This window comes from Asticcacaulis sp. AC466, from assembly GCF_000495815.1.
Taxonomy (GTDB): Bacteria; Pseudomonadota; Alphaproteobacteria; order Caulobacterales; family Caulobacteraceae; genus Asticcacaulis.
Window position 1 is genome coordinate 1 of the sequence record NZ_AWGE01000025.1, and the last position, 55230, is coordinate 55230.

The window sequence follows — 55230 nt, forward strand, 5'->3', positions numbered from 1 at the left end:
ACAATGCCGGTGCGAGGCCCGTCGTAAAAGTCCAGACCATATATACGCGTTCATATACCATCCCTGCACTATAAAGCGACTAGTGTCGCGTCGCTATCCGCTCCTTCCGGAATGAAACAGGCATTTCTATCCCCGAAACCTTTTCACTAAACCGGAACGCTGCCCCCCGCCCCTACAGCCACTTCTTATGACTGAAATACACCCATGGCATCACGGCAAACAGCAACATGACGGCGATCGCGAAGACATAGCCGTATTTCCAGTGCCATTCCGGCATATCGGCGAAGTTCATGCCGTAAACCCCCACAACCAGAGACGGCGGCAGGAAGACGCCACCTGTGGTCAGGCTTAAGTGCTTTGGCACGCTCGATACCTTTCGCCTGGGCGTCCGTTATGGCGCTTGCGCGCTTCGCACCTACGGCCCTAACGCGGTATTGGCGGTCGCCAGTTGGCTCTACAAAATGCTCATTATTCGACACGTCCCCCTAGGCCGCCAAAATAATGCGGTTGCCGACATAGGATCGAATAACCTTTTCAGGCATCAGGCGCATGGCTTCTGCGATAAACACCTCTCCGGTGCAGTGCAGAGGAATGATGTAATTCGGGTCGATCTCCTTAAGCGCAGCCGCCGTTGCCCTGGCTTCCGCTTCGGTCCTAGGCTCGACCAGATGAAAGCCGCCGACTACCGCGTGAATTTTGTCGATGCCGGATATGCGCTGCGCCTGCTTGATGGAGTTCAGAATCCCGCGGTGCCCGCAGGAGGAAATCACCACCAGGCCACGATCCTTTACCACATAAGCCGTCGCCAGCTCATGTTCGCCGTCGTCAGCGATCAGGTCCTTCCCCAGCTTCGACGGCGAGATAAGATGGGCGTCGCAGCCCACCCCCGGATGCATTTGCGTGGGTATCGCCGCCCGCTCGGTCGTCGTCATGGGAATGATGCCGGTGGTGAAGGCGTGACCGGCGATAACGGTCGGATCAGGAGCCAGGCGCACGTCGAAACCGGCGTCCTTCAGGCCCGCCCGATCCAACGCGCCCATGATGATCGGCGGGTTGCCACCAAGGCCTGTGCGCTCGCAAAAGGCTTCCTCTTCGCCGACATAGAGAGCCAAAGGCCGCTCGGGCCGCTTCTGCGCGAACAGGCCCCTGTATCCCCCGTAATGGTCGATATGCCCATGGCTCAATACGGCCGCGTCGATCTGCGACGGATCGATTTTCAACTCGGACAGATTGTTGGCCAACACATCTGGCGTAAAACCAAAGTCGATCAGCACACGTCTGACCTGCCCCGCCTTTCTGGATTCATTGAGCAGGGACAGACCGAACTGGCCTTCCAATGTCTTGCCGCTCATGCGCGGCGCCGGCGGGCCTAGCCGGCTGTTGCGCTGAAGCGTCAGCCCCGGCTTCTCGATGTCGTCCAGAAAGGGCCCGAACAGGCTGCTGTCGACAAGGATCTGTATCGCGACGCTATCGACAACGGGTATCGCCAGTTTCGGTTCGGCCGCATACGCACTCGGCATTAGCCCCGCCAAGGCGGCAGCGCCCGTCACAAAGCTTCGGCGCGACAGATGGATACGGGTCATGACTGCCTCCCGGCTAAGCCGCGATGACATGAACGCCATCGGACCTGACAAGAGCAACGCAAAATGCAGCGTTTGTCTACCCGGATTCCGTGCATCCAGGCCACCAATTCAATTAGCCTTTACTAATGCATTAGCACATGCTAATTTATTTCCATGATCCAATCCCCATCCATCGATGCCCTTTTGCGCGCCCTCTCCGATCCCACCCGCCGGGCCGTGTACGAACGGATTGCCGGCACGGACGAAATCACGGTCGCCGATCTGACCCGCAATAGTGGAGTAACCCAAGGCGCCGTATCCCAGCACCTTAAGGCGCTTCGTCTGGCCGGGCTTGTCGCTGAACGGCCCGAAGGCCGAAAGGTCTTTTACCGCGCTCAACCGCAAGGCCTGGCGCCGCTCGTCGAATGGATGACGCACTACGGCGTCTTCTGGCAGGGCCGGTTCGACAATCTGCGTGAACTTTTGAAGGAAATTGATAATGACTGACACACAAACCATCATCGTCGATGAGGTGTTCCCGCATAAGCCGGCGCTCATCTGGGACGCCTTGACGTCCGGCACGCTGATGGCGCGCTGGATGATGCCGCCATCGGGTTTCGAAGCCGTCGTGGGGAACCGCTTCACCTTCAAAACGACACCCGCCGGCGCCTGGGACGGCATTATTCACTGCCAGATCCTCGAACTCGTCCCCCTGACGCGCTTCGTCTACAGCTGGAAAGGCGGAGACGACGGGAATACTGGCTATGGCTCCAAACTGGACACCGTCGTCACCTGGTCGCTGATGCCGGGCGAAGGCGGCACGCGGGTGCGTCTGGCCCATTCCGGATTTGTACTCCCCAAGAACGAAACCGCCTTCGAAAACATGGGCAACGGCTGGAAGAAAATCCTGCCCAGACTGGCCACAGCCCTCAGCGAAACGGACGGTGCCGAATGACACAAAACTGGACCGGCGGCTGCGCCTGCGGAGCCTTGCGTTACGATATTGCCGGAGAGCCCATAGCCATGGTCGATTGCCAATGCCGCGATTGCCAACATGAAAGCGGCACGGGTCATGCCTCCCATATCGTTTTCGCGCGCGACGGTGCCCGGATCACAGGCGACGCCGCACAATTCGACATGCGGGCCGATAGCGGCAACCTGAAAACACGCCACTTCTGCCGGATTTGCGGCTCACCGACCCTGATGACCTTTGCCGCGACACCGGATATTTTCACCGTGCGCGCCGCCAGCCTCGATGAGCCTGAACGTTATCAGCCACAGATCGTAACCTACACTGCCTCCGGCCACGCCTGGGACTGTCTCGACCCCGCCCTGCCCCGGTTTGACAGGATGCCTTAAGCCCCGCCCAACGGATTAGGTGCCTCAGACACCATTGCGGTCGTGGGTATGAGTCTCATGAAATAAAAGGCGGAGGCGCGGGAGTTTGCCGGTTCGGAAATGAGACGGCCTCGCGCTTCGGCGGGGCGTCTGTCTGGGTTGTAATCGGGGTCATCATGGCGGACATGCCGCCTCTCCAAGGCCGAACGACGCGCCTGTCAACGGGCAGACAGATCGGCCCACCCACAACGCCCGTCTATTGGTCCGCGCTGCTTGCGGCGGAATTGGCCGCTAGCCCATCCCAATAATTTTCCCCTTCAAGTTCGCAATGCATCTCGGGGGAGTGTTCATGGGCAGCCCGTACAGAGCCGAGATACTGATGGCACGTCACAGACTTTTCGGGAGCGCCTGTGCCAACCACAGTTACCAACACCATGGGTTCACCATCGACGCCATCGGGCAATTTATTTGGGTCGACGGCGTCCGCGTACAGATGAACACGACGTAGTTTTGCAGAGAAATTCCACCGTTCTTGCCCTATGTACACGCGATGAGCAGGGTCAACCTCGCCTGTAAAGCCAGGCTTCGGAATACCGTAATAATAGGCATCTGCCTGAAGATATTCCGCCGTCTTTAAAGCCGCTTCCGCTTTAGGAGATGTCTTGAGGATTAAGTCATAGGCATACGGCCCGTCCTTGGGCTGCGGATTGTGAATGGCTTCGACAACATCACACTGCGCAAGGCCGATACATAGGGGCACAAGGGCCAAAAGCCATTTTTTATGCGAAAGCGTCATAGGGTTCCCTCCTCGTAGCTGTTATCTTTTTGGCCGCCTGTTCCTTTAAGCGCGTCCCTTTGCATCATCCGTCACGGGTGCTTGCACCGACACCCGGCACCCGGCACCTGACTTACGACCGGTGACGGCCGGCTGTTGATGCGGCGGGCAGGCCCGCCAAGGCCAACACCAAAAACAATCCCCCCATAAGCCTCAGCCCAATCCCATCCCAGGTTGCAGGTACGTTATACCCTTACCACTCAATTGCAACCGCGTGCGGCTGAGTCCGGCCCCACGCCGGTCAAGGGCCAGATCGAATAAGGTCGAAGGACACGCGACCCGGTGTTCCAAATTGACCATGCTGGAAATGGCGTCCTGGCTCGGATGCGCAAAGAGCTGCAAATACAGCCGTGATCGCGTAAGAAAGGCGCATCCATCCGTCCTCGATATCAGACAACGGCGAACAATAGTGTCTTTGCCTCTGTATCTGACATCGAACACATCGTCTCGCATCTTCAAATCAGCCGACGCCTCAAGGCAAGGCAACCTCTGGGTTTCGTTTAAAACGTGGGCCGTCGCTGCCTGCGAAACGGGAAGATTGTATTCAAGCCTGAAATCGTTCACCGGGAACGGGGCATCCGAGATAAAAATGACCTGGAAAGGTTTTTCCACGGTCGACGCCAGGAACGCCAACCGAACATAGTCAGTCGGTTGCGGGACAAAGGTTTCATCTGCGGCATAATCGTGCATGCCGTCGTATCGCCAATCTTTACGCCCCGCCAGCTTTTGAGCCGGCGAAAAGGTTGTGGCTACTGGCGTGAGCGTCGCAGGCGGCGCGGCATGGCGCGACTGGAAAGGTGGCAAAAATACCTGCAACGCGAAGAGCTGCCAGGTCACAGCCAGCAAAACGCAGACGCACGCGAACAAAATCAGCCAGCCCATTTTCTTCATCACGTCCCCCGTATCGCGGCCTTAGCCTATCGAAACAGGCTGTATTGTCCAGAGAGGTGGCCAGTCCGGGGCATAAGTGCCACTTTGGAGGTTTTGCAGGACCGTCACGTCGTTGCATGTTGCATATCTGCAATCTTCGTTAGTTGATTTGAAATCTTCGACGGATGCCTAGCGCCGTAAGAAAGAGCAATATTGTTGCGATGATCGATTGGAGTGTGGCTAAATACATAAAGGCGTGCGCCCCGCTTGGGTTATTGGCGGAGTTAATGTGGTCCGCATAAATCTGGCTAAGCGTGCCAAAGCCCCCAAATGGGAAAAGGCGCGCTGTCGAAACTGAAAAGGCCATCATCCAGTCGTCGTGCGAGTTGAACTCCGGATGGAATAAAAACATGTAGAGTAAACCAAAGCCAAACCATACAATTATCAGTGAGAAAACGGGTTTAAATATAGAAGTCCCGTAGTCTGACGCAGTCTCATATATCCAAGACGCCCACTTTTCACCGAGCGACGAGTTGTCTTGCTCGCGCCGCGCCAACAACTCGAAACGGTATAATAAATGCTCTCGCATCTTATCGGTTTCTTTGGCCATGACACGCCACCATGGGACGTTCTATTCTTCTGCACGTCCAAAGCAGCCAAAATTTGGTATCATTCGGGCTTTGCATTAGAGAGTTAAGGTGGAAGTTTGGCGGAGCCCTCATAATGTCCGAAGTGTCAAATTACCGTTGCGCTACTCTTGATCCGACACGGGAGGATTGAAGGATGAACAGAAGAGACTTCCTCGCGTTCAGTGCGACGACCGCAGCAATAGCCATTTATCCGTCGCCGGGCCGGGCGGAGACCAAGAATGAAATGGAACCAGTCACGACCTCGATTCAATATGACATAGGGAAGTATGGTTGGTCGAGCTTTAAGCTAATTGTCGGAGACCGGAGTGTCGACGTTGGAGCGTTTAGCTATACCACGGACGCGCTCGATGATCTTATTCGAACGGGGCTTCAGGCGGCACTTCGCTCGACGCGGTTTGAGGCTAGCTTTGACGGCGAACCAATGGAATGGCGTCTGATAGTGGACGAAACTTGGAAACCTTTGGCTAGGCTTCGGATACTTACTTTTGCAGACATTGGTGCGATGTTGCCAGAAGAAAAGGGTATCGTCGATTTCGAAGCTCGCGTAAATCTAGACGAGTACGCGCAGGCCGTTCAATCCGTCGGTCACAGCATCTGGAAGAGATACGGCGACCACGGCTACAGAGAAGCCTGGGGCGGCTCTAGAGGATTTCCAATGCGGGCGCTAAAAGCCCTCGATTCAGCGTTGTCAACTCCCAGCGCGTAGGCGGAATGAGCCGGGTTCAGATTAGGTTCGAAGGCTCGCTGCCAATTCGAGACGAACGGCAGGCGTAACAGGCTACCCGCGTTGGCGCCTTCGCGCACAATCCGGACATGGCGGCCGATATCTTAAGGCATAAGCGCGCGGAATTGCGCCGCTCCGCATTCGGACTGTTTGCCGCACGATAAGATAGGAATGCGTTTGGACGCCCTCTCAGAGAGGGGCGTGAGATACCGCATGCCCTCAAGCGATGACGAACGGAACCGCACACGGACAAATTCCCGCCCGGCCCCATCCCGCCACAGTTCGAAGATCAGCGCGCCGCCGGGCGGAGGATCATCGGCGGCAAAGCCCCGGGCCTGCCAGTGTAACCCCAGGGCGCCGGCGATATAGGCCAGATTGCCGTCATGACCGACCAGAAGCGTATAACGGCTGGCCGCAGGGTCGAACAGAGCCGACCGCACTTCGCTCAGAAGCCCGGCCGCCGCATAGGTCGCCACGGCCTTCGGGCGGGCAATCAGCCGGAACTCTTCGGCATGCAGCGCCGACGCCGCCGTAATCTGGCGTTTGCTCACCCTACCCCACCCCACGTCGCTCATCGGGAAGCCGTTGGCATATTCCAGCATGAGAATCTGCGACAGGCTGGACGCTATTTTCAAGGCGCCGCTGACCTTTGGATCGCGGCCGCTGACGTCGAGGCCCGAGGGCATGTCGTTCAGGCTGCACACCTGATCGGTCCGACACCCCAGCGAGCTGTTCATCTGCAACACCTCGCTCAAAAGCGCGTAATCGGCGTGATGCGCCGTATCGATGGCGGCCATGTCGCCCGAAGTCAGGGCCTCCTCCCTCACCGCTGCACCGTCGAGCGGCGGCGATGCGACATCGGCGTTAAACGGGGAAAACCGCGCATCGGTTTGGCCTTCGCCGGCATGTGCCACCGGCACATCACAGCCGTTAAAGGCCGTGTTGGCATAGACCTCCGCCGTCCGTATCGTGCGCTGATCCGTATCCGCAACAATGCGTACCGTGCCCGCCACCGGGCACCCCGGCCCCAATAGGCCGGCATAGGTCAAACGATCGAAGTCGGCGATACGCGCAATGGCCTGCTCGCCATGCGGGGTCAGTGCGGCGGGCGGCACGCGCCATACCGGCCAGGCCTGATCAGTGAGCCGCTGCGGCAAAGGCGGATCGCTATTGGGCCGCTTTATGCCATGCCGCATCACGATGACCACCCGTTCCAGCGTGTCCCCCTTCGCCTTCGCAACAGCGGGTGCACCCGGCGCGACGACGGCCAGGCACGCCAGGAAGGTTGCGACTGTCAGGACGCGGATCATTTGGAAGGTATGACGCTTGGCGGGCGGGTAAACGCCTGTGCCCATGTTCCGGGCACGGACGCCATATCAAGGTCAAGCACGCCACCGGCGACGATTTCCGCATGGGTGAGCCAGGCACGGTCGATCGGCTTACCGTTCAACCGGGCGGCGACGACATAGAGGTTGTCGGCCGAATTATTATGGGCGCGGATGGTGAAAGCCTTGCCCCCTTCGAGGTGGATCGTGCTGGCCGAAAAGAGCGGCGAGCCGATGTAATAAACCGGTTGGCCGGCATTGGGATACACGCCGATGGCGTTCCACACGAACCACGACGACATGGCCCCGGCGTCATCATTACCGGGCAGGCCCGTCCGCTGCAGGCTGTAATTATCCGCCATGATCCGGCGCACGCGCTTTGCCGTCCGATCCGGGCGACCGGCATGGATATAGAGATACGGCGCCAGAATATCCGGCTCATTGCCTTGCGAATAGTGGCCGGTGTCGAACAGGCGATCGAGCCAGCCGGTAAAGGCCTCCGCCCCGCCGACCTTGCCGATCAGCCCGGCGACATCATGCGGCACATAGGTCGAATACTGCTGGCCGCTGCCCTCATAATAGGGCGCCTCCCACCACGGCGTGGACTTGTCGGGATAGTCATAGGTGCAGCTATAGTTTTCCAGCCACGCCCCGTCGGCATAGCGCGGGCGGATGCAGCCCAAGCTGTCGTCCCACAGCTTTTTCCAGCCTTGTGACCGCGCCAGGTAGCGCGCCGCATCGTCCGGTTTGCCAAGCTGGCTGGCCACCTCGGCGATGGCGAAGTCGTTATAGGCATATTCCAGGGTGCGCGAGGCCGAGCGCGGCTGGCTTAAGGAGACATAGCCCAGCGTGAGATAGTCCTTTAGCACCCGGCCCTGAAGCAGCGGTTTGTCCGACTCGGCCTCGCCATCGGTCTTGAGCGCGGCATAGGCCAGATCATAGTCAAAGCCACCCAGATTCTTGACGATGGCATCCGCCACAACGACGTCGCCGTTCGATCCGCCCTGGGTCATGCCATTGGCACCGGCTATGCGGGCATCGGGCAGCCAACCGGTGTGTTTATAGGTGTCCAACAAGGAGCGTATCATGTCCCGCTGCCTTTGCGGCTCTATCAGGGTCAGCAAGGGATGCAGCGTCCGGAAAGTGTCCCACAGCGTGTAGAAGTCTTCGTAATGCGGCTCGGTCGATGTCCACCACGCATTGTCACCGCTGAGGTCGTGCGGCATGGTCTCGCTGTGATAGAGCGCCGTGTAGAAGATGCGCCTTTGCGCCTCCGTACCGCCCTCTACGGTGATTTTTGACAGCGCCTGGTCCCAAAGCCCCTGGGCGCGCTGGCGCACGGCGTCAAAATCCCAGCCCGTTGCTTCGGCGGCCAGATGCGCCCTCGCCTGCTCCGCGCTGACAAAAGACACCGCCACCTTGACCTGAACGACCGGCTGTTTGGCGATGTCAAAACGCGCATAGCCGCCCAATTTGTGGGCGAAGGCCTGATCGATATCGTAATCGACCATGACGCTTTGCTTATGGGCCGGGCTCAGGCTTTGCGGCAGTCCGTCCAGGCTGCCGGTGCCGGGATGGGCGTCAAAGCCCCCCTGACTGGCCCGCCAGGCGCCGACCTCCAGGGCCGGCCGATCAAAGACGGCATAGAAGTAAATCTTGTAAGGTGTCGGGTTCCACGCGCCTTCGAAACTGGCCCAGCCCGACAGGGTGTGATCGTCGATAATATCGACATGGGAGGCCGTCGCCCGCTGGCCCTTGCCGCCCATTTCGACAATGGAGCTGACGTTGAGGATGACATTGCCCGGCACGGACGCGCCCGCGGTCTGCGGGAAGGTCAGGCGCATGAAGCCCGTCATGCGCGTGGCCGTCACTTCGGTCTTGATCGCTTCGTCGGGCGTGTTACCCAGGACAACACTGTAATAGCCGGGGGCGGCCACCTCATGGCTCTTGGCGAAGACCAGATGATTGGCGCGCAATGGCCCCACCGTAGGCGACAGGCGGAAATTGCCGTACTGACTATCACCGCCGGTGCCGCTGACATGGGTCAAGCTCAGCCCCATGATCGGGCTGGCTGAGTCATAACCGTTGGTATCGCCCCGCGTGGTGTCCGGGCTGAAGGTGACGAAGCCGAACGGGATTTGCGCGCCGGGCACGGTGTTGCCGCCGACGGTCGAGCCGCCATCCACGCCGACAAACGGATCCACCAGGGCGGACAGCCCTTGCGCCTGCGTGGCTGGGTCCGCCAGCGCCGCGCCATGGAGCACAACAGTGAATAACGCCACAAGGGGCAAGACCCGAAACCGATGCACGTGCGAATCCTCTGATCTGAAAGCCCTCTTAAAACCGGAGCCTCTCGAATTTAGTGGACCACATTTAGATATCAACGTCAATTGGTCGCCCAATTTGGCCACGGGCAACGCCCGCTACTCCGTTCACGCCCCGGTTGAAGATTTATTTACCATTGAGTCACCATGATTGAACAACCGGTGATCGGATCAACGGACAGGCGGACCTCTATGCAAATCCTATTGATTGAAGACAACGGAGGCGACGCGACTCTGGTGAAACTGGGGTTCAAGGACACAGCGCCCACCGCCACTATAAGCTGGCAAACCACCGCTGAGGCGGGCCTGCGCGCCCTGGAAAAATATCACGACCTATACGACTTGATACTGCTCGATCTCAACCTGCCAAAGATGAGCGGCGCCCAGTTCGTGGCGCACGTCGCCACGCGTCCCGAAACGGGCAAGATCCCCATTATGATCCTGTCGAGTTCGCCGGCCTCGCAAGTTGTGGGCGCCCCGCATGGCGACCGTCCCTTAGGCTACATCACCAAGCCTTCCGACCTGGCCGGATATCGCAGCATCGCCAAATATCTCCACGATTGCTGGACCGCCGATGAGTGGACAGAGTCCGGTGAGATCAAGGTGAGGTTCAAACGATTTGATTAGCCGGGCGCATGGCATTGCCGCGTTCCGATAAGGCAATGTCGCAAATTTCCAGAGCAACCCTGCCGGGACCGAACGCATAGGTCGTTGAGTAAAAGAGACTTTCTCAGCCGATCAGAATATCCCATAACCGCAAGTACGGGGCTCGACCAACCGACTTCCGGCGCCTATTGAAAATGCTGCGCAGCGCCTGAGCGTCCTAGGAGCACCTCCCAGCAAACCGCCTCTATTTATAGGACCACCGAAGCTCCAAACTTTCCCGATACAAATTCCTCACCTCGACCGAAAAAGTTCTCTTGCCCTCGGTCGTGATATCTTCGGGGTGCAGATACTCGACTCTGAGATCCTTTATCCGCATACACGTCATCCTCGCAATTTCAACATGCTCAGGAAACATGATCTGGACCGCCACTTTCGCCGCCATATGGTTTGGCGAGGTGACCCGGTAAATGGGATCTTCACCATTATACTCGTTTAAATGACAAGTGTGTGCGATCCTACGGACAACAACGTCCTTGAACATTACTCCGCTTTTGTAAAGCGAGTGAACAATGCCATTTGGCAAGTATGTCGCGAAGAAGCTCGTTTTAAGGTGCCGATCAAATACTTCTATAATTTCTAACGAACGCTTTGAAAAGTATAAGTGCCTGTCTTTAGTTATAAGAGTGTTATTTAGTCTAGATGTTATATCTAGATTTCCCCTCACAATTTCCCCACGCTCACTTGTCGCCTGATGCTTGAAAGCATAAGCATCAGTTCGAGGCCGATTAGGGAAAAATTCTTGGGTGCGAGTAACTCTGGAGTGCTCAAGATCGTTACCCCAAAGTTCGAGCTTCATGTCTATATTGAGAACAGTGAACGGAACTTCCGACTGATTTAGATAGTCGACCGTGCTTCGCATCGATCCGACAACGATAAAGTATCCTATCACCGCAATTAGCACGGCACCAATCAAGAACAGCCAGCCATTGACGGGGCTTTCTGGATAAATCGGGCCATAAGGCATCAACAAAACATGAAGAAATTTGGTTAACGACTCGGCGCGGTGCTCAAGTAGGTATTCCGCAGGCGCCGCAAAAAGCGAGGTCCACTCGCCAATCGTCACCAAAAAAGCAACAAGGGCAAGAGCCCGGGCAATTGGCCCGAACCAACTCGGAAATCTATCCATTGCTCGCCCCCAGTGCGAAGAGACTGATTAAATCGGGCCTTCGCACAGAGGAGACGGGTAAGTTAGATAAGATCCTCGGATTTCATGCGATACTCCCTCGGTAGTTGTGAACGATATGTGACATAGAAGTTTGCCGTCAATAAGGCATACAGCCAAGAGTCGAGTTATAAACAGGATTCTTTTAAGAAGTTGTATAGGAGTGCCGAAGCGTCCTGATAGGCGAGTCGACGAATCCCGCCCCGCTATTAAAGCCGGAGCGCTGCAAATTTCCAATAGCTTGACAAAGCCCACCAATCGGAAATCAGTATAAATCCGCCATGCTCGCCTATTTAGGATAAAAATTAACCTTTGACAAGGACCGCCCGCGAATGCCGAGGCCACCTTAAAAATAATCCATCCGCTGTTGGGGAACTTCCGCTCATGGGCATAACCGGACTTCATCTCTGCCCCCAAAGCAGACAGGTCGGCGCTGCACTTCCCCTTAACGAAAAGCCGTAACCCGGTAAGGCGCCTTACCGGGTTACGGTCATCCTGTCGCCGTGAAGCGCTTCCGCAGGGTGATGATGTCCGCGCGACGGTCATCATGCTGAGGCGCTCCACCCACTGACATTGTCGTGACTAAGTGGCGGGGAAGCCACCGGCCCAACCTATTGACGGATGAAATTAACGTCGATGAATGTAACGCAAAGCTTCGCGTAAGAGCACGTTTCGCAAAGCAATCAGGCCGGATTATATTTCGCCAGGAAATCGAGCGAGCGTTTGATCATATCGACGCGGTCTGCCTGGTTGCTTTCATTGTGATCCTGCTTTTCATACGGCACAAACTCATAGGTCTTGCCCGCATCGCGCAAGGCATTGGCCATGCGTTGCCCCTGCTCAAATGGCACGATGCTGTCGTCACGGCCGTGGAAGATCAGGACCGGACAATAGGCATTGGCGGCCTGGCGGGCCGGGGAAATGGCGGCCCAGCCGTCCCGGGGGCCGTAAAGGTCCTTCCAGTAGCTGACCTCGGGATTGTTCTGCCAGTTGTTGTTCGCTTGCTCGAATTCCATCATGGTGATGAGGTCGCTCACGCCCGCGATCGCGATCGCGGCATTGTACACGCCCCGGTCAAGCGTCGCGCCGGCCAGCGCCGCATAACCGCCATAGGAGGCGCCCATGATCGACACGCGCTTGGCATCGACCAACCCCTTGCCGACAAGGTAACGAACCCCGTCCGACAGATCGGTCTGCATCTTGCGGCCCCATTCGCCATTTCCCGCCTGAACAAAACTGGCGCCATAGCCGATTGAGCCACGGAAATTCGGTTGCAGCACGGCATAGCCCGCGGCGGTCAAGCACTGGACCTGAGCATCGAAATCGGCATAGTCGCGCGCCCTTGGACCGCCATGCGGGATGACGACCAACGGCAATGCCTTGGCGGTGACGTAGGGCGGCAGGCTGAGATAGGCGCTAATGGCCAGCCCGTCGCCGGCGATGTAGGAGATGATGTCCTTGTGCGACAGCCAGTCGACGGGAATGTCCGGATAATTCTTGGCCAGGAAGGTCGCCAGGCCCGTCGACAGATCAATGAAATAATAGCTGCCCGCATCGACATTGGATTCGGCGTAGACGATGACCTTACGCACGTCGTCGGCAAAACTGTCGATATAGACATGGTCGCCTTCGTCAAACACCGAGATAAGCGCATCGCTGATTTTTTTGAGCGTCGGATCGAAATAGTGGTTTTCGACCCAGTCCTTATGCAGACGAAATCCGGCCAGATACCGGGTACGGGGGTGGAAAAGCGCCGAATAATCGGCGGCGTCATCGCCGTTGAACAGGGGCTCGCTCAGCTTGCCGTTGGCGTCGATCTCGTAATAGTCGCCGGCCCCCTTATCGTCGTACAGAATGATACTGAGCGTCTCATCCGTGCGCCCCAGCCCGGCCAGGTCGATTTTGAACCGGTTGGTCTTTGCAGTGTAGATGAGTTTCCACCGTGGCGCAGCCCCGGCGGCGTTGGTATTGATAAACAGCCGCCATTGCAAATTGACTGCGTCATATTCGGCATAGGCGGCAGGCGTGCCATCGGATTTCAGCACCACATCCGTCGTCTCCACGGACAGGGTTGTGATCAGATGCGCCACCCCACCCTGGGTCGGAAAGCTGTATAGCGGGCGATAATATACCCCGTGATCATGGTCCATCAATATGCTGGACGCGGTGACGCGCGTCTCGCCATTCACCTTTATGACCCCCAGATCACCCACGACGATCGGGTAGAAATTCTCCATGCCCTCGAACAGCGTCGTCATCTTGCGCGTTTTTACGTTGATCAGGTGCGCAAGGAAGGCTTCGATCTTGTTCGCCGTGAACTCACGCAGGCTGGTCGTCGAGGAATTTTCCAGCAACAAGGTGTCGTTGTCGGCAAAGGCCAGGCGCCTGACCTTGGCGGTGCCCATGTTCATTGTGCCCTTGTTGCCGCCATCGATATCCATGAAGGCCAGGATCTTGTTGTCGCCCTTTTGCATGACGAAGGCGATCTTGCCGGCGTCGGGCGAGATACAGAAGAATTCGGTATAAGGGTTTTTGATAAAGGTATCGAACGAGGGCCGGGGCGACCGCGCCGTGTCCGATTGCGCAGCAGCGGACTGCGCCTTTGCACGCCCCGCCAGCGCCAGGGCGCCGGCCATACAGCCGCTCAAAACCGTTTTACGGCGCGATAAGGTATAGGTCATGTTCGCCCCCCAAGGCATGCACACGTTCTACCCGGAGCCCTCAGGCTCTGGGACGTTTTGGACAATCTATCCCGTTAACAGGGAGCTGTCACGCGCAATTAACCGATGGTTGCAAGTCGCCGCACCCGATTCAAAACTCAGCCAAAGGTAGCGAAATCCTTCACACGCCATTAGAGGCCAGGTCAGACCTGTCATCGATGAAGGCCCTACCCGGCCCTCGCCATTAGCTGGCCATGAGTTTGCCATTATGACGGATCAATCCTTCCTGAAACGGGGAGGAAATCATGACATATTCAGCAATTTTGAAGCGTGGCGCGGCCGGGCTGGCTATAGGTATCGCGCTGGGCGTAACGGCGGTTGCGGGCGCCACGACGCCGCTGCTGCGACCTGTGGAGGTCCGCCCGACTGGCAAACCGGCGCCGGATGAGCCCCGTCTGACCGACACGCCGGCACTGGATTTGAAGGCGCATAATACTCGGACCGATCGCACGGTCGGCGATGAAACCTCCTTACGCATTTCCACGCTCGATGCCCGTGTCGATATGGCCGGCCATATGGCGCAAACGACCCTGACCATTACCTTCGCCAATACCACAGGGGCGACGCTCGAAGGCGATTTCAGCCTGCAACTGCCCGCGGACGCCTATGTCACCGGCTATGCGCTCGATGTTAACGGCGGGATGGTCGAGGGCGTCTTGCAATCGAAATTCCAGGCACGGGAGGCCTATGAGGAGCGTGTGCGCGCCGGCGTTGATCCTGGGCTTGCGGAAGTTGACGCGCGCAACATGTTCCGCACGCATGTCTTTCCGATCCGGCCACAGTCAGGCCGGACGATACGGGTCCGTTACGTCACACCGCTGGGGGCGGATAGCCGGTTTGAGCTGCCCCTGTCTACAGCCTATCGGGTGGATAAGGTCAGTCTCGACATCAGTGTACCCGCAACGGTTAAGGCCATGATGGATACGCCGGATGAGCTGCGCTCCGGCGCGCCCGTCCTGGCCGAGGGCAGGCTTACCATGCCCTATAGCGGCCAAAACCTGTTCTTGGCCAAACGGATTGTCGTGGCGGTCAAGGCGTCGGACGACGTTGCCGTCATGCGTCATCGTAATGGCGATGCCTTCTTTGAATTTGTGGTGCCTGCCCAATCTCCCGGTAAAAGCCCGGTGCACACCTTGCGTCTCTACTGGGATGCGTCCCGCTCGCATCGGGACGATGATACCCAGGCGGAAGCACAGGTCGTGGCCGATTATATCGCGCAAGTGAAACCGCAAGCCGTCGATCTGATACTCTTCGCCGATAACGCGCCGCAAACCGTTCATTTCGACGCGCCCACACCCGATGCGGTGAAAAAGGCCTTGCTGGAGGCCAATTACGCCGGTGCGACCCGCTATGCCGGTCTGGCAAAAGTTCTGCCAGGACGCGCGGACGTCTGCCTTCTGGTGTCAGACGGCAGTGTGACGCTTGATGCCTTTGAGGCCGGTAAGTGGCCGTGTCGTGTCCTGACGCTAAGCGCGTCGAAATCGGCGCACCGCGATGTGCTGCGCACACTGGCGGGCCGTAATGGCGGTGTATTCGCCGATCTGACCGCCGGCCATGACGCCGCCTTGACGCAACTCATGATGCGCGGACCGAAGCTATGGGATTTGACGGACGCCGACGGTCGTCCGGTCGATTATGCCATCCGGCCGATGGGGACGGACAGCTATCGCGTCTTCGGTCCTGCGCCGACCGGCGGCAAGCTGGTGGTGGACTACGGCACGGGACAACAAACCTATACCCTGGCTCAGGCGGTGGATAATGATGGGGCGGGCGCCTTATGGGGCGCGAGCCTGATCGACCGGCTCAACGCCAGTGGCGCGCCGGATCGCGAAAAGGGGCTTGCCCTGGCACGGCGTTACAGTGTGGCGACGCCCGATGTCAGCTTCATTGTCCTGGAAACCGGCGGCGACTATGCGCGGGCGAAGATCGCGCCACCGGCGGACATCGATAAGTCTATCTGGACGGCTTATGTGCAGGCCCGCGACCAGATCGCCAAGACTGACGCCGAGGCAAAAGCAAAGCGCTTCGACGCTATTCTCGGCCAGTGGAACGGACAAAAAGATTGGTACGCCGCTAAGTACAAAACCCTGGCGCAAGCGAAAAAAGCCTTCGCGTCTGAGCCCGCCCCGACAGGCACAGTTACGGAGACAGGCACAGCTACGCAGGTGGCCCCGATCGCGGGCATAGTCACGGTAACGGGGACTCGGCGCGCCGACGCGCCGCCACCGCCACCACCCGCGGTTCAGCCCAGAGAAACCCCGCCTTCGCCTGCGATGGCGCCGCCGCCTCCCCTGCCCGTACCGCCCGCGCCGATGCCGTCCGCTCCTGGGGGATACATCTCGTCGCAAAATGCTGACCTTTCCCTCAACGCATCTGTGGCTAAAAGTCCGCAAGCCCTTGCGGGTGTCGACATCGACCGTTCGGGCGGTGGTGATCGTAACACGGGCATGAGCATCACAACCGCGGAATGGAATCCGGAGCGGCCGTATCTGAAGGCCCTGAATGCGGTGAAGCCGGGCGACACCACCGGGTTCGACACGACCTATCATGAGATGGAAAAGGCGTTCGGCGATACCCCAGGCTTCTATTTCGATGTCGCGGAATGGGTGTTCCGCAAGGGGGATGCCACCCGGGCCGCCGCCATACTGCGCAACGCGCTCGACCTGCCGGCCAGCGATATCGATACGCAGATTATCGCCGCCGACCGATTGGCGCGCTATGGCGACTATAGCGATGCCATCTGGCTGGATGAACGCATTCACGATCTGACACCGGAAAAACCTCAGGCGACACGTAATCTGGCCCTGGTGCTGATTGAGGCGACCGACAAGCAACTGGCGGCTAAAACCATTGACCGGGCGGCGGCCATCGCGACCTATAAACGTGCGCTAGGCTTGCTGATGAACGTGGTGCTGACGCCATGGAATGCCGACTACGATGGTATCGAGATCATCTCCCTGATGGAGGCCAACCACCTGGTTGCCCAGCTCAAAGCTCTGGGCGTCCCCGCCGCCGACCTGGCGGATATTATTGACCCCAGACTGGTCGCGCTGATGGATGTCGATATTCGTATCACGCTGGAATGGAACACGGACAAGACCGATATGGATCTTTGGGTCGATGAACCCTCCGGCGAACGCGTGATCTACAATAATCCGAGAAGCCAACTCGGCGGGCGGCTATCCAACGATATGACACGCGGGTACGGCCCCGAAGAATATCTGCTGCATATGGCGCCGGCGGGCGAATACAAGGTCCTGGCCAATGTCTATGCCGCCGATGTGCTCAATCGCAACGGCGCCACCAGCGTCACGGTCCGGCTCTATCGCGACTGGGGCCGCCCGTCCGAGACGATGGAAAGCTTTGTGATCGAACTGCAAAAAGGCGAAAAGGGCGCAAAGCCGGTTGGCACCTTTGTGCGAAATTAGGCTTGCTCTCTGCTGGGCAAACTTCGCATTCGCCCCTCATTGACCGGCCCTTGAACCGTCGTAAGGGCGTCTATGTTCCGCGCTTAATTGCCTTTGCTTGCGGCGATTTCCGACAGGTATTTCGGGTTCAGCGTGCCGTGCTGGGTCGCAAAGGGCAGCAGAGTCGGATAAAATTGCACGAAGGTTGTATCCGCCGCCGCATGATCCTGATGGCAGGCGTAACAGGCCGCCGTATGCGCAATCTGTGCGGCGGGCTTACCGTCTTCAAAACTGAAGAAGCCCCACCCGCCGTCGAGACGGGCATCCTTGACATGCGCTTCCAATCCCATGACCTCGCCTGTCTGCACCAGGCCGCGCTTGTTTATGGACACGTCCTTTGCGCCACCACGATTTTCGAGCATGATCACGGTCTTGTCCGGCCACACACCCGTGGCCTTGAACGCCAGATAGGCCGCGCGCGGCACAAAGACATTGTTGAACATGTGCGCGCCTGACATGGCAGGCGCCTGGCTATAGCTCATGTCCAGGCCAGAGCTCAGAAAGACCCAGTCGCGGTAATCGGCGGGAAGCGTCAGGCGCATCTTGGCGTCATATTGCGGTTCACCCGACTCCGGCGGCGTGGGTTCCGCCATCGCGGTCAATAGGGTCGCGGCCAGAACAGTGGCTGCGACAAGACTAAGCAGATGTTGCGATTTCATCGGAATCCTCATTGGCTGTGTGGGAGGTAAAATGGTCGCGGTAGGCGCTTGGGGGCACGCCAAACCGCCGCTCGAACGCCCGGCGGAACGCATCGTCGCTTTGGAACCCCGTCATGTGCGCAATCCGGGCTATGGTGCGCTGGCCCGTGGACAGAAGAAGCCGCGCTTCATCGAGGCGGAGCCATTCGACATAGGCGGCCGGCGCCATGTCAAAGGTCGCCTTGAACCGCCGCGCAAATTGCCGGCTGCTGAGCCCCACCTGCCCGGCCATTGTCTCGACCGACCAATCGCCGGCAAGATCGCGGGCCACGGATGCCACCAGCTCAGCGAACTGATCCCCGGCGCGCGTCTGGAACCTGAGCAGTTCCGAATACTGCAATTGCCCGCCCGATCGCTTCATATAGACGACGAGCTGCCGCGCCGTGGACAGGGCAAGGGCCGGTCCATGATCTTCTTCGATAAGCGCCAGAGCCAGGTCGATACTGGCCGTCATCCCCGCCGACGAATAGAAGGGGCCGTCCTTTATGAATATGGCGTCCGGTTCAATGGTGACGTTGGGAAAGCGACGCGCCACCGCCGCGGCATGACGCCAGTGGGTCGTTGCCCGGCGGCCGTCAAGCAAGCCGCTGGCCGCCAATCCGTACACGCCCGTGCAGACGGACACGATACGGCGCGTATCCGGACTTCGCGTCCGCAGCCACCCCGCGATGGCGGCATTGGTGTCGTCTTCGCGCAAACCCTCGCCACCCGGTATGACAATCGTGTCGAAGGCAGGCGCGGTCTCAAGCGTCACATCGGGCAATATCCGCACCCCGGATTCGGCGGTAAAAGGCGCTTGCGACAGTCCCACGATCCGGGTCTCATAAACGGTGCGCGCCCCGCGCCAGCCCCCACCATCCGCAATGGCAAAGGCTTCCACAACGCCGGTCAGGTCGATGGCCGCGACACCATCGTAACCCAACACGCCAATGTGCCGAAGGGGGGCTTGCCGAAGGGGTATTTGCATCGTCTGAACCTATGCTGGATTTCAAATGTCTCTTACGACATTTATCCGACGATTTCGGACATGACGCCAAAATTCAGCCGTTCCTCAAAATGCGCAAAGAGCCTTGCCCCGACTTCGCCTGAGCGCCCAACTGGCCAGTCGGAGCTTTAGCGAAGGCTGAACGACAGCCATTTGACAAACGCGCCACCCCTTCATATTGTTACCCCAGCGCGCCATTGGAGCGCCGCCTGTCCGCGGCAAGGGAGCACGCTCCCATCCATCCCGAACCTGATATCTTACGAACCTGTCCCTCCGGCCTTTCGTAAGCGGACGTCTGGCTATGGAAGGAAGGTTTTCCATGTCCCGGGTCATTACCCCCAAGACCACACTCGACACTCTCAAAAAAGACGCCAAGCGTTGGCTGAAGGCGATCCGCACCGATGACGCCACCGCGCGTGCAAGACTGGCCGCAGCCTGGCCACAGGCGCCGGATGCGCCCGCCTTGCGCGACATTCAGCACGCCGTGGCGCGTGAATACGGCCACGCCAGTTGGATGGCGCTCAGGGCCGCGCTCGACGACCTTGCCCTCGACCGCACCGATCGGGCCGAACGCATCGAGTTGGTGCTTGGGCACGCCTGGGAAGGTGATGTCGGCGTCGCCCGTCGCATCCTCGCCCGCGACCCCTCGATAGCCACCGAAAACCTGTTCACGGCAGCCATTTGCGGCGCTATCGAAGCCGTTGACCGTTTCCTTGCCCGCGACGCAAAAGCCGCCACTCGCACCGGCGGGAGCCGACAATGGACGGCGCTGGCCTATGTCACCTACGGCCGGCTTGACGGCGCCAATGCGGTTCTCATCGCGCAAAAGCTCCTGGAAGCCGGCGCGGACCCGAACTTCCAGTTCGATGACGGCTGGGGCACGCCGTTCAAGGTGCTGACCGGCGCCATCCGTCTCGGCGAAGGTGCCCGGCCCAGCCACCCCCAAGTCCATACCCTTCTCGACCTGTTGATCGCCTCCGGCGCCGACGCTTACGATTCCCAGTCGCTTTACAATGTCTCGATTGTCGGCGCCGACACCCATTGGTACGACATCCTATGGGGCTATGCCGAAGCCGCCGGCGTGACCGATGCCTGGCGGATGCGCGGCGAAGGCCGACTAGGCTTCCACATGGGGCAAAGCACGCTCGACTATCTGCTCGGCAATGCCGTGGGCCAAAACCACCTGGAGCGCGCTCAGTGGCTGCTGGCGCGCGGCGCCGACGCCAATGCGGTCAACGGCTATAGCAAACGCCCGGTCGAGATCATGGCACGGTTGTCGGGATTCGGCCAGATGTCGGCCCTGCTGCAACGTCACGGCGCAACAGTCACACAACTGAAGGGGCTCGACGCCTTTCGGGCAGCCATCCTGGCCCACGATGCCGACACGGCCAAAACCCTCCTTGCCGCAGATCCAGGTCTGATCCGGCATCCCGGCACGTTGCTGGCAGCGGCGGAATTTGGCAATGCAGAGGCCGTCGGCCTGCTGCTCGACCTCGGCGCCTCGCCCCACGGCCTTGATCATGACGGCATTGCGCCGCTGCACCGCGCCGTGCAATCGGGCTCTCTGGCCACCGTTGAAAAGCTGCTGGCGGCCGGCGCCGATATAGACCTGCGCGAACGCAAATGGCAGGGCACGCCGCTGACATGGTCGCGCGTCCTTGGCCACCCGCACTTGACGGCTTGGCTGGCGCCGCTCAGCCGCGACGTGCGCGGCCTGGCTTGGCTGGGCCTGACGGACCGCCTGGCCTGCGTCCTCGACGAAGACCCGGCGCGCATCACGCACAGCCTTCCCGGCGACGATGCCCCCACCCTGCTCTTCTGCCTGCCGGACGACGAGGATCAGGCAGCCTCCGTCGCTCGCCTGTTGCTGATGCGTGGCGCTGATCCCGCCACGCGCAATCCGCACGGCAAGACCGCAGCGCAAGCGGCTCGCCTGCGCGGCCTCGACGACGCAGCGGATGCCATAGAAGCGGCAAAATCGCGATAGACGATGCCGCTCTTGGGCCAAAACGGCGTCGCGCGCTCGAAACCGGACATCACAGGTGCAGAGCGCCGACTTGCCAGAGTCGGATTGTTTTTGAGGGCAATACTCATTAAGGCCCCGGCTCACTTGCGATGGGTAGCCGGTCCATACAAGGGCCAAACTCGGTCGTTCGCATTTGGCGCACATTGTGGAAGCGCACGCTAATTATGCCACCCCTGAAAGCGATATTTGGTGCATTTCACAACCGCGTTGAGTTCCCACGCCGCCGAGCCCCTTCTGATCGATTTAAAATTCCGAGTTGCGGGATCGGTCGACGGGCTAATTCCCGACGACTTTGGAGCCTTTCATGCTGGTATTTGCCAAGGAATTGACGTCAACAGCGTCGCCAACAATTGAGATTCCTTTACCCCTTAGTGTGACTTTTCCGTCCTTTTTTAAAGTCAGAGACGCATCTCCTGTTGTAAAACTGATCTCGTCGCCCGCTTCGACAATAACTCGCTTGCCACCTTTCATGGTGACGCGATCACTACCCTCCAGCCCCACCTGTTCTGACACCTTGCCGGGAATGTCCTTAATCGCCAAAAGGCTCTCGATATTACGCACTTTTTGCTCAAGAGCAGCTACGCGACTTGGGTCTGTCACAGGGCCTGCCGTTGAGTTGGAAGCAGCCTCGGCGCCTTCGCCAAAATATATGAAAATCACGGCGGCACTCACTAGGCCAAGGACAAAGAAGACATGATTTCGCATTGAATTACTCCGGCTATTGAAGCAGGTCCGGCGTCAGCGGGACCTGCACATGAGTTATCTGCATTCGATCCATGACTTGCCAAAGGCGCTTTTGCGGTCAGCCTGGCCGCTGGCGCAGAACTCATCATCCCCGACATCGAGCGCCTGGCCGCGTGGGGCCTTGAGATTGCGGGTCGCAACGGTCTCGAAACGGACCAGTTCCTGCCCCGTACGTGATCGTGCCTGTCTGGGGTTGGAAACGATCGCCAGGTTCGGCACGGCGCGCGGGTCGAAACGCGCCGACCAGGCGCGGCCATCGAGAGCATTCCACCACGCCTTGTCCCATTCGGCGACGCATTTGCCATTACCGTTACCGAAGGGGTCATTGGCCGCAGCATTGCCGCCGCACATCTTGCCATTAGGGTTGGCAAGACAGCAATTGTCGTGATTGATGCTGCCGACCGAGGTGTAGATATTGAACGTCCCGTCGGAATTTACGGTGCGGCCAGCCTTGACGCCTTCCGACAGGCCGACGGCCAGAGCGCTGCACATTTGCCCCTGCGCACCAAAGCAGCGCTCGCGGGCAAGAATCTCACTGGCGTGTCGGCCGGTGAAAAAATTGCTGCGGATGTTTTGTTTGAGCGTTGCGATGTTGGGCCAGGTGGTGCCATAGCGCTGAGCATTGCACTCCCCACCGGTGCCCGAACTGGTGGGGCGTCGTCCAATGATTTCCTGAATGGCGTCGCTGATCGTGCGATCGTCGCATTGCCCGGCCCGGCCATCCGCGAGAGACGGGCTGGTGTAAAGCGTCATAGCAAAAGTCGCGGCAAGCACGGCCAGTAAGGCAGCTATCAGCACTGATGTTTTTTTGTAAATTCGCATGGTGATCTCCAGGGCTTAGGGCCGGTCGAGTGACCGGAGTTTACGGGCGGGGAATGGTGATGTTCTGAGCGCCGGTGAGGCGCTTGTCGCTGTTTTTCAGAAGGGGGGCGTTTAACCGCTCCAGTACAAAACTGGCCGTGCGGGCGAAGACTGTACCGGTTGGCTGATCGCGTGGCCCGACGGTGACCGTGAAGGTTTTGCCTGCACAGCCTGCGGCTTCTGTGGCGGTGAGTGCCACGGTAAACTGCGTGACATTCGCCGGCGGCGTGGTTTCGCCGCGGAGGTTTGTGAAGCAGCCTTGAGCGCCATCGCCTGAAACCTGCCAAACGAAGACCTGGCCGGGATAGGTGGCCTGCACGGTATCAACGGTCAGGGCCAGAGACGAGTTGAGGCGGCCAATGGCATTGGGCAAGGTTAGCGGCGGTTTTAAGGTTTTGACGCCGTAGTCGGGGGTGGATTTGATCGTCAGGGTGAGGATCTCGCCGCCTGGGTTCACGGTGATCTGGCGTTTGTATTCCCCCACCAGCCCCTGCAGTTCCTCCGGCCGGAAGTTGACCTTGCCGTAATAGCCTTGAGTCGCAGACGCCACTATATTGAAGCTGGGCACCGGGCCGTTGCCGCTATGGGTAAAGGTCACGGGCGGAGGCCCTATACCGGAAATCTTGCGGATGACGCCATAAGGCGTTGGATTAACGCCATACTCGAAATTCAGGCGCAGATGCTTGCGTGCACAGTCGGCGCTAAGACCATTCGTCGGTAAGGTCATGACCAGGCGGCGGCCAACAATCCGGCTGTCCAGCCCTTGTGAATCCGCACAGGCGGCGATCGTGTTGTCCTCGGGCAAGGGGGTGCGTCGTTTGGGTGGCGTCGGCGCCCGGCATTGCGATCTGAAGCCCGAAGCGCCAGGAATGGTGACGCTGGTGCCGCCGCTGGCCCTTTGTTGCGCTTCAGCAGCCGCACGCTCAGCTTCGTACTGCGCTTTTTTGGGCGCTTCGGCAGCCAGGCAGGCCTCGTACTCGGCCTGACGCGTAGGCAGGGTACGGCTATATTCCGCCAGCGCGCTTTGGTATGAGCCTTCTACACTGGCCGCGTCGCCGGTGGCGAAATTGTTGTCGTCCCATACGGTGTCATAAGCGGTCTTGTTATAAATCCTGATCGGAATGCTGCGTGCATCGGCTATTTTCAGGAAGCCATTGCGGATCTGAGGCACCCTGCCAAGAGTAATTTCGATGATCGCCGAACCGATGGCGCCGCAGCCACGCAGGTTATTGCTGACGCCGCTAAAGCCCTTGAGATATTTCGCCGAAGCTTCAGGTATGCCGGTCAGGCTTGTGTTGTTCTTGTCGTCCTCCCAGGTGTCGAGCCAGTGGGCATAGACCTCAAACTGCATCTTGCCTTCACCGGACAAATAGATGGCATCGTCGCCCGGCTTCCACACAATCGCACTGGAGCTGTAAGACCCCGGATCATTATACAGCTCAGAACATGGCGGCCGGTCTTCATTCTGGTACTCATTGAAGTTCTGACTGCGAATGGATTCGATTATGACAGGCCCGGCTACAACGGGCGAAGCGCCAAGTGTCAGACCACATAAAGCAGTGGCGGTCAGAAGATGTTTCATCATGACGATAGTCCTTTGTGGTGTGTGGAGTTACGGCAGAAGGAGGTCTTTGAGGATTTCACCCTGATCGCGCGGCAAGTTGGGCCATGTCAGGCGGCCGTCATCGCGTTTGGCCCGGGTGAAAAGACGCGCGTGGCCAAGGCCCGCTGTGATGATGGCCATGTCGCTGCCCGGCGCGATGACCGTGCCCCACAGGTCGATCAGGCGTTCGACATCGGCCGGCCGCGACCAGGCCGGCCCGGCAAAGGCCTGTGAGGGCGCAGGAGTCACAAGGACCAGCACCGAGTCCCGGCGATTGGTGGTTATGCGTTTGTTGAACAGGGAGCCAACCACCGGCGCATCACCCATCAGCGGGGTTTTCGAGCCCGTGGCGTCACGCACGCTCTCAGAAAGGCCGGAAAGGATCAGGGTGGAGCCGAACTTGACCTCAACCGTGGTCGCCACAGTCTGTCGCCAGGTGTTCAGCGCCTCGGCGAAATTGCCTGCCGGCTCGCTGGCCAGAAAGGACCGTGTGACCTCGATGCGCAGCTTGGTGCGGTCGCCGCTGATCTCCAACGGCGTCACTTTGACCTGCGTGCCGATATCGACATTCTCAAGCTGGGCGAAATTGACGCCGCCAACGGCCACCTTGGCCGAACGCCCGACGAAGAAGTCCGATGGCTCGCCACGATAGGCGGTCAACATGGGCCGCGCCACCACCTGATAATACTGGCCGAACCGGTTGAACAGATTGAGATTATAGGTCAGTTGCGGAATGGAAATCGACTCGGTGATGGTGCGTGAGACATTGCCGTCGGTGCTGGTCGATTGTTTCTGATGGCCATATTGCGCCTGAAGCCCATCAAGCAGGTTGAGGCCGACCGAGTCCTTTTGCAGGGTCTGCGACAGGATGATGGCGACATCGACCGAAACCTGATCGGGCGCCGCAAAATCGGGCGTGGCCTGTGTTTGCGGCAGCGTCTCCGTGTCCTGCGTCCGCACCAGCTCGTTGACGCGCAGGAAGACCGCCTTGGCGTCTGTGGGAGACAGGGCGCTGAAACCTTCGTAGCGCGTCCAGGCCGTCGCTTGCTGGCCCTTGGCAGCATAAGCGAGGGCGCCGATGCGCAAAGCCGCCTGTCGGGTTTCACCGTCAGCAGACAATTCGGCCACGCGATCGGCCGCCAGGCTGGCCACCTGTGGATCACCGGCCATATAGGCGGATGTGGCGAGCGCCAAAAATGCGCGGCTGTCTTCGGGGCGCATCAGCACGGCCCTGGCGAAATAGCCTTGAGCCTGATCATAACGCCCGCGATCATAGGCCGCCCGGCCGGCAAGCGCCGCCGCCCAGAAGGCGTCCTGACCGGACTTGAGCGCCAGATCATAGCCGGCCATCGCCATATCCAGCGCTTCGGGTTCACCGTTCGCTGATTGCTGATAGCTGAGCGCCAGCAGGGTCTGCCGATTGGGGTCGAAGGGATTGCGCGCCGCCAGATCGCCAAAGCGCGCCATGGCGTTTGTGTTGTCACCGTTCATAAATGCAGATGAGGCCAGTCGCATCTTCGCGGCGTCATCCGAAGGGGCTGAAGCTTCGAAAGCAAGCGGGGCATGACGCGTCGTACCCGCGCAGGCCGACAGTGTCAGGAGGGTAGTGCTGAGAAGCAGAAGACGGGAAAGCGGATGTGTCATGAGGGTGTTCCGATGGACCAGGCGGCGCGAACGCCGGAAAAATTGGCGGCGTAGATTTGTCCGTGAGGCTGGTACTCAAAGGCCCACGGACGGAAAAACGGATCGTCACTAAATTGTAGAGAGAGGGCGCTGTCGGCGACGCGAACCACGGCTTCAAGGGGCGTCGCGGCTTCGGCGCGCAGGGCGTTATAAAGAGCGTAAAATCTCGTCTCGCGGGCACCGTTTACCGGCTGATTGACCCCGCCGGCGGCTGTTATCAGGCGATTGAAATCGACGGGTGCTAGACTTGCCAGGCTGCTTGAGCGTGCCGGTATTTTGGTGTGATAAAGGCCATTACGATGGGCGTGGACTTCGGTGATCTCTCCCTTCAGCAGCAGCACAAGCGTGCGCGTAGCGCCCAGATCCGCCACATTAAAGATGGCCGTCTGACGGTTTTGCAAAGCCGATTTTATCACCGTGTACGGCTTGAAGCTTGGGGTGGCAGCCCTACTGCCTGTGGCGCCTGCGACCCATAGCGCACCGCCAGCCATAAGGCCCCTGCGCGATATCTGTTCCATGCTTGATCTTCCTGCCCGATCAGCGTTTTCCATCGGTTGGCGATGGCCTGATCTGAGGCAAGGGTGAGCGATCACGAGCGCTTTGCCCATGTCGCAAATAGTTGCAAGGGGTGGTTTATGAGGGCGCGGACGCGGTGCAAACTGCGGCGCAGGCGGCGCCGCGTGTCGTCAATTCTATTCTATGGACTTCGCCTTGCGCCGGCGGACCAGATCGATGATCTCAGCATCGTCCATCCACAGGCGTGTAACGCGCGAAGTCATGCCGGCGCCACCCCAGATTTCCTGGCGCGCTTCGGCACGTTTTAACAGGTCAACGACCTGTTTGCGGTCTTGCGCAACAGAAGCGAGAAACACCGGCCAGATGTGGGTGCGGCGATCGCCGGCCTCAATCTCGGCCAGCGCCTGCGCCATGAGAACCGTCTGCACATCGGCTGAGCCGACTTTAAGCGCGGCCCGCAGTTGCGCGACATGGTCGAGCATGGCCTTGTCGTCGGTAAGGCGCGCGTATTCGGTGAAATCCTGCACGTAGCCAACATAGTCGCCATCGGCCAGTTTGATGAGGCTTTGGCAATCATAGATGACGGCGAAATCGGGATGCTGCCGCGCGAGTTGATCGAGCGCCGTGCGCGCCTCGCTTTCGCGTCCGGACGCCCAAAGCGCCCAGGCCAGATCGGTTTGAATGGCGACGGAACCGGGCTCGATCAAACGCGCAGTATTGAGTTCGCGCAAGGCCGCCACTGACTGGCCGTTGTCAGCCAGAATATTGCCGTACCAGAAGGCCGTCTGGGCATCGCGCGATGACAAGGCCTTGGCCCGACGAAAGGCTTCGCCGGCTTTTGCCGGGTCGCGGTCCCACCAGTAGAGAATGAAGCCCAAGGCCCGGTGCGCCCCCGCCAGATCGGGATTGCGCTTGAGCGCCGCCTCAGCCGCGGCCTTGGCCTTGGGGAAAGCGACCTTGTCGGGCATTGTGCCGAACTCACGCGCCAGAATATAGGCATCGGCCAGTGACGACCAGGCCGGGGCAAAGTCGGGTTCTTTTTGCGTGATGATCTCGAAATTCTGGATGGCGCGTGTCAGGCTTTCGGGCTTGCGCTGCGCCCAGTCATCGCGGGCCTGAAGATAGAGCGTACTCAAGGCAGGATCACTGGGTAGTTCGGGCGATGTCGCCATGTTCGATCCGCGTGGCCAGGCCAGGGCGGCGATCACGATGAAGGCCAACACCACCAATAAAGCGAGGCTGCCGAGCCGCCAGTGACGCTGAAAGTTATGCGTGGGTGCGTTGCCGGTGATGGCATCAGGCATATCGTCGTCAAGACCTGTTTGCTGGGAAGCCCATTGCGCCAGATCTGTGGTCAGGGCAAAAACCGTGGCGGTCTTACCCCCCGGCAACCGACGAACAGGTAGTCCGCGTGTTCGGGCCCAGCGCATGACCGTTGTCCGGTCACGACCGAAATAGCTGCCGATCGCTTTCCACCCATCCAGTCGCTCTGACGGTATCAAGCTGTAGCCCTCCCATTCAGCTTGAGCGAGCATAGCTATAGCCTATCGCAAATACAAATCCGAAATGCTCTGCGTTCTTTCCACATATGAGAGCCAATCGGCGCTCTTGTCATATTGCAGGGCCACGGAATTTCGTGATGATGACATGGCTGGCCGCCACATCGATGGACTGGTTCACGGCCAGCCTCCATTAAGCCGCAGAGGCGCCTCCGCGCCGTTTTCGGCTATGTAGGCTGGTGAACAGATGAAGTGCAAATAATATGCCTGCCCAAGTAAGCATGCCGATGGCTACCCAATACTGGTTGGAATTCGGCAAGCCCCATGAGCCGACTACAGGCCAACTTGTAGGCTGCAGCGGTGAGAACTCAAGGGTCAGGCACAATGCCTCTAGCCATAGAAAGCCGAGACTAAGGGGGATCAATGTGCTGAATATGTCTGTCGTGAGGATATGCCTGAAGTCGGCTTGGTCTCGAGGAATGTAGTAACCCGCGAGGTCGCGGTTCATATCCTCCTTGTAAAGTCGGTTGGCCTCTATATGCCAATCCAAAATTACCCGGCAGTTGATGACGATTACTAGGGACGCCATGAAACAGAGTAAGATAGCGACCGACGCGATCATTGCGATAATACCACTACTGTGCTCATTCCCGACACGGTTGACGTAAAGGGCAGCACACGCCGCAATTAGAAATGACTGCGACGTCATTAGGGTATTGATGCGACCTGACAGAAGCACCCATTCGTGATCATGACGATCGCGATAGACCTGTAGTCGTTCCCGTAAGTTGTTCATTTTGCCCCCCATGCCTTCATACGCGTAACACAGTTCCGGCCATTGATCTACTTTGGCGTGCGAACTTTGCAAAAGCCCCTTGCATCCCCAAGGTCGTAGCAGCGTATGCAAACTTGGAAATTGTCGGGGAAAATCAATGTGAATGATATACTTATGCCCGCGCTTTCTCCCGCAATGGAAAAAGGTGCCCTCTCCGATTGGTATATCAAGGCGGGGGATCTTATCGTCGCCGGCAGGTCATCTGTGATGATTGAAACTGAAAAGGCTACAATGGAAGGCGAGTCGATCCATGATGGCGTTGTAGAAGAAATTCTTGTCGCCGAAAGCACTGAGAATACTCCGGTGAATACCCCAATCGTAAGAATGAAAGCCGCTGAGATCAGTCAGCTCACCCGGGAGACACTCCGGTCCCAATTTCATCTTAGCTCCCTTGGAATTGACGACTATTATCCCGAGGCCACCCATTTTTCCGCTAGCCATCCTTGCCGAAGCAAAGTCTTTGTTGTTCACGGACACGACGAACTGGCGCTTGAAAAGTTAGCTCGCTTTCCACCCATCCAGTCGCTCTGACGGTATCAAGCTGTAGCCCTCCCATTCAGCTTGAGCGAGCATAGCGATCCGCTCCTTCAAAAAATGAAACAGGCATTTCCATCACCGAAACCTTTTCACTAAACCGGAACTCTCCTCCCCCCACCTACAGCCACTTCTTATGCCGGAAATACACCCACGGCATCACGGCGAAGAGCAACATGACGGCGATCGCGAAGACATAGCCGTACTTCCAATGCAGTTCCGGCATATTGGCGAAGTTCATGCCGTAAAAACCCACAACCAGAGACGGCGGCAGGAAGATCAGCGCCACTACCGACAGGATCTTGCCGATCAGATTCTGTTCGACATTGATCATGCCCAGCGCGCTTTCCAACTGGAAATTGATCTTGTCATTGAGAAAGGCCGATTGGTCCGAGAGGCTACGTGAATCCTTGATCAGCCGTTCGGCATCGCGTCCGATGACGATGTTGTCGGGCTCGTGGTCGTCCTTGAAATAGGTCAGCAGCCGCACCAGGCTGTACGTGCTCTCATGGATCTTGGAGTTCAGATCGGCGGTGAAGCCCAGTTCCTTGAGGACCCCGCGCATGGCCAGCGACGGGTTGCCGCGCTGGTCTTCAAACGCCTTTTCGCCGAAGATGCGCCGCGACAGCCCGTCCAACCCCCTGATCACCCGGTCGTGGTCGGCGGCGACGCGGGTGATGATCTCCTCCACCATTCCTTCCATGACGTCGGCGCTGGTGGCGTAGCGCTTCGGATTGAGCAACAAATCTTCCTGAAATTTCAGAAACGGTTTCGGGTCTATGTCGCGGATCGTAATCAGAAAATCCGGCGTCAGGATAAAGGTCACCGGACTGGTCTTTGGGATACATCCGTCGCTTACGTCATCGAGCACGGCGGCCATCATGTACGACGTGCCGTCGCGCGTGTACATGCGCCCCAGCGCGTGATTGCGCCACATTTCCTCGCGGCTCGGCAAGGCGATATTCAGCGTCTGCGGCAGAAGCCGAAGCTCGTCGGCCGTCGGCTGATACAGGTCGATCCACACCGGTTCGTCCGGCACGGTGTGCGTGGGGTCCAACTGGATTTCGGCGATCTTTGGCGCCCCGGGCGCCCCCGTGAGGTAAAATACGCTGATCATCGCTACTCCCCGGACTGGCTTTTCTCCATCATAAGCTGCCGCGATAACCAAAGGTTTAAACACACGTGTGTTTTGGGTGAGTCTGCGCCCCAAACGCCCCCTAGTCCAAACGGTGGTCCATCATTGGCACCTCAACGGTAGCGACCGGCCGAATGTAAATTATCGACTTTTCGAGCACGGCGATCCGCCGATCCATTCGGGTTTGGCTCAACGCCCGTTTCTAAGGCCTTAGGCGACAGCGAAAGCCGGCGCATCGTCATCGTTGCGAGATGTGCCACGACGCGCGGCTACCTTGCGTCTCTGACGGGTACGCGGTCGCCGCATGGCGCGCAGAGTGCGGGTGACCATACCGGCAGCCCGCCGAACAACAGAACGGACACGTCTCAGATTAAGCTGCACCAGCACGACCGTCGCGGCCATCAGGATATCTGCGATCAACGACACATCAAGACCGGCCGCAAGTGGCCATAATTCAGGTGCAGCCGACATCAGCAAGGTCAAGCCCAGAAGCACAATGGCGACCGGAACCACGCGTCGCCAACCGCCCGTTGTCAGGTCACGTAACCAGCGGCCCGGAGCGCTGTTGGGAAACACATGCGCGCCGACCACAAGCGCCAGCATAAAAATCAGAATAATCATAGAGCCCTCCGAAAACTCAAGATAGGCACGTCCCGCCGGCTTCACAACCTGCCGCGATAAGATCCCGTATGTCCTGACAGCGTTAAGCGGCATTTTCCCCTCCGTCTGATGATACCGCTTTAGAATGAACGAAATTACGCCAATTTACACCCTTAATTGTGCCGCAAAACTCGCGAAAAGGTTGCTTTATCCAAGTCACCCTGCGTATTCTGTGGTGACAACATACCCAAAAGCGATGGCGTGATCGGACCAACGCTGTGTGATCGGCGCTTTAGGCGCCCGTCAGTCGTCTAAGCCGATCAAAGACTGAGGGGGCCATCGTGAAATCATCTGTCCGTATCCTGTTGGCTGTGACGTGCCTCAGCTCCGGGTTTGCGCTGCGGGCCACCGCCCAAACTCAGACAGACCAATCCCAAACAACCGATCCCCAAACGCCCCCTGCCGAAACCACTGACCATACGACGGCCACGCCCGCCCCGGACAGCACGACCGTCACCGTCACCGGCAAGAAAAAGACCCCCGCCGACCGCGAAGTCTATGACGTCACCAAGAATGTCGATGCCCAAACCGGCACGGCGGCCGACGCCCTCAATAAAATCCCCGGCGTCAATGTCGATCCCTCGGGCAAGGTGACCTATCACGGGCGCAATGTCGTCGTCTATCTGAACGGCCGCCCGTCGCTGATGTTGTCCGGTGACAATCGCGCCCTGGCGTTGAAATCCATGCCATCGGCCTATATTTCGACGATTGAGGTCATTTCCAATCCGGGCTCGCAATTTTCCTCCGGCGACGGCGCCCCGATCATCAATATCAACACCCAGCGCAACATGCCCGCCGGGATATTTGGCGTCATTAGCGCCAGTTTCAGCGCACCGAAAGGCAACTTCGAGGCCGGGTTTCTCGGCATAACCAAGGGCAAGTGGAGCCTGACGCTCATGCCCAGCTATTCCGATGGCGGCAGTACCTATCGGTCCAGCGCGCAAACCACGGCGTTCGACACCACCGCCGCCCCGCCCCAATCCTCGACCTCATACAGCGAGGGCCGCAGCCGGTACAGCGGCCCGTTCCTCGTCGCCAACCTGCAATACGATGCCGGGCCCAATGACGTCCTGGCGGCGGCCGTCAACTACAACCGCACGCCTTCGGACGTGACCAATGCGTCGCAATCAACCACCATCGGGACGAATGGCCAGATCACCAACCGCTTCGACCAGGCCGACGAGGGCCGCTTCGTCAACGAAAGCGAAGGCCTGTCGTTCAACTACACCCATTACGGCAAAAAGCCCGACGAAACGCTGAAAATCGACGCAAGCGTGGCGCGAAACACCTCCCAAAGCGATGACCGCAGCGCCAATACCTACCTGATCTCGACCATCCCGGCCAATGTCGGCACCCGGATACAGACCTATGGCCGCGATGAAGAGCGGCGCAAGACAACCCTCCGCACCGAATACAATACTCCCGTCGGCGACGATCAGCTGACCGTGGGCGCAGAGGTCGATATCGATGACAATAGCCGCCACACCCAGGTTTTCGGCCCCGGCGACGACGACGCGACCCTGATCGCCAACCCGTTGCTGACCAACGCCTTCCGCTCCCATCAGGTGGTGTCGGCGTTTTACACCACCTTCCAGCGCGAATTTACGCCCCGCTGGACGGTGCTGGTCGGCGTGCGCGGCGAAGCGCTGTCTCTCACCACCAACGACCTGACCTATCGCACCGAAGGCAAGGTGACCTATACCCGCCTGAACCCCAGCCTATACGCCACCTATGTCATTTCACCGACGCAAAAGCTGCGCTTCAACTACACGCATCGCCAGCAACGCCCGGAAGCCGCCGATCTCAATCCGCATATCGTCTATTCGTCGGATACCTCCGTCGAAGCCGGCAATCCGGACCTGAAACCGCAGGAAAACGACGCCATCGAGGCGCGCTACGAATTCAACGGAAAGACGCTGAACTACACGGTCCAAAGCTTCTGGCGCCGCGATACGCGCACCATTGCAACCGTCTCGCAGATCATTCCTGACCCGCAAGGCCTGGGCAATATCGTGATGCAGACCATGCGCGTAAACTGGCGCCAACAAAACGCCTTCGGTCTGTCCACCACTCTCAGCAAACAGATCGGCAAAACCTTGACCCTGAATGCCGACGCCAGCGTGACCCATAACGAGATGCGCAACCCCCAGATCGACGGCGTCCGGTCAGGCACATCGATGGACGGCAGCCTGTCCCTTCAATATAACTTCCCCAAGGGCGACCGCCTGTACGCGACGTACAAGATGATTGGCAAATCTTTCAGTAGCCAAGGCTACACCACCGGCTCCGGCCAGGCGAACCTCCAATACAGTCACAAACTGACGCCGAAGATCGATATTGACCTCTCGATCAACGACCTCTTCCGCCAAACCCGCACGGTGACGGTGATCGATACCCCGCTCCTGCAAACCCGCTTCGTCAGCAGCCGCCAATCCCCGACCTTCATGATCGGCCTGAGCCGGCAATTCTCGCGCTTTGCCCCCATGCCCAAAAAGGAAAATTAGGCGGGTAATACAGGGCCTTGCCACGACAGGCGATGTTAGGGCGATCTTTGCACCAAATCCGTAGGCGGGCAAATTTTGGGATCGGGCATCTCGATAAGGGACCGGGCATAGGCAAGAAGAACATCGCGGTGGCGCTGCCGCCCTCAAAGCGACGATATTGACATGCCGATGCTCCCATGCAGCAGTAAGGTCCGGATCGAACTTTGTGGGGGCAACAATGAAGCTGGTGTGGTCGATAGGCGTCGCATTTACAGTTTTCACTGCGGCTGCGCACGCTACCCCTGTCCGCGATGCCGCCTCAATGGGCGGTGTCTACACAAATGTGCAGTATATTGAGGAAGCCGGGGACCTGCTAGGCGTGGAAGTAGACTTCCGCCCCGGACCTTCGCCAACGATAATCTTTAAAGATTGCGAAGGTGATTGCCCTGCCGGCAAAGCTTGGCCGGTCAAAATCAACGGGCGCCATATCAGCTTCACGACATATGACGAAAGCATCGACTACCGGTCGGGAAAACGAAATCAGACGGCGGTCACTTATGCGGGTCGTTTCCGCGCTGACGGATCGCTTGAGCTCACCGTGCCGGGCAATGCAGAAATCCATTACGTCCTGCATAGGGTGAAACATCACCGACCGCATTAAGTTGAGCAGTTGGCCTGTCAGAAAAACCATTGCTAAAACCACCACGGCAATAGCTCAACGCGGTTCGCCTCAGTCGCACGGCAGCCACACCTATTCCGCGCGCCGATACCAATGCGCTGAACCCGACCTGCGGCACGCGCGAAGTGGTCGACAGAGAGGCGACGCTGCGCTGCGCCGACGCCTGCGTGCCGACGCGGTCATATGTTATGCGGCCCAAGATACCGGTCGCCGTTGAAGTGTATTAGATGTGACGGCGAATCCGCGACCCAAACTTCTGTTTCCCAAGCAATTTCTGACAAATATTTGCCCATTATGGCGCGGCTTGGAAACGCAGTAACATAGACGAGTCCAGCCGCGCTGGAGCTAAATAACCTTGTTAACTCGTCATGTCTCTTTCCATCTACAGGACCGTGGCTAGTGACCGACTCGATAAGTACCAACCAATTTCGTTTCCTATCATAGATTATAACATCGGGCATTTTACCATGTGAACCGGGATCAACCTTAAGATCGGCGAGCAAGCCTTCGTCAAAGTAACCCCATTTTTCGCCGGTATCTCCCGCGTAAACAAGAATGCCGCCCGGCACGAACCGTGCTGCAAAGTCCTCAATAATATCTCGAATCAGCTCACTATGATCGCCTGCGCTAAGCGTCAACGTCTTGCCGTTTGTCAGCGTTACCGGGATTCGGTTCTGCTCCCTCTCTTTGGCATATCGGTCTACAAGAGAGCGCTGACGCTTTAAAAAATCGGCTATTTCCGCAGACCAGGCGTCAGTGCCAAACGTCCGTAGCGCGGCCAGGAAATGCGGTTCAATTTGATAGACAGCTTTGGGGCTATTGACGGGGCGTTTGGGGTCATCCGGATTGTATAGCGCGACGCCTGCTTCTACAAACTGGTGCATTGTCTGCCGCCGAATCGTCTCACGTGTATTGGGCGCGTATTCCTTTCCGTAGTGAGTTCTCATCCAGTCCATCATGGGCGTTATGCCCATTAGCGGGTTCTCGGCGTCAGACCAAGCGTAGTCAGGGCGCAAATTCATGAGCGACAAAAGAGTCAATGCTGACCGCTCGTTTAGCTGCGGCCGAGGTAAGCCTATAATTTCCAAAACGCTCTGGGCGTCACGCAAGTTAGTTTCCGCACTCATGACAATTTACCGAATGCTTGGTCGATTGCGTCCTGTGAATAGTCGTTTGTCTGGATCGCCCAGGTTCCCAGCTTCTCGAGATCAGCCAAAATCGGATAGGGCAAGCTCTTTAAGTCGCTTGCGTTAACTTGGGTATGGCCGTTGAAGCGTCTAAAGTGCTCATCGACTGCTGTTGTGTTGAGATACGTTGCTATACCTTTGGCTAACGTTTCCGACATTCCTCGCTTTCCTAAGTGATACACATTTACATGGTTCTCAATGCCAATAGCTACTGCCTCACCCAATACTCGTGGGTCGATCACGCCAGCAACCACACGACGACGTTCTTCTTTGGCGGTGAAGCGGCGACAGACGGCATACCAACCGTTCGGGTACATCCATTTTGCGGTATCATCATCAAAAGTGATCGCGTTAGGCTTTTTTCCATCAATCGGCCATTCCAGTCGTAAATCGCGAAAATGTGTCGGATACAGGAGCGGAATTGTGCCAGGTCCGCCAGGCGCGGCATGTAAATACTCACGCATCCGAAAGTCCACGACTGGCCCCGTCGAGACTTTTAGTCCCAGTTCCGAAATGGAAGCCCGCCGTAACAGCACTTGCTCTAGTGCGCTTATATCTCCGTTGAGAGGCACATGAATGAATTGATCTCGGTCGCTGGGCTGAACTATTTCAGTAAAAGGGACGCTAAATAGCTCGATATCATCAAAACTATCGTCGGTAGATCGGGAGACTTGGACATCGCCCTGCGTACCATCCCTCTCGAGGTGCAAGATGATTGTCTCTTGGAGAACAGCATCGTCCTTAAATGCCTTATTTCTGGCATCGAACAAGTGCATTCGTCGAATTGCACACAGACTCAAAAGTAGCTTCCTGAACGGCATATAATAAGGCCCGTTCGTGAAGCTGCGGGGTATAATAACTACCATCTGACCGCCGCGAGCTAAGGCTTCAATGGCTAATCCAACGAACCCTGAATAAAGGTTGACCGTCTCTAAGCCTGCTCTTCTAAGTTCTAGGCGGTGCCACGATGCTGTAGCGATTTTCTTGTAGGGCGGGTTGAGGATGGCATGCGTATAGGGCCGCTTATGTCCGACCGCCATATTTGTCCCAACTTCAATATAATCTTCTTGGCGTATAGAAATGTCGAACCCTTGTTCGCTGTGCTGAGCGAGAACCTCACTCAAATGAGGTATAATGTGCTCGTCGATTTCAAACAAATCAGCTCGAACGGGGTTCTTTCCAGAAATTCTGTTCAGGAATGCACTACTCAATGCGCCCAAGCCGGCACCTGCATCCAACAAGTGAATGGGGTCACGTGGCTCAATTTCAAATAGGTCCGCCATAAAAGTCGCGACTGTCGATGGCGTCATGAATTGCCCGAGAGCCGACTTTTTTTTGCGATCCGTCGTGCCAGCTACCGTTAGCCGTTTGTATTCTGCTTGATCAAGCACTGTGATTCCTTTTTCATACAGCCTACCAAAGGGAACTTTAAATCTCGACAGCAATATTTTGCCTCTCGTTTTGCAAAAGACATGTAGGCGAGTTCAGCCGCACTCCCCTACATGACATGCCACACTACATGCCCAGGACCGGCTCCGCAGCTATACGACACGTCGCATTACCAGACCTCAGCCAAAATGGGGCAAGTCAGCAGGCTTGGCCGCTAGACATAAGCAAAATGACAGCAAAGTTTTGATAATATTGAAAAAATCTCGACCTTCACGACAGTTCACCGATGATCTCTACTGGTAGCTTTTTCTTCGAAAATAATCGAACTCGGAATTTTTCAACAGTATCTGCCCCATCATCCGACCCAACAGTCACGTAAAAAAATTTCCCCCCCACTTCCCCTACATCTCATGTTACCCTATCCCCACAGGTCGGAAACATAAAACAACCGAAGCCGCCAAGGTCTGCGGACGCGGCTCGGACAGGGAAGGATAATGTCATGCGCGCACGCTTTGGGTTGGTCTTGCTGCTTGGGTTTGTGGCCACTATGGCGAACGCGGCGGCCGATCCGGTCGTAACGACCCAGGCCGGACGGTTGCAAGGCGTAACAGACGCCACGGCCCCCTCCGTTCAGGTCTTTCGCGGCATCCCCTTTGCCGCGCCGCCCGTGGGCGATCTGCGCTGGCGGGAGCCGCAACCCGTCGCGCCCTGGGCGGGTGTGCGACCGGCCAAGGCCTTCGGCCCGCGCTGTATGCAACAACCGCTCTATTCGGACATGATGTTCCGCTCGCCGCCCCCCAGCGAAGATTGCCTCTATCTCAACGTCTGGACACCGGCGCATCTCGACGGCAAGTCGAAGGGCAAATTGCCCGTCCTGGTCTATGTATATGGCGGCGGCTTCATGGCCGGCGACAGCTCCGAAAAACGCTATGACGGAGCCGCTTTGGCCAAACGCGGCATCGTTGTGGTGACGCTCAACTACCGGCTCGGCGTGTTCGGCTTCTTGTCTCATCCCGAACTCACCCAAGCATCGCCGCACCATGCGTCGGGCAATTACGGCCTGCTGGATCAGGCCGCCGCCCTCGCCTGGGTCAAACGAAACATCGCGGCCTTTGGCGGCGACCCGAACCGCATAACCATCGGCGGTGAGTCCGCGGGCTCAATGTCGATCAGCGCCCTTATGGCCTCGCCCCTGTCGCGGGACAAGATCGCCGGGGCCATCGGCGAAAGCGGCGCCCTCATGCAAAAATGGACGCCGCGTGCGCGCGCCGATGCCGAAAAGGAGGGCGCGGCCTTTGCCGAAACCCTCAAGGCCTCGACCCTTTCCGAGCTGCGCGCCCTTCCGGCGGATAGCCTGCTGGCTGCGCAAGGCAACGCCCGCGGGACCCGGTTTGGGGCGGTGATCGACGGCTATTTCCTGACCGAAGCGCCCGAAGTGACGTTCAAAAATGGCAAGGCCGCCCATGTCCCGCTTCTGGTCGGCTCCAACTCTCAGGAAGCCGCCGGAGCGGCCATCCTGGGCAACGGCCCGGCCACCGTGGCCAATTATCGCGCCGGTCTCAAACGCGTGCTGGGCGATAAGGCGGACGCGATTTTCGCCCTCTATCCGGCCGCGACGGATGCCGACGTGTTACCGGCGGCCACGGCGGTGGCGGGCGACAATTTCCTCGGACTGCCGACGTGGAAATGGTTCGACCTGCAACGCCGCACCGGCGCGCCGACCTACTACTATTACTACACCCGTGTCCGCCCGCGCTTTGTCGCGGATACGTCGAACAGCCCGCCGCAATGGGGCGCGGTCCACAGCGCCGAAATCGAATATGCCCTGGGCAATCTCGACGTCAATCCGCTCTACGCCTGGACCAATGACGACCGGAAAGTTTCGGCGATCATGAGCGGCTATTTCGCCAACTTCATCAAAACCGGCAACCCCAATGGCGCCGGCCTGCCCGTCTGGGTCAAGGCCTCAACCGACGCCGGTAAGATCAAGCGCCAGATCATCGACGTCAAAACCGTCAGCGCCCCCTTCCCCGAACAACGCCGCTATCAGGCCGTCGAGCCCATTCTATATATGCATTGATGGGGTGACATAAAGGCGCAGATTAAACGCAAAGGCTGTGGCTCAGAGGGGGGAGATATAACATGGTAAAATGGCTTTTGGGTTTAGCCCTTGGTGTTGTCGCATTGGGCGCCATGGTGCTTTATGTGCCCAACATCTTGCCGACGCCGGTTCATGTCGAACGGGAGGTTCTACTTAGCGCGGCGCCTTTTGTTCAACCCTCGCAGATCGATTGGGGCTTTCTCAAGCTCAGATCGGGTCAACGGGGCATGGACGCCCTAACCGATATCGAGCGGCACAGTCCCAATCCCGTCATGCGCCAAACCTCGGTTGCGGTACAGTATCAATGGCATGAAAAGGGTCACCAGTTCGACTGCAATGGTGCGCATTTCTGTGACGTTCCAGCGCCCCTTTTGCATGAAACGCGGCTTAATGAGTTGCGGTTGCCGACGGACGGCATGATGCTGTCGCGCGACCTCAAACCGGGTCAAGCTATTCCCGAAAGCTTCTGGGATAACCAGCGCTTCCGGATACGCTGCCTGTTTCCCCCGCCAAACTGGGCCTATCAAACGACCGAGTGCCGTCTGCGAATGCTCGATTTGGACAACGATGGCAAGGAAGAGGTTATCCTTGAGCAGGTCAGCCTTGGCACAATGCAAGTCTACCTGCATCCCATCGTTCGGGAACACTGGGAAATCTACAAACAAGAAGGCGGCGAATGGCGTCGGCGCGAACGCCTGTATTTTTGCGCAGTCGACCAGGCGGCGTCGCACAATGCACGCGCAACCGTAACGCATTCAACGCTGGACACTCTGTGGTTCGATGGCACGCCGGTCAATTTCTTCGACACCGAATGCATGCAGGACGGTGATGTTGACCGTCCCGATGCCGGGCTGAACGCGGCCGCCAAAATGGCCGGAAAGATGGGTCAGATTCCGGTTATCGCTTCAGGCGGCAGGCAGATTCCCGCCAGCTTGATCCAAGCTCTGGCCAACCGGACAGTTGTTCAGCCCTCGCAAGAACTCCCGCCCGAAGTGCCTGAGCCGGGTGGCGTATTGGGGGCACCTTTCACAACCGAGCCCAGATTCAAGGGCCTTCCGCCTTGTTTTGCTGCCAATGATCCAAAGGGCTGCGTCGCCGTTGTGGCTGATATCGATCATAACGGGACTGACGATGTCATGATCATCGACAAACCCGTTCAGCACGGCACTGTCGACTATCGCCTGATTACGTTGCTGATGATCAAGGACGGCCGCTGGCAAGTCATCGCCAACCATGCCGCCTGCTCCGTCGACCGGCCGGATATCACCGACGCTGAGGTGGCGCTAAAGCCCTCAGCATGGCAACCGATTTTGTTTGCTGGACGCCTATACGTGCCCTCTGCTGACTCGGACAAATGCCAAGACCACTATGCTCATTTGTAATTGCCCGGGTGCGTGCCCTGGTGCACCAAGGTGTGCTTGAAGGACTTGGTGACCCTTATGAACGCGAGTCCAAGGTAAGATTACGGGTCTGATCCTCTGTCCCGCAACCAACCCCAACGGCGCGGGTCTGCCCGTCCGGGTCAGAGAGGCATAACGCGCTGACCGGGTGGCCGCACATCCGCCATGCGGTACGCCACTGCCAGAAACTGACGGCCTTATCGTCGATAGCTGTCCGGTCAACAACTCTTACCGGAAATTTCTCATGACTATCCAAACCGTTCCCCACCTCAACTTTCGCGGCAACGCCGCCGAGGTACTGGCTTTCTATCATTCAGTGTTCGGCGGGACGCAAATGTCGATGACGTGGGCTCAGATATATGGGGCTACCGACCCGTCACAAACGGACCTGATCGCCTGGGGACAGGTCCAGTCCGAAGATGGTTTCCATGTGATGGCTTACGACGTACCGCCGGAGCGCGCGTGGAATGCGGGCGAGGCGCCATTTTTCGTAGCGGTCAATGGCACCGACGCCCCGACGCTGACCGGCTATTGGGACCGTTTGGCCGAAGGGGCCACACTCATTCAGCCATTGGCGCCATCGGGCTTTTCGCCCCTCTACGGGATGCTTAAGGATCGCTTCGGCATCACCTGGGTAATGGCCATTGTGCCGGACCACGGCGCCGCCTGATCGCAGCGCCCCTACGCGTCCGGAAACGACCGCCGGACGCGCCCTCCCCACCCTACAAACGCAGGAAAATAGACCGGCGATAGAGCGGCCAGACGATGGCCGTAATCAGAACCAGCATGACCATCGCGCAGGCAAGCGACGCGACATAGGGATCGGAAATGAAGCCAAGCGCAAATGTATTCGCCTGGTTCTGGATCGATGTCCTGTGCGCGCCGCTGCCGAAGAACGGAAAGGAGTAGACCATGCCCAGCACGATCGACAAGGTGAAGACCAGAATGGCATTGGCCCCCAACACCTTCAACGGCGTCAAAGCACGCTCCGCCACCGGAAACCTCAGAAGCCAGAGCAACCCCGCCAACGCAACCGCCGAAACCCCGCTGCTCAAAAGCGCGAAGCTGCTGGTCCACAGGCGCTTATTGATAACGAACACCGGATCGAGCAGAAGGCCGGCCACGAACAGGATCGCCCCGGCCACCGCGATATACAGGGCCGCCTTTTGCGGAAAGCGCCGCAATACATACCCGGCCAGCACGCCCAGCAAGGTATTCACCATGGCCGGAAAGGTCGATAAAAGCCCCTCCGGGTCATAGGTGACCGGCCCCGCCCATAGCGCCGACCCCAGTGGCCATAGGTGCGCCGGCGTAAATATCTGGCGGTCGATATAGGCCGGCAGGCTGCGAAGCTCATCCAGATGCCCCGCGCCATAGCCCGGCACGGGGATAAATGTCACGGCCGCCCAGTAGAGACCCAGTATGGCCACGGCGGCAATCCCAATAGCCACAGGGTTAACGTCCCGCCGTCCGTCGGATTGCGTGCGGCCCGTAAAGACGATCAGGACGGCCGCCAGCAGATAGCAAAGCGCGATGCGCTGCGGCACGCCCGGAATACGGATATTCTCCAACCCGGCCTTGCCCGGGAACCACGCCCCGGCGCCAATGGCGGCGACATAGAGCCACGCCAGTATGAGCCCCAAAACAATCAGGGCAAAGACGCGCCGCGCCACCCTGAACCAAAACCGCTTACGGTCTTCCGGCGTGGTAAGCGCGCGCGGAAACGACAGCCCCATGGCCACACCCACGGCAAACAGGAAGGTCGGAAAGACCATATCGGCCAGGGTCCAGCCATTCCATGCGGCGTGCAAAAGCGGCGCATAGGTCTTGCCCCAATCCCCCGGACTGGTCACCACCACCATGCCCGCCACGGCAAGCCCGCGCAGCACGTCCAACGCCACAAACCTCGGTGGGCTCACAGTCATCTTATTCCCCCATGCGCTATTTGGCCCCATGCGTTATTTTGCCGGAGGATGGCACACCTGCGCATTACGGTAAATATTTGCGGGAGCGCTACCGGATGGAGCTGTGGCTATGTGACCAACCCCTTGGCGATATCGGCCAGGGTGACCTGTGCGAAGCGGCGTCGCAAGAGGGTCTCCGCCTCGTCGAACACGCCGGTCAGCGTCGCATTGACCGCCTGCTCGATAAGACATCCCGGCATGTCATAAGCCGGTCCGACGGCGAAAATGGATGGCTCTCCGACCGCGCTGTAAATATCGAGCAGCGTAAGCTGATCCAGAGGCCGCGCCAGCCGCCAGCCGCCGCCATGGCCTTTTTCCGACACGACAAACCCCGCATCGCGCAAGCCCGCCATGGTGCGGCGGATCACGACGGAATTTGCATCGAGCATCTGCGCGATCACCTCGGACGTCATGGCGCCATCCTGTTTATCCATATGGATCAACACGTGGAGCATCCGCGAAAGCCGACCGTCTTGCCTCATCCTGAAAATTCCTTGTTGAGATCGCGCCACAATATAGCACGAACGCATCACGATACAAATGAAGTATCATGACTATTGACTCCACCCATTCACGACACTTATGTTGTTACGAAAGAAGGAGACGGTTATGAACGATACGATTTACGACACCATTATCATCGGCGGCAGCTATGCCGGGCTGTCGGCTGCCCTGCAACTCGGTCGCGCCCGAAGGCAGGTTCTCGTCATCGACGAAGGCCTGAGGCGCAACCGCTTTGCCGCACATTCGCACGGCTTCCTCACTCAGGACGGTGTCGATCCGGCCGCCATCGCGGCAAATGCCCGGTCTCAGGTCATGACATATCCAACCGTGCAGTGGCTGTCCGGCCGGGCCGATATGGCCCAGCCCCTCCCCGCCGGCACGCGGGCCGGGGCGTCGTTCCAAGTGACGGTTGCGGACACGCCATACCTGTCAAAAACGCTCATCCTGGCCGTTGGCCTCAGGGACGTTCTGCCCGGCATAGACGGCCTGGCGGAACGCTGGGGCAAAAGCGTGTTCCACTGCCCCTACTGCCATGGCTACGAACTGAACCAGGGCCGGATCGGCGTCATCGCCGGATCGGAGCTGTCCATGCACCACGCCCTCATGCTGCCGGATTGGGGCCCAACGACGCTCCTCATCAATGACGCGTTTGCGCCGAACGCCGATCAACTGGCCTCTCTGGCCGCCCGCCGCGTCACGCTGGAACGCAGCCCCGTCGAAGCGATCACAGGTCACGCCGATGTTAAGCTTGCCGATGGCCAAACCCTGTCCTTCTCAGGACTGTTCGCGCTGGCCCCGGTTGAGATCGCCAGCGCCATCCCGCACCAGCTTGGTCTCGACCTGGAGCAAGGGCCGCTCGGCGCCATCATCAAGACCGATCCCATGAAGCAAACCAGCCTGCCGGGAGTCTTTGCCTGCGGCGATGCCGCGCGCGCCATGGCCTCCGTGGCCCTGGCGGTCGCAGATGGAAATCTGGCGGGCACCAGCGCCCATAGATCGTTGATGTTGGACGCTATCTCCCATGGCTAGGATTGATGGAAGACAGGCGCAATGTTCCGGGTCTGGATGGTCTCCACCGACTGATGGACCTGCTTTTGGCCGAACGGTTGCCCGAAGACGGGCGCATCCTTCTTTGGCGCTATAAGGCGGAACAACAAGAAGGCGGCCGCCATGGGTGGCTATATATCGCTCATGACCCAACCATTCCATGCGGCGTGCAAAAGCGACGAATAGGTCTTGTTCCAATCCCCCGGACTGGTCACCACCACCATCCCCGCAACGGCAAGCCCGCGCAGCACGTCCAACGCTACAAACCTCGGCGGGCTCACGTCCCTCTCACCCCCCATGCGTTATTTAAACGTAAGATGGCACACCTGCGCCCGCCGGTAAATATTGGCGGAGGCGGTATCTACCAGTGATCACAAATTTGAAGGCAGCAGAAGCCGCAACCTGAAGTTAACTTGAGTGCAATACAAATGCACTGAGCTTCCCCCCTTTACAAGCTCAATCGAACTACGTCCGAGGATAGGTATGACAGGCTTTATAAAAGAGAATTCCTTTGTCATCTGTCTAATTGGGGCAGCAGGTTTATTCATATTTGGGCTGTCGTTTCCCGCATTCTTGCTTCTAACGGGACACCTGTGCTGGGACCTGTTTCGTACATGCAAACAGGGAGTAAAAAGCCCCTCGGCTTGGTTGGGGCTCCTGTTCATCGATAATGCTTTGCGATTGAGTCTGATATTATTCCTGCTTTGCCTGGCCGTTGGTAACTATTCTGCGATCTTCTTAATCATTATTTATGCGGGAGCGGCCTCGATATGGCGCGCGGTAAACAAGAGGCGCAGAACCACCCAACAGACCTCGTCCGCGCCTAATACATCTGCGGGATCTGACTTAATTTTGCGCCGAATCCCCTCCCTGAAAATGGAGACTGGCATATATAACCATCCAATTTCCAACACATTTTCGCCCCTGACAAAGACATCCCGATTGTTCATGGCGATTGCCTATTGCGGTGGTTTGGTGCAGGCCGTGGTCCTCAGCGTGGTTATTCACTACCTGCACCTAAAAACCACTATCAATGTCCTGGACGATAGCCTGTCAAACTATCTATTTCTTGCTGTTTTGTCCGCGCCCTTTGGCTACATTTTGGCGCGACGCCTACGTAGCCAATTTACGCCTGCAGGCCTGGTAGTCTTGTTAGCGGGTTGGCCCATACTTCAGTTGGTCGGATCGATAACCCTGTCAATGGTATTTTCGGGCTTCCTTATTGCCGTGAGAAATACTTACGACGAGACGAACCGTATCTCTACAATATTTGCAGCCCTAATCTTCGTGTGGACCGGCGCTTCCCTTACCGTCCGTTTTATCAAAGCCACCCTGACGGATACTCATTCGCAAAACATCAGCAGTAACCTGCTTATCGAGATCGTTATCTTTTTGACCCTGGCCATCGGCGCTATGTGCTTAGCTATAGTTGGCGACGACAGCGTAGGGGCAATTACGAATAAATTCCACGATACACCCAACCGCAATGATACACCGCTCTTGCCTATAGCCGTAGCGGCGTTCGGTTTCGCGGCTTTGATCGCCCGTCTACCGCAGCAGAAACTGTCACAATGGTGGCAAATGGTCATTCGTCCGATAGCTTTCGCCATGACATTGATATGCTTGCTGAAAGCGGGCCAATTGATGTTTGGTTTCTTTGACTTGGAGCCGGATCAATATGGATGGCTGATCCTTTTAATACCTGCCTTCCTGATCAAGGCAGGCCTGCCGCTCGTCGGAATTGCTGTTTTCGGCCTTCTGGCGTTTTGGCCATATGGCCAGACAAAGCTCAGCCGTTAAAAAGAAGGCGAATTGCACAAGGCGTACCCCAAATGGCCTTAAACAGAAGACGTCAGTTGCCACCGGCGGCCGTCCTATTAAGTTGATACAACCTCGGGGAGGACCACATGCACAGTTCACTTTTGACCATAGCCGAGTGCGTGAGCCCTATTTCACTTTAGGTGTGCCCGGCATTGAGATCAAACGGTTCGCCAACGGGCGATCCGCGCTGCGACTACAATACTATACCTCGGCGGGCTCGCATCCATCTCATCCCCCATTCGTTATTTTGACGGAGGATTACACACCTGCGCCTGCCACTCGTGACATACGATCGAAAACGTGCAACTACTTGGAGTTGCGATGGCGGAGGCTATTTTAGATATGATTATGACTGATATTGCCGAGATCGAGGACCTCGTCGAACGCCATTGGCGGACAATCATCACGCTTTTTGATGTCGACCCGAATGTAGCGGTTAGCGAAATTTTTGCGTTCGAAAACCGCATGGTCGAATGGACGAGTACCTATTCGCCCAATGATGCGCATATTCTTCAGGCGACCATACAAAGCGTTAGAGAAGGGTTCGCAAAACGGTGTCGTCAGGACCATCTGGAGCTACGTCGTGACCTCGGCCTCAGCCTTAAAGGCGACCAGCGGACGATGAACATCTTGGCAAATTTGGAAACACCAATCCTCTTGAATCCAGAAACCTATCTACATGATTTCTGGCGCCGAGCCATTTCTCTTCCACCGGGACAGAAACAAAAGGTGGCCCAACTTTGGACCGAGTTCTACGCCTCGTCGCAGCAAAAGCTCAGTTCTTTTCCTCAGGAGGAGCAGGACGCATTCTTCACGCGCATTGCGATCCTAAATGAAACATACATGAAAAATTATCAGACTAATCCTAGCCTAGTGAGGCAAATTGTCGGCCTACCCGCGGAACCACCACGATCGCCCGGAAGCCAAATTGGTGAGGCGATAGTAAAGACGGCAGTTGATGCGACCGTCGGCGGCGGTCTATCGGCTCTGTTTAGACTATTCCGATAAACCTGAGGCGCCGCCTCTCCGCGCTCTAAGTTTCCTCGATCTGCTCAAGGAATTGAAGCCATCTGGAAACCAGATAGTTACCCACCACGAGACATAGAAGACGCCGCATGACATCCCTTTACACCATAGCCGATGGCAAGCTTCGCCCCGCCGTGCGCCGCGCCTTGAGCCGGGAAAGCCTGATCGAGGATTGGGTCGCGGCCGATCCGTCGCTACTCGGCCTGGATGCGCTGGTGATCGGCCGCCAGGTGCCGACGGACCACGGCAAATTCATCGACCTTCTGGCGATGGATGCGACGGGCGGGCTGGTTATTATTGAACTGAAGAAGGACCGCACCCCGCGCGAAATCGTGGCGCAGGTGCTGGACTACGCCTCCTGGGTGCGCACACTCACGACACCGCAGATTTATGAAAGGGCCGAACGGTATCTGCGCACACGCCTTGGCACCGCCTTCCGGGAAAAGTTCGGCGAAGCCATTCCCGAACAACTCAACGGTAGCCATTCCATGCTGATCGTGGCCAGCGAGCTCGATCCCGCATCGCGGCGGATCGTCGAATATCTGTCGGAAGAGCATGGCGTTGCCATCAACACCGTGTTTTTCAACGTCTTCGAAGCCAATGGTCAGGAATGGCTGACGACCGATTTCCTGCTCGATCAGGAAGAGGTGGAAGAGCGCTCAGAGCGCAAGGTGCGCCCGCCTTGGTCCGGCTATTATTTCGTCAATGCCGGTCTTGGCGAGCACCGCGCCTGGACCGACATGAAGCGCTACGGCTTCGTGAGTGCCGGCGGCGGCGAGTTCTACAGCAAGCGCCTCAGGCAACTGGCCGTCGGCGATGAAGTCTTCGTTTTCGACAAGGGCAAGGGCTATATCGGTTACGGCACGGTCACCAGCGAAGCGCAACTCGCCTCGGACTTCATGACGCCGGATGGCCCGCTTTTCGACCAACCGCTTGCCGAACCCCGAATGAAGCGCCTGGGCGAACCGGCTGACCGGGCGGAATATGCCGTGGGCATCGAATGGCGCAAGACGGTCGAGCCGTCTCAGGCCAAGTGGTTCAAAGGCGCCTTCGCCAACCAGAACATCGTCTGCAAGCTAAGGGATCAGGCGACGGTCGATTTTCTTATTGCCGAATTTGCGGTCTCGGACTGAGTTGGCACCTGGCTCATAGGTGCGCCGGAATGGAGAGTGCAGATTTGCTCTTCTTCGATAGTTAAGTCACCTACCCCGCCCCCTGTCATAAGGTCGCCAATCTGCGCCATCTTCTGAGGTCGCGCCGCCCGTCCGAGAATGAAATCTATGGCTGGACCAAGCAAACATCACGGCTTTATGGGCGCCGCCTAAGGTTACACATTCCCGACGAAATAGATGACAAACGCCACGGCCAGCACGACAAACGCGCCCAGGGCAAGGTTAACCCAAAGCGGATCGCGCGGGGCTGATTTTTCGGGAAACGGCAGGCCGAAGGCGCGCAAAGACGCCAGCAAAAACACGGCGACAACCGCAATCCGCCCCCAATCCAGCCACACCCATTGCCGGCCCAGGGCCACAACATCGGCGACGCTTAGGTTTGGCACGCGTTCGCGATGATGCGCAAAGTACCACAAGGACGCATTCATCGGCCAGAACACAACAACGGTAAACACCAAGGCCGCGAAGATGCCCAGGGCGGGCACAACCAGATACGCGCGATAGCTCCACGGGGTTCGCCATCCCGATATCGCGGCGCCGAAATTGCTGATCAAAAGCAGCGCCGATACCGGTATGAAAAAGCTGCCCGTATCGATCGGGAAATCCTTGCCATAGGGCAGGTAACGCAGCGAGTCCGGCACGGCATGGTTCCACGCCCCCGCCAGGACGACCGTGTCAAAGACCTTGGCCCCCAGAAGAAATCCACCACCGATGACCGACACCCAAAGGAATATGCGCGTAAGGCGATGGCTTAAAGTCATATCCTGGTCCCCACTCAGATTGATTTGTGCGTCATGTCTGCACGGGCAGATTACGAGCTATATATACACCTGTCACTAGAATTTACTTCGCGCATTTGCCCCCCAATCCGCCTTACCGCAGGTGCGGTGTCATACGCGCCGATTTCGGTACGCCTTATATTTTCGGCTCGAATGCACTAGGTTTAATCGCCTGTCTATGATCCTGTCATGTCCCATGACACGTGTACGGAGCCTTGATGATCGATCCAGTGTTGGCCCTCGACCTCTTGCTGCGCGGCGGCGCCTGTACGGCGCTGGTTTTGGTAGTGGCAGTGATCTTGCGCGATCATGGACGCCTGGTGGTGGCGCGGCTCGCGGCAGCCTTCGCTGCCGGAGGTGTCGCCCACGCCATCGCTGGTATTCCCGGCGTCTCGCAAACCGGGCTGTGGAATGTAGCGCTGGTAACGCTTGCGACCGGCAATAATCTCGTCTTCTGGCTGCTGGCACGGCGGCTTTTTGACGATGGGTTTCGTTTGCGGCCGTGGTACGGCGCCGTCTGGATGTTCATTGTCCTGTTGCAAATTGCCAATCAGATCGGCGCGTCACACGCTGCGGGCATAGGACGATGGGTAGCCATGATCCTCACGTTTCAGGCGCCGCTGTTTGCTGTTTTGGCTGCGGCACAGACGATCGTCACCTGGCGCGGCGACCTTGTCGAACCCCGCCGCCGCCTCCGGGCCGTTATCGTTTCCGCCTGCGCCGTCTATATCATCCTGAGTATTGGGCCGGATATGGCCGGCACCGCCCGCGACGCCGCCGATACGCCGAACCTTATCCTGGCGTCAGGCTTGCTTGCCATCGCCATGCTTGCGGCCTGGCTTTTGCTCGGTGTCCGGACAACCGCCATTGACATGCCATTTGCCGTCAAGGCGCCGGTGGAGCTGACGGCGAACGACCGTCATCTGCTGGCGCGATTGGATAGTCTGATGACGATCGACCGGCTCTACCGCCAGGACGGTTTGACCGTCGCGGCCCTGGCGCACCGTCTCGGCCTACCTGAATACCGCCTGCGCCGCTTGATCAATCAGGGCCTCGGACATCGCAACTTCGCCGCCTTCATCAATGGCTGGCGCATCGGCGATGCCCGCCAGGCGCTCGATGACCCGACGCAGGATGCCGTGCCCATTCTGACCATAGCCCTTGATGCCGGCTTTGCCTCCCTCGGTCCCTTCAACCGCGCCTTCAAGGCAATGACCGGTCTGACACCAAGCGACTATCGCGCCCGCCGGGCGTCAAAATCGGCTGATCGAATTTCGAAATCGGCATGACGCCCCGATCGGCACCGCCTAGCGTCCGGCGAATTACAGCCGCGAGGTCATTATGCCGACATCAACCAAAACCGATATTGCCACCATAGCCGCCATTGCCATCCTGGCCATGTGCATCGTCACCAGCGACCACGAAGCCATCGGCCACGGCTCGGCCTGTCTTGCGCTGGGGGGCAAGGTCGTTACGCTGACCTCATCAGTCTTCCGCTGCAATCCTTCGACGTGGCTTATCGCGCCCGCCGGCCCGGCATTCAATATCTTGGTGGGAGCCATAGCCTTGACCGCTCTGCGGTTTGTCCCCAATGCGCGCGTCCGTTTGCGGCTATTCCTGATCCTGATGACGGCATTCAGTTGGTTTTGGGAAGGCGGCTACGCCGTTCAAGCCATGGTTATGCGTCATGGCGATCTCTACTTCGGTGGTCGCGGTCTCTTTGGGACGCCGGACCTGTGGTGGCGCGTGACAGGTGGATTGGCGGGCGTCGCCCTCTATATCAGCACCTGGATCTTAACCGCCCGCGCCCTGGCTTGCTATTCAAGGACGGTCGTCATCACCGCGTGGTCAGCCGCGACAATGGCATCGGTGGCGGCTGCCGTTCTGTGCACGCTTGGCAGCATCGGCGATATACACGATGCCTTTACGGAAATTGGCCTGGCCTCGATCCCTCTGTTGGCCATTGCGCGACGGGTGCGAACGGGTGAACCCCAGATTGTCGCACGCGGGAAAATCATCATCGGTCTGGCCTGTTGTGTCTACGCCCTTTTCGCGGCGACGCTCGGGCGCGGCCTCTTTATGACCCCATAGTGCGCGTGTCGAAATCAGGCATGTGACTTCGGAGCGATTGTCGCTCAGAAAAGCTCGTCCAATATCAGGTGGAATTGCAGCTTGCCTGGGTCGGGGTCGGGAATACCATACTGCTGGAATAGCCTGTCCTGAAGCGACGGGTCAAATTCGCCAAGACAGTTCCACAGTATGGCAAGGTCCTGGTAGCGATCGGCGATGCCGACACGCCCCAGGTCGATGCAGCCTATGACCTCGCCGTCAACGATCAGAAGGTTGTCGAGCGAGAAGTCGCCATGTGTGACGACCGGATCGGGCGTGAATGGAAGCAGGGCCTGCAACGCCTCCCAGACCTGTTCTGCCGTCCACCCTTCCCGCTCTTCATCGAAATCATCGGTCTCGACCAGGCCCGCGTCGATACGTGCCCGTGCACGGGCCAGCCGAAAGGCGTGATCGCTGTTGAAGGGGCATTGGTTCACCGGAATGGCGTGCAACCGACGCAGGAATGCGGCCAGAGCGTCAACAACAGCCGCACGGGCGTCAGGGTCCGCCGCCAGAATTTGGTAGGCGGTTTTCCCCTGTATCGCCGCCATCAACAACCACGCTTCATTGGGTGTACGGACAAATTGCACGACGGTTGACACGGGCATGAACCCTGACAACCAACCCAGCCGTACCATTTCGTCGGTCACGTCATCGGCAACGGCATCTTTCCCATGCTTCAGAAAGAAGTCGGGCGCCCGCCCCTTGCCATCGAGGCGGTAAACAGCCGCGCCAGACTCGCCAATCGTGTCGCGCGCCCATCCATATCCATTGACCTGGGCGGACATGACTATGGGAATTTGCGGCGCAGCACAGGCCTTCTCACGTTCGTCGCCGCCCATCCAATTGCCTTCGCGCCACTCACCTCTGTCCGGTGTTAGCAAACAATATCTTCGCGCAAACTGTCAACGGCGGGAAATCCGCACGCCACGGTCTGTGTAAACCGGGGTGGACGCCCCAATCCTCCTTACCGCAGGTGCGGCGTCACACGCGCTTTCAGGCGGGTGATGAGTTCCGGCTGCATGTATTCGAAGTCATCCGGAATATTCAGGCAGATGACGCGCGCCGATTTCAGGTACGCCTTATATGTCCGGCTTAGCTTGCTACGGTGGGCCTTTTCCATGACAAAAACCAAGTCAATGTCTTCGAAATGCTCCGGCGACAAGGGATCGACGGCGTCATTATTCAAACCGGCTGAGCGGGCCTCGACATTTGGATACTCGGAAAACACCTGCTCCGCGGTTGGAGAGCGTAACCGGTTTGCCGAACAGATAAACAATAGTCTTTGCATCCGATCACGCTAACCCACAGGCCCGCCGGCGACAAGATGGTCAGACCGCGCGTGTTCGTCTTAGGCCGTTGAGCCATCCATGGCTCACAAAAAAGGCCCTCACCTGGCGTGAGAGACTATGACTGCCTCGCTTGCCAAGAGGGGGCGGACCTCGGTTCGCACGACGAATTCCCGGCGCAGTTATATATATTACACAGTCAGAGCACGCTTAAACCAGCCACAAACATGACCGCGAAAATCACAACAAGATATTACCTTACTTAGGAAACCCTTTTACGACATAATACAATAAAAAAGAAATCACAGTTATAGAAATAACAGCAATATAAATCTTATAGTGATAAAGCAATTCGTAGTTATAGAAATTTAAAATATACGCCCTTTTCAAATAAAATACAAAAGATCCCAACAATATAACAGCGAACAACGCTAACATTCTTTTTAATATGTTCATTTCACCCCCATAACTGGCACCAGCACCCCAATGCCGTCTTTAAAGTGTATTACATCACGATTCAATAGAAATTCTTCAATTTACTTACAACAGAGCGAATGAAAACATATAATGCTCCGCTGAAAATTAAAAATACAAAATAGCCAGCGTCAGCAATGTCATGAAGTGCACGAAGACAAATGAAACTTTCGTAGTTTTCCAAATGGCGGAAATGGCTTGTTTTTATTCATTTTTATCGCAGCCTAATTGCGGAGGCGATACGAAACCAGAAAACCCATAATCAATAGCACCATGCACCTGTCGAGATATAACAACTCTCCTTACAGAGTTAATTCTCTTCCGAGCATTTTAAAGGAAATGCGCCAGATTTTTTTGCTACTTCATGGAGACGCCAGCGCTTTGCAAATTGTTCAAGCACTCTAATTGAGAAGTCCGATGCGAATTTCTTATCATTTCCTTCAAAAAAACTTACCACGACTTGATCGGTACCGAGACCAAGATTGGTGGCGTTTAAGCCCATCCCCGCTTCTTTTCCGACGTAAATTGAGATGTATTTGGACCTAGGCACGTTTTTAACAACAGGTGAGTGCGCAAGTGCGAGTTGATCATATGTTTTTTCGCTAGCGTCGATATATTTCATTTTTTCGGCGGACGAAATCTGCATCAGTTCTGTCTTGAGTTCAGACACGCCGTTCGGATTATTTAGACAGAACTGGACTTCCTTGAATGGCTCTTGATTCGGTGAGCACGCTGAGGTGGCAAGCAACATACAGCCAAATGCAGGGATGGTGAGTTTTGGGATTAAACTTGTTACGCGCATTTTAAAATGCCTGACATAGTTGGTTGATGATCACTGCAAGCGTAGGAGATACTCGCGGCCGACGTGCAAAATAAACATAACCTACACTGTCTCACCACCAACATAGTGCACATTTTCAAACGCCCAAAGAGGCAATCGAACGGTCATTTGAGCGATAGTGGCAAAAAAAGGCGGATATTTACGGTTGTATTCCGCGATTTCCTCGGTCCATATGAAGGACTTGAAACGGGGATAGGGCTGCGAAGATGTCAGGCGTTTTGAGCTATTCCGGCATATATACCGGCCTCGCGCGCGCGATATGCCCATTGGTCACATCGCTGTTAATAGTCACAACTGCACAGGCTACGCCCCCGATGCCATGCCGGACACTTCATAAGGTATCCGCCCTGAACCGGGAGACATTGAGAGCTATTGACGGACCGGCTTTGAAATCTCTTCGCGGCACCCCGGCGTGGCAAAAACGTTATGACCGCTTGCAGGCCGCGCGCTCCGCCAATCAATGGCCGATTACCTCGACCGCCGATGTCGGCGAATACACCTTCGCGCCGGCTGATTTCGATGGCGACGGTCGAACGGATAAGCTGCGGTCCGAATGCGGCGCCCCAGGATGGCGCCGCATGTGCACCCTTTATCTCGACCGCGGGGGAAAAGAGCCGCTCGAACTGGAAGACGGCTGGATGTACCTAACTCGGCTCGGCGCGCGGTTCTACGTCGTAATGGACTGGTTCGGCCCGGAAGGCGGCGGGTCCGGATTTCCGGAAAAGGATTTCAGCAAATATTACCGCATCACGCCACAAGGTTTTGTGGCGATTTGCACGTCCCGAAGGTCGTGATGCCGATATTCACCCCCTTATGGGCGCCGGCCAGCATCAATCCCAAATCGCGATTGGTATGGACCAGGTAAGGGAGCGAACGCAGATTTTCGGACAGCATGTCTTTACCTCCCCCCAACTGCCTAACGCTTGGGCGACTGGAGAGTCGCAAGCATGAGGGCAGCCGGGAGTGAAGCGATTTCGATCACGCCCAATAGCAGCCAGTCGCCATCTAAATAGGCGTGAGGGCTCAGAATGCCAACGATCGTCAACATCAATAACGCTAAACCTCCCCGGGAACGCAGCCTGACCTTCCCGCCAATCCATCGCGTCAACTTAACAATGCCAAGCGTCAGGCCAAACCCAACGCCGACAACGACCGGACTTAATACAATTAAGGCTGCCGCGTTGATGCCATTTAAGCCGCTAAAGCCCGGCGTTTCTTCGAGGGCGATGAACGCCAGGGGCGGCAGAGCGCAGGACAGCCAACGTCCCTTCAAATAGACGGGCGACTGAAAGAATGACCGAGCCGTCGTTTGTTGAGACATTGCGGTTCCGAAAGATAAACGTGAGCTGGAATATTAGTCCGGCATTAGAGGCAAGTTTCAGGGCGAGATGGCCGATCAGGTCAATCGACGATGTCCGCCGGCGTATCACGGCGATGACACCCGAAGAGCGCAGCGGACTTAGGGGCCAGCGCGTGACTTGGGATGGCGAACTGACCGCCGCGTTCCAATCCGGAGTGACCGTCGACGAACTGGCGGCGTCTG

General features: G+C 57.8%; 49 protein-coding genes. 20 read left to right on the forward strand and 29 right to left on the reverse strand.

What is annotated here, in order from left to right; genetic code table 11:
• Nucleotides 1–172 precede the first annotated feature (172 nt).
• Together AEAC466_RS45075 and AEAC466_RS42020 are read right to left on the reverse strand one after the other, a co-directional pair.
• Nucleotides 173–364 carry a CorA family divalent cation transporter gene (locus tag AEAC466_RS45075; protein ID WP_023460009.1) on the reverse strand — a complete coding sequence of 64 codons (192 nt, stop codon included), beginning with the start codon at nt 362–364 and terminating at the stop codon, nt 173–175.
• Nucleotides 365–485: 121 nt separating this feature from the next.
• The gene (locus AEAC466_RS42020; protein WP_023460010.1) at nt 486–1583 is read right to left on the reverse strand and encodes an MBL fold metallo-hydrolase; all 1098 of its coding nucleotides are present in this window, start codon (nt 1581–1583) and stop codon (nt 486–488) included.
• A gap of 153 nt (nt 1584–1736) precedes the next feature.
• Between AEAC466_RS42020 and AEAC466_RS42025 the strand changes: the two genes are divergently transcribed.
• Genes AEAC466_RS42025 through AEAC466_RS42035 form a run of 3 tightly spaced genes read left to right on the forward strand, consistent with a single transcriptional unit; the run spans nt 1737 to nt 2921 of the window.
• On the forward strand, nt 1737–2069 hold the full coding sequence (locus tag AEAC466_RS42025; RefSeq protein WP_023460011.1) for an ArsR/SmtB family transcription factor: 333 nt from the start codon (nt 1737–1739) through the stop codon (nt 2067–2069).
• Complete coding sequence (locus AEAC466_RS42030) at nt 2062–2517, forward strand: SRPBCC family protein (protein ID WP_023460012.1); 456 nt, start codon at nt 2062–2064, stop codon at nt 2515–2517. The genes AEAC466_RS42025 and AEAC466_RS42030 overlap by 8 nt, the downstream gene beginning before the upstream one ends.
• Entirely contained in the window at nt 2514–2921 is a 408-nt protein-coding gene (locus tag AEAC466_RS42035) for a GFA family protein (protein WP_023460013.1), read from the forward strand. The genes AEAC466_RS42030 and AEAC466_RS42035 overlap by 4 nt, the downstream gene beginning before the upstream one ends.
• A gap of 235 nt (nt 2922–3156) precedes the next feature.
• On the opposite strand, the gene AEAC466_RS42040 is transcribed toward AEAC466_RS42035, so the two are convergent.
• The 3 genes from AEAC466_RS42040 to AEAC466_RS42050 all read right to left on the reverse strand — a co-directional run bounded on the left by AEAC466_RS42040 (nt 3157) and on the right by AEAC466_RS42050 (nt 5215).
• Nucleotides 3157–3696: a hypothetical protein gene (locus AEAC466_RS42040; protein WP_023460014.1), complete on the reverse strand. Its 540-nt coding sequence runs from the start codon at nt 3694–3696 to the stop codon at nt 3157–3159.
• Nucleotides 3697–3888: 192 nt separating this feature from the next.
• On the reverse strand, nt 3889–4626 hold the full coding sequence (locus AEAC466_RS42045; RefSeq protein ID WP_023460015.1) for a hypothetical protein: 738 nt from the start codon (nt 4624–4626) through the stop codon (nt 3889–3891).
• 139 nt (nt 4627–4765) lie between these two features.
• Nucleotides 4766–5215 (reverse strand): hypothetical protein, encoded by a 450-nt coding sequence (locus AEAC466_RS42050; protein WP_023460016.1) that lies wholly within the window; start codon nt 5213–5215, stop codon nt 4766–4768.
• A 173-nt stretch (nt 5216–5388) separates the two neighbouring features.
• Here AEAC466_RS42050 and AEAC466_RS42055 point away from each other — a divergent pair, with 173 nt between their 5' ends.
• Nucleotides 5389–5961 (forward strand): hypothetical protein, encoded by a 573-nt coding sequence (locus AEAC466_RS42055; RefSeq protein WP_023460017.1) that lies wholly within the window; start codon nt 5389–5391, stop codon nt 5959–5961.
• A 122-nt stretch (nt 5962–6083) separates the two neighbouring features.
• Here AEAC466_RS42055 and AEAC466_RS42060 read toward each other — a convergent pair whose 3' ends face one another.
• Both AEAC466_RS42060 and AEAC466_RS42065 read right to left on the reverse strand, forming a co-directional pair.
• Nucleotides 6084–7334 carry a histidine-type phosphatase gene (locus AEAC466_RS42060; RefSeq protein ID WP_155913873.1) on the reverse strand — a complete coding sequence of 417 codons (1251 nt, stop codon included), beginning with the start codon at nt 7332–7334 and terminating at the stop codon, nt 6084–6086.
• A complete protein-coding gene (locus AEAC466_RS42065; RefSeq protein ID WP_031239546.1) occupies nt 7286–9613 on the reverse strand; it encodes a GH92 family glycosyl hydrolase in 2328 nt (775 codons plus the stop codon). The genes AEAC466_RS42060 and AEAC466_RS42065 overlap by 49 nt, the downstream gene beginning before the upstream one ends.
• A 207-nt stretch (nt 9614–9820) precedes the next feature.
• Here AEAC466_RS42065 and AEAC466_RS0122930 point away from each other — a divergent pair, with 207 nt between their 5' ends.
• Nucleotides 9821–10255 carry a response regulator gene (locus AEAC466_RS0122930; protein WP_023460020.1) on the forward strand — a complete coding sequence of 145 codons (435 nt, stop codon included), beginning with the start codon at nt 9821–9823 and terminating at the stop codon, nt 10253–10255.
• Nucleotides 10256–10478: 223 nt separating this feature from the next.
• Here the strand turns inward: AEAC466_RS0122930 and AEAC466_RS42070 are convergent, their stop codons facing one another.
• Both AEAC466_RS42070 and AEAC466_RS42075 read right to left on the reverse strand, forming a co-directional pair.
• The gene (locus tag AEAC466_RS42070) at nt 10479–11420 is read right to left on the reverse strand and encodes a hypothetical protein (RefSeq protein WP_023460021.1); all 942 of its coding nucleotides are present in this window, start codon (nt 11418–11420) and stop codon (nt 10479–10481) included.
• 719 nt (nt 11421–12139) lie between these two features.
• On the reverse strand, nt 12140–14137 hold the full coding sequence (locus AEAC466_RS42075) for an alpha/beta hydrolase family protein (protein WP_023460022.1): 1998 nt from the start codon (nt 14135–14137) through the stop codon (nt 12140–12142).
• Nucleotides 14138–14421: 284 nt separating this feature from the next.
• Between AEAC466_RS42075 and AEAC466_RS42080 the strand changes: the two genes are divergently transcribed.
• On the forward strand, nt 14422–17604 hold the full coding sequence (locus AEAC466_RS42080) for a VIT domain-containing protein (protein ID WP_023460023.1): 3183 nt from the start codon (nt 14422–14424) through the stop codon (nt 17602–17604).
• Nucleotides 17605–17687: 83 nt separating this feature from the next.
• Here the strand turns inward: AEAC466_RS42080 and AEAC466_RS42085 are convergent, their stop codons facing one another.
• Nucleotides 17688–18302 carry a cytochrome P460 family protein gene (locus AEAC466_RS42085; RefSeq protein WP_023460024.1) on the reverse strand — a complete coding sequence of 205 codons (615 nt, stop codon included), beginning with the start codon at nt 18300–18302 and terminating at the stop codon, nt 17688–17690.
• Complete coding sequence (locus AEAC466_RS42090) at nt 18280–19308, reverse strand: GlxA family transcriptional regulator (RefSeq protein ID WP_023460025.1); 1029 nt, start codon at nt 19306–19308, stop codon at nt 18280–18282. The genes AEAC466_RS42085 and AEAC466_RS42090 overlap by 23 nt, the downstream gene beginning before the upstream one ends.
• Nucleotides 19309–19645: 337 nt before the next feature.
• Here AEAC466_RS42090 and AEAC466_RS42095 point away from each other — a divergent pair, with 337 nt between their 5' ends.
• A complete protein-coding gene (locus AEAC466_RS42095; RefSeq protein WP_023460026.1) occupies nt 19646–21313 on the forward strand; it encodes an ankyrin repeat domain-containing protein in 1668 nt (555 codons plus the stop codon).
• 315 nt (nt 21314–21628) lie between these two features.
• Here AEAC466_RS42095 and AEAC466_RS42100 read toward each other — a convergent pair whose 3' ends face one another.
• From AEAC466_RS42100 to AEAC466_RS42125, 6 genes are all read right to left on the reverse strand, one after another.
• A complete protein-coding gene (locus AEAC466_RS42100; RefSeq protein ID WP_023460027.1) occupies nt 21629–22057 on the reverse strand; it encodes a hypothetical protein in 429 nt (142 codons plus the stop codon).
• Between the two features lie 54 nt (nt 22058–22111).
• Nucleotides 22112–22918, reverse strand: a complete 807-nt coding sequence (locus AEAC466_RS42105; RefSeq protein WP_155913877.1) for a hypothetical protein — start codon at nt 22916–22918, stop codon at nt 22112–22114.
• A gap of 40 nt (nt 22919–22958) precedes the next feature.
• Entirely contained in the window at nt 22959–24542 is a 1584-nt protein-coding gene (locus AEAC466_RS42110; RefSeq protein WP_023460029.1) for a hypothetical protein, read from the reverse strand.
• A gap of 27 nt (nt 24543–24569) precedes the next feature.
• On the reverse strand, nt 24570–26204 hold the full coding sequence (locus AEAC466_RS42115) for a tetratricopeptide repeat protein (protein WP_023460030.1): 1635 nt from the start codon (nt 26202–26204) through the stop codon (nt 24570–24572).
• The gene (locus AEAC466_RS42120; RefSeq protein ID WP_023460031.1) at nt 26201–26761 is read right to left on the reverse strand and encodes a hypothetical protein; all 561 of its coding nucleotides are present in this window, start codon (nt 26759–26761) and stop codon (nt 26201–26203) included. The genes AEAC466_RS42115 and AEAC466_RS42120 overlap by 4 nt, the downstream gene beginning before the upstream one ends.
• 174 nt (nt 26762–26935) lie before the next feature.
• Nucleotides 26936–28294 carry a tetratricopeptide repeat protein gene (locus tag AEAC466_RS42125; protein ID WP_023460032.1) on the reverse strand — a complete coding sequence of 453 codons (1359 nt, stop codon included), beginning with the start codon at nt 28292–28294 and terminating at the stop codon, nt 26936–26938.
• 913 nt (nt 28295–29207) lie between these two features.
• On the opposite strand from AEAC466_RS42125, the gene AEAC466_RS42135 reads away from it, so the two are divergent.
• The gene (locus AEAC466_RS42135) at nt 29208–29624 is read left to right on the forward strand and encodes a biotin/lipoyl-containing protein (protein ID WP_235074366.1); all 417 of its coding nucleotides are present in this window, start codon (nt 29208–29210) and stop codon (nt 29622–29624) included.
• Between the two features lie 124 nt (nt 29625–29748).
• On the opposite strand, the gene AEAC466_RS42140 is transcribed toward AEAC466_RS42135, so the two are convergent.
• Nucleotides 29749–30744 carry a magnesium transporter CorA family protein gene (locus AEAC466_RS42140; RefSeq protein WP_023460035.1) on the reverse strand — a complete coding sequence of 332 codons (996 nt, stop codon included), beginning with the start codon at nt 30742–30744 and terminating at the stop codon, nt 29749–29751.
• Between the two features lie 228 nt (nt 30745–30972).
• Nucleotides 30973–31383 carry a hypothetical protein gene (locus AEAC466_RS42145; RefSeq protein ID WP_155913879.1) on the reverse strand — a complete coding sequence of 137 codons (411 nt, stop codon included), beginning with the start codon at nt 31381–31383 and terminating at the stop codon, nt 30973–30975.
• Between the two features lie 320 nt (nt 31384–31703).
• On the opposite strand from AEAC466_RS42145, the gene AEAC466_RS42150 reads away from it, so the two are divergent.
• The gene (locus AEAC466_RS42150) at nt 31704–33926 is read left to right on the forward strand and encodes a TonB-dependent receptor (RefSeq protein WP_023460038.1); all 2223 of its coding nucleotides are present in this window, start codon (nt 31704–31706) and stop codon (nt 33924–33926) included.
• 217 nt (nt 33927–34143) lie between these two features.
• Nucleotides 34144–34566 (forward strand): hypothetical protein, encoded by a 423-nt coding sequence (locus AEAC466_RS42155; RefSeq protein ID WP_023460039.1) that lies wholly within the window; start codon nt 34144–34146, stop codon nt 34564–34566.
• Nucleotides 34567–34763: 197 nt separating this feature from the next.
• On the opposite strand, the gene AEAC466_RS42160 is transcribed toward AEAC466_RS42155, so the two are convergent.
• Together AEAC466_RS42160 and AEAC466_RS42165 are read right to left on the reverse strand one after the other, a co-directional pair.
• On the reverse strand, nt 34764–35711 hold the full coding sequence (locus tag AEAC466_RS42160; protein ID WP_023460040.1) for a BsuBI/PstI family type II restriction endonuclease: 948 nt from the start codon (nt 35709–35711) through the stop codon (nt 34764–34766).
• Nucleotides 35708–37162: an Eco57I restriction-modification methylase domain-containing protein gene (locus AEAC466_RS42165; protein ID WP_023460041.1), complete on the reverse strand. Its 1455-nt coding sequence runs from the start codon at nt 37160–37162 to the stop codon at nt 35708–35710. Before AEAC466_RS42165 ends, AEAC466_RS42160 begins: the two co-directional genes overlap by 4 nt.
• Nucleotides 37163–37659: 497 nt before the next feature.
• On the opposite strand from AEAC466_RS42165, the gene AEAC466_RS42170 reads away from it, so the two are divergent.
• From AEAC466_RS42170 to AEAC466_RS42180, 3 genes are all read left to right on the forward strand, one after another.
• Nucleotides 37660–39240, forward strand: a complete 1581-nt coding sequence (locus AEAC466_RS42170) for a carboxylesterase/lipase family protein (protein ID WP_023460042.1) — start codon at nt 37660–37662, stop codon at nt 39238–39240.
• 62 nt (nt 39241–39302) lie between these two features.
• Entirely contained in the window at nt 39303–40643 is a 1341-nt protein-coding gene (locus AEAC466_RS42175) for a hypothetical protein (RefSeq protein WP_023460043.1), read from the forward strand.
• 262 nt (nt 40644–40905) lie between these two features.
• The gene (locus tag AEAC466_RS42180; protein ID WP_023460044.1) at nt 40906–41331 is read left to right on the forward strand and encodes a VOC family protein; all 426 of its coding nucleotides are present in this window, start codon (nt 40906–40908) and stop codon (nt 41329–41331) included.
• Nucleotides 41332–41383: 52 nt separating this feature from the next.
• Here the strand turns inward: AEAC466_RS42180 and AEAC466_RS42185 are convergent, their stop codons facing one another.
• A complete protein-coding gene (locus AEAC466_RS42185) occupies nt 41384–42586 on the reverse strand; it encodes an acyltransferase family protein (protein WP_031239555.1) in 1203 nt (400 codons plus the stop codon).
• Nucleotides 42587–42693: 107 nt separating this feature from the next.
• Nucleotides 42694–43155: an RrF2 family transcriptional regulator gene (locus tag AEAC466_RS42190; protein ID WP_369794549.1), complete on the reverse strand. Its 462-nt coding sequence runs from the start codon at nt 43153–43155 to the stop codon at nt 42694–42696.
• Between the two features lie 79 nt (nt 43156–43234).
• Between AEAC466_RS42190 and AEAC466_RS42195 the strand changes: the two genes are divergently transcribed.
• Nucleotides 43235–44158 (forward strand): NAD(P)/FAD-dependent oxidoreductase, encoded by a 924-nt coding sequence (locus AEAC466_RS42195; protein WP_023460047.1) that lies wholly within the window; start codon nt 43235–43237, stop codon nt 44156–44158.
• A gap of 149 nt (nt 44159–44307) precedes the next feature.
• Here AEAC466_RS42195 and AEAC466_RS44675 read toward each other — a convergent pair whose 3' ends face one another.
• Nucleotides 44308–44457, reverse strand: coding sequence for a hypothetical protein (locus AEAC466_RS44675; RefSeq protein WP_155913881.1), 150 nt, complete (start codon nt 44455–44457; stop codon nt 44308–44310).
• Between the two features lie 202 nt (nt 44458–44659).
• Between AEAC466_RS44675 and AEAC466_RS42200 the strand changes: the two genes are divergently transcribed.
• The 3 genes from AEAC466_RS42200 (at nt 44660) to AEAC466_RS42210 (ending at nt 48156) form a co-directional block, all read left to right on the forward strand.
• The gene (locus tag AEAC466_RS42200) at nt 44660–45976 is read left to right on the forward strand and encodes a hypothetical protein (RefSeq protein ID WP_023460050.1); all 1317 of its coding nucleotides are present in this window, start codon (nt 44660–44662) and stop codon (nt 45974–45976) included.
• Between the two features lie 369 nt (nt 45977–46345).
• Nucleotides 46346–47005, forward strand: a complete 660-nt coding sequence (locus AEAC466_RS42205; RefSeq protein ID WP_155913883.1) for a hypothetical protein — start codon at nt 46346–46348, stop codon at nt 47003–47005.
• Between the two features lie 107 nt (nt 47006–47112).
• Entirely contained in the window at nt 47113–48156 is a 1044-nt protein-coding gene (locus AEAC466_RS42210) for a hypothetical protein (RefSeq protein WP_023460052.1), read from the forward strand.
• Between the two features lie 194 nt (nt 48157–48350).
• Here AEAC466_RS42210 and AEAC466_RS42215 read toward each other — a convergent pair whose 3' ends face one another.
• Nucleotides 48351–48956 (reverse strand): DUF1772 domain-containing protein, encoded by a 606-nt coding sequence (locus tag AEAC466_RS42215; protein ID WP_023460053.1) that lies wholly within the window; start codon nt 48954–48956, stop codon nt 48351–48353.
• Between the two features lie 236 nt (nt 48957–49192).
• Between AEAC466_RS42215 and AEAC466_RS42220 the strand changes: the two genes are divergently transcribed.
• Both AEAC466_RS42220 and AEAC466_RS42225 read left to right on the forward strand, forming a co-directional pair.
• Complete coding sequence (locus AEAC466_RS42220) at nt 49193–50263, forward strand: AraC family transcriptional regulator (protein ID WP_023460054.1); 1071 nt, start codon at nt 49193–49195, stop codon at nt 50261–50263.
• Between the two features lie 52 nt (nt 50264–50315).
• A complete protein-coding gene (locus AEAC466_RS42225; protein ID WP_023460055.1) occupies nt 50316–51065 on the forward strand; it encodes a hypothetical protein in 750 nt (249 codons plus the stop codon).
• A gap of 44 nt (nt 51066–51109) precedes the next feature.
• On the opposite strand, the gene AEAC466_RS42230 is transcribed toward AEAC466_RS42225, so the two are convergent.
• The 3 genes from AEAC466_RS42230 to AEAC466_RS42240 all read right to left on the reverse strand — a co-directional run bounded on the left by AEAC466_RS42230 (nt 51110) and on the right by AEAC466_RS42240 (nt 53648).
• Entirely contained in the window at nt 51110–51925 is an 816-nt protein-coding gene (locus AEAC466_RS42230; protein WP_023460056.1) for an APH(3')-I family aminoglycoside O-phosphotransferase, read from the reverse strand.
• Between the two features lie 125 nt (nt 51926–52050).
• On the reverse strand, nt 52051–52374 hold the full coding sequence (locus AEAC466_RS42235) for a low molecular weight protein tyrosine phosphatase family protein (RefSeq protein ID WP_031239559.1): 324 nt from the start codon (nt 52372–52374) through the stop codon (nt 52051–52053).
• Nucleotides 52375–53156: 782 nt separating this feature from the next.
• Nucleotides 53157–53648 (reverse strand): hypothetical protein, encoded by a 492-nt coding sequence (locus AEAC466_RS42240; protein ID WP_023460058.1) that lies wholly within the window; start codon nt 53646–53648, stop codon nt 53157–53159.
• Between the two features lie 425 nt (nt 53649–54073).
• Between AEAC466_RS42240 and AEAC466_RS42245 the strand changes: the two genes are divergently transcribed.
• Nucleotides 54074–54481 carry a hypothetical protein gene (locus AEAC466_RS42245; protein ID WP_023460059.1) on the forward strand — a complete coding sequence of 136 codons (408 nt, stop codon included), beginning with the start codon at nt 54074–54076 and terminating at the stop codon, nt 54479–54481.
• A gap of 122 nt (nt 54482–54603) precedes the next feature.
• Here the strand turns inward: AEAC466_RS42245 and AEAC466_RS42250 are convergent, their stop codons facing one another.
• Nucleotides 54604–55008 (reverse strand): hypothetical protein, encoded by a 405-nt coding sequence (locus tag AEAC466_RS42250; RefSeq protein ID WP_023460060.1) that lies wholly within the window; start codon nt 55006–55008, stop codon nt 54604–54606.
• Nucleotides 55009–55230 lie beyond the last annotated feature (222 nt).

Coding starts and splice junctions, on each gene's coding strand:
- AEAC466_RS42020 (WP_023460010.1), bottom strand. CDS start 1,583: ATGACCCGTATCCATCTGTCGCGCCGAAGCTTTGTGACGGGCGCTGCC.
- AEAC466_RS42025 (WP_023460011.1), top strand. CDS start 1,737: ATGATCCAATCCCCATCCATCGATGCCCTTTTGCGCGCCCTCTCCGAT.
- AEAC466_RS42030 (WP_023460012.1), top strand. CDS start 2,062: ATGACTGACACACAAACCATCATCGTCGATGAGGTGTTCCCGCATAAG.
- AEAC466_RS42035 (WP_023460013.1), top strand. CDS start 2,514: ATGACACAAAACTGGACCGGCGGCTGCGCCTGCGGAGCCTTGCGTTAC.
- AEAC466_RS42040 (WP_023460014.1), bottom strand. CDS start 3,696: ATGACGCTTTCGCATAAAAAATGGCTTTTGGCCCTTGTGCCCCTATGT.
- AEAC466_RS42045 (WP_023460015.1), bottom strand. CDS start 4,626: ATGAAGAAAATGGGCTGGCTGATTTTGTTCGCGTGCGTCTGCGTTTTG.
- AEAC466_RS42050 (WP_023460016.1), bottom strand. CDS start 5,215: ATGGCCAAAGAAACCGATAAGATGCGAGAGCATTTATTATACCGTTTC.
- AEAC466_RS42055 (WP_023460017.1), top strand. CDS start 5,389: ATGAACAGAAGAGACTTCCTCGCGTTCAGTGCGACGACCGCAGCAATA.
- AEAC466_RS42060 (WP_155913873.1), bottom strand. CDS start 7,334: ATGGGCACAGGCGTTTACCCGCCCGCCAAGCGTCATACCTTCCAAATG.
- AEAC466_RS0122930 (WP_023460020.1), top strand. CDS start 9,821: ATGCAAATCCTATTGATTGAAGACAACGGAGGCGACGCGACTCTGGTG.
- AEAC466_RS42070 (WP_023460021.1), bottom strand. CDS start 11,420: ATGGATAGATTTCCGAGTTGGTTCGGGCCAATTGCCCGGGCTCTTGCC.
- AEAC466_RS42075 (WP_023460022.1), bottom strand. CDS start 14,137: ATGACCTATACCTTATCGCGCCGTAAAACGGTTTTGAGCGGCTGTATG.
- AEAC466_RS42080 (WP_023460023.1), top strand. CDS start 14,422: ATGACATATTCAGCAATTTTGAAGCGTGGCGCGGCCGGGCTGGCTATA.
- AEAC466_RS42085 (WP_023460024.1), bottom strand. CDS start 18,302: ATGAAATCGCAACATCTGCTTAGTCTTGTCGCAGCCACTGTTCTGGCC.
- AEAC466_RS42090 (WP_023460025.1), bottom strand. CDS start 19,308: ATGCAAATACCCCTTCGGCAAGCCCCCCTTCGGCACATTGGCGTGTTG.
- AEAC466_RS42095 (WP_023460026.1), top strand. CDS start 19,646: ATGTCCCGGGTCATTACCCCCAAGACCACACTCGACACTCTCAAAAAA.
- AEAC466_RS42100 (WP_023460027.1), bottom strand. CDS start 22,057: ATGCGAAATCATGTCTTCTTTGTCCTTGGCCTAGTGAGTGCCGCCGTG.
- AEAC466_RS42105 (WP_155913877.1), bottom strand. CDS start 22,918: ATGCGAATTTACAAAAAAACATCAGTGCTGATAGCTGCCTTACTGGCC.
- AEAC466_RS42110 (WP_023460029.1), bottom strand. CDS start 24,542: ATGATGAAACATCTTCTGACCGCCACTGCTTTATGTGGTCTGACACTT.
- AEAC466_RS42115 (WP_023460030.1), bottom strand. CDS start 26,204: ATGACACATCCGCTTTCCCGTCTTCTGCTTCTCAGCACTACCCTCCTG.
- AEAC466_RS42120 (WP_023460031.1), bottom strand. CDS start 26,761: ATGGAACAGATATCGCGCAGGGGCCTTATGGCTGGCGGTGCGCTATGG.
- AEAC466_RS42125 (WP_023460032.1), bottom strand. CDS start 28,294: ATGCTCGCTCAAGCTGAATGGGAGGGCTACAGCTTGATACCGTCAGAG.
- AEAC466_RS42135 (WP_235074366.1), top strand. CDS start 29,208: ATGCCCGCGCTTTCTCCCGCAATGGAAAAAGGTGCCCTCTCCGATTGG.
- AEAC466_RS42140 (WP_023460035.1), bottom strand. CDS start 30,744: ATGATCAGCGTATTTTACCTCACGGGGGCGCCCGGGGCGCCAAAGATC.
- AEAC466_RS42145 (WP_155913879.1), bottom strand. CDS start 31,383: ATGATTATTCTGATTTTTATGCTGGCGCTTGTGGTCGGCGCGCATGTG.
- AEAC466_RS42155 (WP_023460039.1), top strand. CDS start 34,144: ATGAAGCTGGTGTGGTCGATAGGCGTCGCATTTACAGTTTTCACTGCG.
- AEAC466_RS42160 (WP_023460040.1), bottom strand. CDS start 35,711: ATGAGTGCGGAAACTAACTTGCGTGACGCCCAGAGCGTTTTGGAAATT.
- AEAC466_RS42170 (WP_023460042.1), top strand. CDS start 37,660: ATGCGCGCACGCTTTGGGTTGGTCTTGCTGCTTGGGTTTGTGGCCACT.
- AEAC466_RS42175 (WP_023460043.1), top strand. CDS start 39,303: ATGGTAAAATGGCTTTTGGGTTTAGCCCTTGGTGTTGTCGCATTGGGC.
- AEAC466_RS42180 (WP_023460044.1), top strand. CDS start 40,906: ATGACTATCCAAACCGTTCCCCACCTCAACTTTCGCGGCAACGCCGCC.
- AEAC466_RS42185 (WP_031239555.1), bottom strand. CDS start 42,586: ATGACTGTGAGCCCACCGAGGTTTGTGGCGTTGGACGTGCTGCGCGGG.
- AEAC466_RS42190 (WP_369794549.1), bottom strand. CDS start 43,155: ATGCGTTCGTGCTATATTGTGGCGCGATCTCAACAAGGAATTTTCAGG.
- AEAC466_RS42195 (WP_023460047.1), top strand. CDS start 43,235: ATGAACGATACGATTTACGACACCATTATCATCGGCGGCAGCTATGCC.
- AEAC466_RS42200 (WP_023460050.1), top strand. CDS start 44,660: ATGACAGGCTTTATAAAAGAGAATTCCTTTGTCATCTGTCTAATTGGG.
- AEAC466_RS42205 (WP_155913883.1), top strand. CDS start 46,346: ATGACTGATATTGCCGAGATCGAGGACCTCGTCGAACGCCATTGGCGG.
- AEAC466_RS42210 (WP_023460052.1), top strand. CDS start 47,113: ATGACATCCCTTTACACCATAGCCGATGGCAAGCTTCGCCCCGCCGTG.
- AEAC466_RS42215 (WP_023460053.1), bottom strand. CDS start 48,956: ATGACTTTAAGCCATCGCCTTACGCGCATATTCCTTTGGGTGTCGGTC.
- AEAC466_RS42220 (WP_023460054.1), top strand. CDS start 49,193: ATGATCGATCCAGTGTTGGCCCTCGACCTCTTGCTGCGCGGCGGCGCC.
- AEAC466_RS42225 (WP_023460055.1), top strand. CDS start 50,316: ATGCCGACATCAACCAAAACCGATATTGCCACCATAGCCGCCATTGCC.
- AEAC466_RS42230 (WP_023460056.1), bottom strand. CDS start 51,925: ATGGGCGGCGACGAACGTGAGAAGGCCTGTGCTGCGCCGCAAATTCCC.
- AEAC466_RS42235 (WP_031239559.1), bottom strand. CDS start 52,374: ATGCAAAGACTATTGTTTATCTGTTCGGCAAACCGGTTACGCTCTCCA.
- AEAC466_RS42240 (WP_023460058.1), bottom strand. CDS start 53,648: ATGCGCGTAACAAGTTTAATCCCAAAACTCACCATCCCTGCATTTGGC.
- AEAC466_RS42250 (WP_023460060.1), bottom strand. CDS start 55,008: ATGTCTCAACAAACGACGGCTCGGTCATTCTTTCAGTCGCCCGTCTAT.